Source organism: Sphingomonas plantiphila (assembly GCF_046000505.1).
Lineage (GTDB): Bacteria > Pseudomonadota > Alphaproteobacteria > Sphingomonadales > Sphingomonadaceae > Sphingomonas > Sphingomonas plantiphila.
The window spans coordinates 1,932,950-1,990,620 of sequence record NZ_JBELQC010000001.1; the positions used below are offsets into that span (position 1 = coordinate 1,932,950).

Here is a 57,671-nt window from a genome sequence, read left to right on the forward strand (position 1 = left end):
GAGGAGACCCATTTCGCTTTTTCCTATACACCGATACGCGCAGACGCTTCGCAGGTACTCGGGTTCTTCTGCACATGCCAGGAAATCACCGAGCAGGTCCTGGCCAAGCGTCAGCTTGGCGCGAGCGAAGCGCGAGCACGGGCGGACGCCGAACGTGTCCAGCTCGCATTGGCAGCCGGTGCCATCATCGGAACCTGGGTCTGGGATATTCAAGCTGATCGCTTCACGGTGGACGAAGCGTTTGCTCAGGCCTTCGGGATCGATCCCGCTCTCGGACGCGACGGGCTTAGTCTTGAGCAGGTGGTGGCCACCGTTCATCCCGACGACAAGGATGCGCTGATATCGGCAATCCAGGCTGCCTTGGCTCGGGGTGGGCCCTATGCGCACCAGTACCGTGTTCAGCGACCGGACGGTCACTATTATTGGATTGAAGCCAATGGGCGGGTCGAAATGGACGAAGGTGGTTCGCCCGTTTCATTCCCCGGCGTGCTGCTCGACATTGAGGCGCGTCGGACAACCGAGGTCGCTCTCCGCGAGGCGACGCGACGCCTCGACGCCATCCTGAACAACACGCGGATGGCAGTATTCTTGATGGATGAGCGGCAACATTGCGTTTTCGCCAACGCCGCCGCCGAGGCCCTGACCGGCTATCGTTTCGACGAAATGCGGGATCGCCCGCTGCATGACGTTGTCCACCACAAGAAGCCTGATGGGACACATTATCCGATCGAGGAGTGCCCGATCGACCGTGCCTTCCCGGAGCGTGCCCAGACGTCGGGAGAAGAGCTCTTCGTTGCTCCCGATGGCAGCCTTTACCCGGTTGCCTTCACTGCCAGTCCGCTCCTCGATGACGATGGCCGGCCGGTTGGCACGATCATCGAGGCGCGCAATATCAGCGATGAAAAGGCTGCCGAGGCCGAACGGCTGAGAATGACGGCGAGCCTCGAAAGCCAAAGTGCGACGCTTGAGACATTGAATCGCAGTGGCCAGGCGGTCGCTGCCGAGCTCGATTTGGACCGCATCGTTCAAATGGTGACCGATGCCGGTGTGGAACTGACTGGAGCCGCATTCGGCGCATTCTTCTACAACCTCGTCGATGCCGCCGGAGAGCGCTACATGCTCTACGCTTTGTCGGGTGTTGAGCGTGCCGCCTTCGAGCGTTTCCCGATGCCCCGCGCGACGGCGGTCTTCCATCCCACGTTCCAGGGCGAGGGCGTCGTGCGCGCTGACGACATCCTGCTCGACCCGCGATACGGCAAGTCAGAGCCTCATTTCGGCATGCCAGAAGGACATCTTCCGGTGCGCAGCTATCTCGCGGTGCCGGTGATCTCGCGGAGCGGCGAAGTCTTGGGTGGCCTGTTCTTTGGTCATCCCGAGCCTGGCCAGTTCGACGCGCGCCACGAACGGCTAATGACCGGTATCGCGGCTCAAGCCGCGATCGCCGTCGACAATGCGCGCCTGTACCGGAGCGCCCAGGCGGAGATTGCCGAGCGCCAGCGCGTCGAGGACGAGCTGCGGGAACTCAACGAAACACTCGAACAGCGCGTGAGCAACGAGGTCGCTGAGCGTGCCAAAGCCGAAGAGGCGCTGCGTCAGGCACAGAAAATGGAAGCGGTCGGCCAGTTGACGGGGGGCATTGCCCATGACTTCAATAACCTGCTGACCGTGGTGACGGGCAATATCGACATGGCATTGCGTGCGCTCGAAAGCACCGGCAACGCCGATGCCCGCACACGACGCGCCTTGGGCAACGCGCAAAAAGGCGCGGAGCGCGCGGCCGCGCTGACGCAGCGGCTTCTGGCGTTTTCGCGACGGCAGCCCTTGGCGCCCAAGCCGATCGATGCGGATCGTCTCGTGGCGGGTATGTCGGATTTGGTCCAACGTGCGCTTGGCGAGTTGGTCAAGCTTGAGATCGTAACGAGTCCGGGGTTGTGGCGGATCGAAGCTGATCCCAACCAGTTGGAAAGTGCCATCCTCAACCTGGCGGTAAACGCGCGCGATGCGATGCCGGAGGGAGGAACGCTAACCATCGAAACGGCCAATACGCGGCTTGATGAAGCCTATTCGGCCGAACATGCCGAAGTAGCGCCCGGCCAATATGTGGCCATCACGGTGACCGACACCGGTGCGGGCATGTCCAGGGAAACCCAGGCTCGCGTATTCGAGCCGTTCTTCACCACAAAGGAAGTGGGCAAGGGCACTGGCCTGGGCCTCTCGATGGTCTACGGCTTCGTCAAACAATCAGGTGGCCATGTCAAAATCTATTCGGAAGAAGGGCATGGAACGAGCGTCAAGATCTACCTGCCCCGCCTGATGGCCGAGCGGCAGACGGAAGTGGAATCTGGTCGCTGCGATGTAGAAGTCAGTCACGCGCAGGAGACGATTCTGGTCGTAGAGGATGATGACGATGTCCGCGCCTACACGGTCGAGTGTCTGCGCGAACTCGGTTATCGTGTACTCGAGGCGCATGACGGCCCCTCGGCCTTGCGGTTGCTGGAACGGCAGCACGATCCGGTCCAGCTATTGTTTACAGATGTCGTGATGCCGGGCATGACAGGCCGGGAGCTCGCCGAAAAGGCGAAGGAACTGCAGGGCGATCTCAAGGTACTCTACACCAGCGGTTACACCCGGAACGCCATTGTCCATGGTGGCCGACTCGATGCCGGGGTCGAGATGATCGGCAAGCCTTTCACTTTTGCGACGCTGGCGGAGAAGGTCGCCGACATGCTTGATAGCGGTCGCGCCGGCCGACTGCTCCTCGTCAGCGGCGAGACGACCTTGCGGATGTTTACCGCCGAAGCGCTTGCGGGGATGGGCTATGCAGTGGACGAAGCGGCCAATCGCGCCGAGGCCTTGGCCCGGATCCGGGCATCACGCGGTCGCTACGACGGTGTGCTGCTGGATCTTGGCGACCCGACGGAAGCGTTGGCATTCGAGCTTCGTGCCCTTCATGCCGACTTGCCGATTTTACTCGCGAGCGATGAAGCGGAACAGCTCGCTTCGCGCCTTGTCCAGGATCCGTGTGCGGGGGTGATCGCTAGGCCCTACAGCGCCAGCAAGCTCGCCGCATCCCTCGAGAGGCTCGGACTCAAGTGTCGAAATTCTGGCGACGCTAGCACCTAAAAGCTTCGGGTGGTGCAGGTGTCCGCGCACCAAACTACCAAGGTTACCGCAGTAGCCCTCGCCAATAGGAACTCATGAATGGCGTGTGAGCCAAGCGCCAGCGAGAAGCGGTATGGCGAACCGCCGCGGTCCGGGTTTCAGGGTTATAGCGCCGATCGCTGCGCTGACGCGGTGGGGAAGGGCGCGAGTGCTTAAGCACAAAGTGGGTTCAATGCCGCCGGAAATCCTGCCCTTGAACAGACTCTCTTCGAGAGGGTGCTGTCTGTGCCACGACACAAATACGCACCTCTGTGGTAGGTTGGATGTGCCTGGGGCGAAGCGTCAGGGCGTTTCGCGCGTGGCGCGACCGCGCTCTACGTCGCTGGCGCGTCGCCGAGTCGCTTGTTGCGTCTCGGCCCATTCGGGTGACGATCGCGTGACGCGGGCCGGGTACTGCCCGGAAGTGGAACGCGAGTTTTGATGAGCGTGCGCTGGCGGACTTCGGCGAAGCCGCCAGGGTCCGCAGCGCCTTTTGTTTCCCCCGTGGCACACTCGATCCAGCCGGAGGGCGCGGCGGCGGCTGGCGCACAGCTGCGCGCGCACGCCGCCGCGACGGCCGGCCGGCTTCGAGAGTGCTGCTTTGTGCAGCTCCGGGAGCTGAGCAGCGCTGCGCGCTGAAGTGCTAACGCCACCGCGCCTAGGCGTGGTGGCGTTAGCCTCCGGCGTCGATCTGACGGAGGTGGGCGTCGCTACCCTTTGAACCCGCCGCGGCGTGCTGCAACCCCGGCTGTGCCGGGGTCCTTCTCTTCGTTTCGGCCCTCCGGGTGCGGCCCGCCTCATTCGGCGGGATCGCCGGTCCGCTCCTGCCGCCCACCTCCGCCATTCCGGCGCCGGTTGCGGTGGTTTTGAAGGAGTGAGGAGCAATGAAGACCGGAAACGAGCGTGCGAGCCTTTATGCCGAGGTGACGGCGCGGGTGATTGCCGAGCTGGAGGCAGGGCGGCTGCCATGGGTGCAGCCTTGGGATGCGGCTTCGTGCGGGTGCACCATGCCTGCCAATGCGGTGACCGGGCGGCGCTATTCAGGGATCAACGTGCTGATCCTGTGGGCGGCGGTGATCGAAGGCAGCTATACGTCTCATCGCTGGCTGACCTTCAAGCAGGCACAGGCGGCGGGCGGCAATGTCCGCAAGGGCGAGCGGGGAACTACCGTCTGTTATGCGGATCGCTTCACGCCGAAGGATGAGGCGGAACGCGCGCGCGATGAGGATCGTGAGGCGCGGCAGCTGGCGTTCCTGAAGCGTTTTACGGTGTTCAACGTTGCGCAGTGTGAAGGCTTGCCCGAGCGGTTCACCGAGCTGCGAGAGCTTCCGGCCGAGGTGGATATCCTGCCGGACGTGCAGGCACTGATCGAGGCGAGCGGTGCGGACTTTCGGATTGGCGGGGGCGAGGCCTATTATTCGCCGGGCGGCGATTATGTCGCGGTGCCGCCGCAGGCAGCGTTCGGCGAGCCGATCAACTGGTATCGCACCGTGTTGCACGAGCTTGGCCATTGGACCGGACATCACAGTCGGTTGGACCGTAACCAGCGCGGCGGATTTGGCAGTGCGGATTACGCAAGTGAGGAGCTTGTCGCAGAGATGGCGAGCGCGTTCGCCTGCGCGTCGCTGGCGATTGCGCCGACCGTCCGGCATGCCGATTACATCGGTTCGTGGCTTGCGGTGCTGCGCGACGACGAACGCGCGATTTTCCGCGCGGCGAGCGCCGCCAGCAAGGCGGCGGAGTATCTGCTTGCCTTTGCCCCGTCCGGGGAGGCGCAGTCATGAGCGAGAACCTCCCCGATCCCGAGATCATCGAACGGCTGGAGGCCGGGTTGGAGCGGATGCCGAAACTGCGCCGCGAAATCTTCCTTGCGATCCGGTTGGACGGTCTGTCCTATGCCGAAATCGCGGAGCGAACAGGGCTCAGCGTCGAACATGTCGAGCGGCACTTTGCAGAGAGCATGTCGGCTCTTTGCGATGCGATCGACGGACGTAATTCTGCCCCGCGGTGGAAGCGCATACTGCGTCGGGTCGTGGAGCGGTGGCGGCGATGAACATTGCAGCCTCGCCGGTTTGGTCGGCGAGGCTGTCCCAAGCATCTTCATGACGTTAGGATGCTCCCATGCAGACCAGCCTCGACCATCTTCCATCGACCAAGCAGCGCGAACTGGAGCGCATCGTCCAAATTCTGTTTGCTGAGTTCGAGGATGCGACCGCGCTCGCCACGCAGAAGTGGAAGAAGCAGGGGCGCATTCTCAAGGTGATTCTCTACGGTTCCTATGCCCGTGGCGACTGGGTCGAAGACCCGGTCGGGGGCTATTATTCCGATTACGATGTTCTGGTCGTTGTGAGTGACGACCGGCTCACCGACCCGGTGGAATATTGGGCCAAGGCGGACGACCATTTTGTCCGCGAGGTGACGATCTCCAAGCGGATCAGCGCGCCGGTCGCGTTCATCGTTCACAGCCATGCGGACGTGAACGACCAGCTGATGCGCGGTCGCCCGTTTTTCATCGACGCGATCGAGCAAGGCGTCGTGCTTTACGAGGCAGACGGCCATCCCTTTGCGACGCCCCAACCGCTCACAGAAGAAGCGGCCAGAGCCGAGGCGCAAAAGTACTTCGATGAGTGGTTTCCCGCCGCAACGAAGCGCTTCGAGGGCGCCCGCTTCTACATGGAGAAGGGCTACTTCAAGGACGCTGCATTCGATCTCCACCAGACCGCTGAGCGTCTCTACCACTGCGTGTTGCTGACCCTAACGCTGTACAGCCCGAAGTCGCACAAGCTGAACTTCCTGCGCGCGCAAGCGGAGCCGTTGGTACATGAGCTGATCGCCGTTTGGCCCCGCGACACCAAGTTTGCGCGGCGTTGCTTCGAATTGCTGCAGCACGCGTATGTGAATGCGCGCTACTCGCCGCACTACAAGGTCACGCCGGAAGAGCTGGACTGGCTCGCCGCGCGGATCGAGGTTCTGCAGAATGTAGTGCGCGACGTTTGCGAACGGCGGCTCGCACCGCGCGACTGATCGCGCGGCGCTCGCGCCTCAAGCGTTCAAGGCTCCGCGCGCCGCAGCGCGTCAGCAAGCATTGCGGCGAATGCTTCTTCCGCCTGTGTACGGGCGCTTTGGTCCTTCGCTGTAAGATCGCGGCGAACCCATTCCGGCGCGCGCTTGAGAAAGGCGAGGATCGTGGCTTCGAGGTCTTCGGTCATCGCGGGCCTATGCGCGGGGTTCGCGTTCGGGGGCAAGCGCCTCAAATGCGCGCTTGCCGCGCCGCCACCAGAGCAGGAGCGCTTTGTCCCGATCCTCGCCGCGCAACCTGGCGGCGGCATCAACCAGCAACCCGAAGATCACCGCGCGATCGTCATCGGTCAGTTCGATGAGGCCAGCCTTGGCGACGAGGCCACCCAGTTCGATTAACTGGCGCGTACGCTCACGTCGCTTCACGACCCAATCGCGGGTATCATTGCGCGCGATCCTGGCGTTCAGCCGGTGGCGCGCTACCGTCGTCCGTCCGAGCGCTGCGCGGGTTCGTGTCAGCCCGGCCACCAGCGCGACGCGTCCCTTGAAAGAACGACGCGCCGCGTTTGCGCCAGCTCTCCTTCGCGCTGGGGTCTTTGCTTTCGACACCCGCGACCAGCAGTCCGGCAAGCTGCTCGATCGCCAGCGCGTCGGCACCAGTCGCGACGACCAGCTCGCCAAGCTGGCGCAGTTTGCGCTCTTTGAGCTGTTTCGCCTTGTCGTTGAGCGCCTCCAGCTCGGCATCGAAATCGCGAGGTTTACGCATTGGTCCTTCTCCAATTGCATGGCGGAGGTGCACCAGTTATCGGACCATTCGATCAGGCTCAACGCTCTGAAATCTCATGGGATTCGTCAGTCCCGAGAAAGATGAATTCTTTGGAGGGCGCGCTTATACGTTGTGCCAACGTCGCTTGTTTAGTGTATGTGGATTGCCGTCATGGCGATCTACCATTTCTCGGCCAAAGTGATCTCGCGCGCTGCTGGATCATCGGCGCTGGCGTCGGCGGCGTATCGCTCTGCTTCGCGGCTGCACGACCAGCGGCTCGATCGGCATCACGACTTCTCCAACAAGGCGGGCGTCGTTCACTCTGAGGTGATGCTGCCCGACGGCGCGCCCGAGCATTTGTCGGACCGCGAGAGCCTCTGGAATGCGGTCGAGGCGGTCGAGCTGCGCAAGGACGCGCAGCTGGCGCGCGAGATCGAGTTCGCGATTCCGCGCGAGATGACCAAGGAGCAGGGCATCGAGCTGGCCCGCGACTTCGTCCGCGAAGAGTTCGTCGATCGCGGCATGATCGCTGATCTCAACGTGCATTGGGACATCGGCGCCGATGGTCTGGCGAAGCCCCACGCGCACGTAATGCTGACGATGCGCGAGGTTAGCGAGGACGGGTTCGGGAAGAAGAACCGCGACTGGAACCGCACCGATCTTCTGGAGAAATGGCGCGAACGCTGGAGCGAACACGTCAACCAGCGCCTTGCCGAGCTGGATATCGATGCGCGGATCGATCACCGGTCCTTGGAAGCGCAGGGGATCGATCTGGAGCCGCAGCACAAGATCGGACCGGCAGCGTCGCGCATGGCGGCGCAGGGTCTCGAGTCCGAGCGCGCCGCCGAGCACCTCGAAATTGCTCGCGCCAATGGCGAGAAAATTATTGCCAACCCCGGCATCGCGCTCGACGCGATTACCCACCAGCAGGCGACGTTCACGACACGCGACCTTGCGCGGTTCATCCACCGTAACAGCGACGGCAAGGAGCAGTTCGATCAGGCGATGGGTGCGGTGCGCGCTTCGCCCGAGTTGGTCGTGCTCGGCAAAGATGGACGCGGCGAGGACCGGTTCACATCCCGCGCGATGATCAATGTCGAGCACCGGCTAATGAACCGCGCCGAACGCCTTTCCGATCGCGACAGCCATAGTCTCCCGACGGCGACGCTGAACGACGCCATCATCACCGCCAGGAGTAACGGCCTTGTTCTCGGGGGGGAGCAGAAGGCCGCTTTCGATCACATAACAGCGCCAGGCGATCTGGCCATCGTCACTGGCTACGCCGGCACTGGCAAATCAGCCATGTTGAGTGTCGCGCGCTATGCATGGAGCCGCGCTGGCTACGAGGTGCAGGGGCTAGCCCTGTCGGGCATCGCCGCCGAGAATCTCGAAAGCGGATCGGGCATCGCGTCGCGCACGATTGCATCCATCGAGCATCAATGGGGGCAGGGCAGGGACCTGCTCACGGAAAACCATATCCTGGTGATCGACGAGGCCGGTATGATCGGATCGCGTCAAATGGACCGCGTGATATTGGAAGCAGAGAAGCGCGGTGCCAAGGTCGTGCTGGTGGGAGACCCCGAACAGCTCCAGGCGATCGAGGCAGGGGCAGCGTTCCGGTCGCTTGCTGAACGGCATGGCAGCGTCGAGATCACAGAGGTCCGCCGTCAGCACGAGGGCTGGCAGCGCGATGCGACGCGGCAGCTTGCCACCGGCCGCACGGGCGAGGCAATCCAGGCCTATCAGGAGCATGACGCGGTGCACGCCGCTGCGACGCGGGACGACGCGCGCGGTGCGCTGATCGACCGTTGGGATCGAGACCGGATCGCCAATCCCGACGCTTCGCGCATCATCCTCACCCACACGCGCGACGAGGTGCAGGCGCTTAACACCGCTGCCCGTGATCGACTGCGCATCGCAGGCGCCCTTGGCGAAGATGTGACGATTACCACCGAGCGAGGGGCCCGCGAGTTTGCGGCAGGCGACCGGATCATGTTCCTGCGGAACGAGCGCGACCTTGGCGTGAAGAACGGAACGCTCGGGACTGTGGATACGGCCAGCCCGGTTCGCATGGCTGTGCAGCTCGACGACGGCCGATCGATCGCGTTCGATATCAAGGATTATGCGCAAATCGATCACGGCTACGCTGCCACGATCCACAAGGCGCAAGGGATGACGGTCGATCGCACGCATGTGCTGGCGACGCCCGGCATGGACAGCCATTCGGCCTACGTCGCCCTGTCGCGCCATCGCGACCGTGTCGATCTGCACTATGGGCAGGATGACTTCGCCAATCAGGGCAGGCTTGTCCGCACGCTGTCGCGCGAGCGCGCCAAGGACATGGCGAGCGACTATGCCGGCGAGCCTGAGCGCCGGTTTGCCGAGCGGCGCGGGATATCCTTCCGTCAGCGACTCGCCGAAATGGCGCACAAGATGCCGGAGAAGGTGCGGGGCATGTTCGACGGGCTGCGGCTTCCGGTCCAACGACCTGTCGAACCGGCCAAATCCACTGAAGACGAAGCGCGACAAGCGCGCAGGAACATCGTCCAGCGGCACGCGCGCGCGGTGGTCAGCATCTTCGAGAGCTTCGACAAGGGGGAGGCGACCAGCCCAGAGCAGGCGAATGAACTTCGCGCGGCGCGCAAGGATCTAAATGGGATCACCGAGCACGCGTCGGTCGACCTCGAAAACGCATACAAGAAGGACCGGGGGCTTGCCCGCGAAGCGGCGGGCGGCGACTTCAGGCGAACCAACCAGGCGATGCAGCTTGAAGCTGAGCTTCGCACGAGCCCGGCTCGACGCGCTGACCACTTCGTTGAGCGATGGAATAAGCTGACCGCTCGGGCCCAGCGCGCGTACGTGGTGGGGGATCTCGCGGGCCGTAAGTCCGCGCAGAACGCAATGGCGGGGATGGCCCAAAGCCTTGAGCGCGACCCGCAAATGGAATCCATCCTTGCGAGTCGAAAGGCTCAGTTGGGGATCTCGATTGAGACCGGCCGCCGGCTGGGTGCCGAGCTGGCATTCAACCACGGCATCGATTTCGGGCGAGGCAGGGAGCGCGGCATCGGTCGATAAACGCATTTAGGTCTGCTTTGCGCCCCATAAGCCGTCATTCTCGACCCGATCGCCGCGCCCTGGAAGCAGACCGGCCGCTTTCCCCGACGAGCTGATCCGCGGATGTCCGGATTTGGGTCGTCACCAGCCGGACAGGTTTCAGCTCGAATGTGAGCATAACAGCGTTCCGCTCCTGGCCAATTATGGCCTTGAGAAGAACAGTGGGACATTCACAATATGATCCGGCGATGCAATGCCGACCCGCATGGAACGCCGGAAAAACCGTGGGTACCAAGCGACCGCTGACGCAGAAGCAAATCTGGGCTGTACGCTTCTTTCTGGATCGGGAGGGCCGCCTCCGCGACAGGGCGCTGTTCGACCTAGCCATCGACAGCAAGCTGCGCGGCTGCGACTTGGTGAAGATCAAGATTGGCGACATCGTTTCGGGAGCCGACATCCGGACGAGAGCTATCGTCATCCAGCAGAAAACTGGAAAGCCGGTACAGTTCGAGTTGACTGTCGACGTACGGGCTAGCCTGCTCGCTTGGCTGGAGCGTCGCGGCGGCACAGTCCATGACTATGCCTTTCCAAGCCGCATCGATTCGGCTGGCCACCTTAGCACGCGCCAATATGCCAGACTCGTCGACGAGTGGGTCGATGCCGCCGGGCTCCGGCGTGCCGAGTACGGCACGCATTCGCTTCGTCGCACGAAGGCATCGATGATTTACAAGGCGACAGGCAATCTTCGAGCGATCCAGATCCTGCTGGGGCATACGAAGATCGAGAACACTGTTCGATATCTCGGCGTCGACATCGAAGATGCGCTGATCTTAGCAGAGCGAACCGAGATCTGACGCCCGGGGCGGCCCGCCTCGACAGAGGATAGGCCGCTCCGATGCCGGTCGACTAAGCGCCTCAAGAGCGGACGACTAGCCCTTGGTGGGGGCGCAATTGAGCGGTCATTTAACCAACGACGCCTGGCCACGAGCTGCGTCGCGACCCAACTTCACCTCTTGAACGCGCAGACCTTGCCTTTCTTGCCGACCCAGCATCCGCCCTGGCGACGGAAATCCTCGCCAAGCAGTTCGTGGGCGTGGCCGGCCCGGCTCTTCCCATTCCAGCTGACATTGGCAAAGCCGCCGTCGAGAATCGAGACATAGGCGAAATAGGTCGGGGTCTTGCTGTTGAGGTTGATCTGGAACGATCCATCGTCCTGCAGATCGATGCGGCAAGTCTTCTTGATGTCCAGATACACCTTGCCGCCCACGGTAATCGAGCAATCGCCGCGAACGACCTTGCCTGGTCCGTCCTGCGCTACGCTTGGCAGGACCGGGAGGGAGACAGCGGCGCTGGCTGCGGCGAGCGCGACAAGAGAGAACAGCTTCATCACAAATCTCCTGGTTTGAACTGATTGAGAAGATGAACGGTCAGCCGGGCGCTGTGAGGCGTAGCCACTGCCCAGAGGCTTGCTTGCGGACGATCGTGAATGAACCCGGATCGACATCCCAGATGTCGGTGCCGAGCATGAAGTACCAGGCATGGCCCTGGTGGGTGCGCCAGAACTCGATCGATCCGCCTGCCGGGTTGTAGCCTAGCGGGCCGCACAGTGGCTCAGCGTCTTCGCGCACGACTTCGGCTCGGGTGCGGAGGACGTCGACAATCAGCGCGTCGGTCGGAAGCCCTTCCGCGTGATAGGGTGCTCTAAGAGTGCAGCGGGCCGCCCGCTGCTTGTCGCCGACCCTATCCCGCGCCTCGTGAATCGCACGCGCCCGCCCGCCCGGCATTCCAGCGAAAACGCGCGCGAGCACAAGTGGCTGCCCGTCGGCGTCGCGCGTGGGTCCGCCGTCGGCGCGGCGCGCATATACAAGTTCGGTCGTATTTTTTCCGACACGCAACTCGACGGTCGTTGATTGGCCGCCGCATTGCAGGGTGCGGTAGAGAAGGATGTTGTCGGCAAAGCCGGTCTCGCGGATGGCCCAGCGACAGCCCTCGATCGCGGCGGTGGGCGTCTGCCCCTGATCGAGCATGAGCGCGGCAGCCTCGTTCGGACACAGGCGGGTCACGGAAAGACGCGGTTCGCTGGATCCGCACGCCGCGCGTGCCGGGTTCCCCCTCTTCCTTGCGCCCGCCGGTTCCGCGCCCGTGCAAAGAAGGGCAAGGCTCAGGGTGAGGATTTTAGTCCGCACGCGCATAGAAACCGTCCCTTCGAGGAAATAACTCTGATCGGACCGGGGCGAGACTGGAAGGCACCGACCACGCATGCACATGGCCGGTGCCCCCCCCCACTCCCCCGGGAGGGGGCGGGTGGCGGGTGCTCGGCAGGATCGAGCACCCGCCACCGTGCCGATCAGTTACAGGCCTTCTTGTCCCGATCGAGCTTGTTGGTCGCGGCGATGATCTGGGCCTTGAGCTGCTGCTTCTGAGCCGCCTGGGAATTCGCCGTCAGCGTGTTGTAGAGCTTGTGCATGTCGGAAATCGCGACTTCTTGCGTCTTGAGCGCAGCATTGCACTGGTTGCATTGCGTCTTGGCGGCGTTCAGCTCGTTGGTTTTGGCGATGATCTGGGCCTTGAGCGCCTGCTTCTGGGCCGCCTGCGAATTCGCCGTCAGTGAATTGTACTTGACGTGCATCCCAGAGACCTCCTGGTCGAGCGCCGCGGCCTTGGCGCAGGGACCGGTCTGGGCAAACGCGCTGCTCGACAGGAACAGGGCAGCGGTCGCCGAGGCGGCGAGTGCAACGGTACGGATCATCGGTTTTCTCCCTCTTGTGAAATGAAGTTGGGCACGCGGATACAGGCGCGGGTCGACATGCTGCGGTGAGCGGCGGCAGACCGCGCGGAACGATCAGTCGACTTGCGTCCAGCCCCCGGCGGGGTCCTTCGTCAGCAGTGTGAAGGACGCGGGATCGATCTGAGCGATGTCCTGGCCGAGCTGGAAGAACCAGCTCTTGCCTCCGAACACGCGCCAGTAGCTCGCTTCGTCGCCGTTGAAGCCGAACGGGCCGCACGCGGCGCGTGGTCCGTCCGCCGCCGCGTCGGCAGCGGCAGGGTCAGGAACATCGACGACGATGGAATCTTCCGGCCAGCCATCGATGCCGGCATTGCGCGCGCGGCAGCCTGATTTTTCGGCTGGATCCTCGATCGCCTCCCGCGCGATACGCGTCAGTGCGGCGGTCTTGTCGGCGCCATCGACGCCGCCGACCCGCGCGACCACAGTCCCCTTATACTGATTGTCTGGGTCGCCATAGGCGAGGCTGTCATAGGACAGTTCTGCGAGTGGGGCCCTTTCAGCATAAGCCAGGCGGGTCGCCTTGCTGCCGCATTTGCTGGCGCGATAGAGAAGGACCCGGTCGCCGACGCGGGTTTCCTGCACCGCCCATTCGCAGCCTTCCGGCGCATCCGGCGACGTGCCGCCCGCAGCTGCCAGATAGGCGCTGGCGCGACCGACGCAAATCCCCGTGATCGGCAAGCGTGCGCCATCGTCGGCGCACGGACCATTGCTGACCAGCGTTGGTTCAGTACCGTTACCAGCATCGACGGCGGCGTTTGCCGGTCCGCCCGCGCCGCCTTCGCAAGCCGCCAGCGTCAGGGCGGCAATCCCGGCAATCATGATCGTTTTCTTCACCAGACCACTCCGTCAGAGCTTCGGATGTCTGGATCGTAACGCCGGAGAAATGGATCGGAACTGGTAGCCTTACTAGTGGTCAGATGGGATGCCGCGGAACTTTAAAGATCGCCTTCGTCGATCAGCTGCTCACGAGTCGCGATCGCCGCCGCTTCGGCGCGGTTCGATACCCCGAGCTTCGCCAAGATCGCGCCGACATGATAATTTGCCGTGGATATCGAGACGCCAAGATAGCCTGCGATCTCCGCATTCGTGAATCCTTTTGCCAACAGCGCCAGCGCGCGCCGCTGCTGGCCGGTGATTGCGGGAGAGGGGCTTCCATTCGCTGTCGAAGAGCGCGGCGGTGGCGCAGGTTCGACCGTCTCTCCGGCTGCGACCTTCCGGATCGCGCCGATCAGTTCATCGAAGGTCACCGATTTGGCGAGATGCGCCCGCGCGCCGGTGGCCAGCATGCTGGTGACGGTGTGCGTCTCCGCAAATGTGCTGAGCCCGATCACGCGCACATTCGGACAGGCCCTGCGGATCGCTTCGGCGGCGGCCAGCCCGCCCATCCCGGGCATCCGGATGTCCATCAATACGATGTCGGGGACAAGTTCGGTGCACCGGGCTACCGCTTCCTCCCCGGATTGCGCCTCGCCAACGACCGTGACATCGGGGGCTGCCGACAAAAGCTGCGCAACACCGTGCCGTACAACCATATGATCGTCGGCGATCAAGACACGGATTGGCTTGCTCATCATTGTGACCGGGTCCAGATCATCGTCACGCGGCATCCGTCGCCCGGGCTGCTCTCAATCTCTAGCGTCGCGCCGATCAGCCGGGCACGATCCTCCATGATTGCCAGGCCCAGGCGCTCCCGTCGATCCGCTCCACGCATATCGAATCCCTTCCCCCGATCGCTCACCATCAACATGGCGCGGTCATGCAGAGCGTCAAATATCATCTCGGCTTCGCTTGCGCCGCTATGCTTGACCACATTGTTCAGACACTCCTGTGCCACCCGATAGAAGATGGCATAGACCTCCGGCGGCAACGGGGCATCGTCTGCCAGGTCACTCGTCACCGTGAGACCGTGCAACCGCGAGAATTCGATTGCCAGTTCGCCGAGGCGATGCGTCAGGGGCCATTGGCCCTCAGACCCACCGCGAAGTTCCGTCAGCAGACCCCGCATCTCGATGAGCGCGTGACGATTGAGCTTTGCGATATGCTCGGCCGCCTCGACATCGGCAGCAGCGCCCCCTTTCAGTCGCTCCGGAAGCGCAGCAGCAAACAAGGATGCGGACGCCAGTGTCTGTGCGACTGCGTCGTGAAGGTCGGCGGAGAGCCGCGTCCGCTCTTCCAGCTGGGCATTGCGCGCGGTCATGTGTGCGATCTCTGCGACGCGCTCAGCCACTCGATTCTCCAAGCCCTGCGTCATCGCCTGCTGCGCATGCGCCATCTCGTTGAACGACTCGATCAGATATCCGATCTCGTCGTTGAAGCTGATCTCGACCTGCGTTGTGAGGTCGCCATCTCGAAAACGACGGATGCCGCGCAGCAACCGATTGAGCGGCTGGATCAGGAAGCTTCTGAAGAGGAGCGGCAATCCGACAAGCGCGGCTAAGACGGTCGCGATCGTGAAGCCGACCAGAGGTTTGAACAGCCGGTCGAGATAGATCAGGAAGCTATGATAATAGTCCCGCAGCAGGGGCGAGCCCGCAGCGGGCGCTGGGCCGGGCGTGATGCCGATCAGCCAGGGCGCATGGAGCGGGTCGAACAGCTTGAACGACGGCTTTGGCGGCATTTCGAGATAGTTGATGTCGATGCGACCGTCCGCAAAGATGATCGTCTGCACCCGAAAACAGGGATCGGACTGATCGGCACGGCACCGATCGAGCCTGGTCAGCACGAGCCGCTCGCTGTCTGCGAACGCGGTTATCCGGCTTCCTGAGCGGGGTGTCGACGCGAGCAGAGGATAGATCGCTGGCTGGACGCCGCGACCAAAGGCTGCGTCGGTGGGGGTCGGAACCCGATCAAATCCGATCGTGCCAAGACGATCGACAAAGACGCGATCATAGCGTCGGCCATAGAAGTCCAGTTCGAAGAGCAACTCGATTCTTGCTCCGTTCGGGCCGATCTCCTCGCCGCGAACAGGCTCGGTCAAAAACACTTGGCGTTGAGCGGCATAGTCACCGTTTCCAAGCGGCGCGAAACGCAGCGCCTGCCCCGAAGCGATCAGATCGGGAGGCCGAAACTGGGACTGGTGTGTCGGCCCGATAATCCATGCGACGCCATTAACGCCGGCCAGCAGCACGGCGATCCCGATCGTCGTCAGCTTGAAGAGAAACGAGGAACGTTCCGGCAGATAGCTCAGATAGACGAGCGTTAGCCCAAGAAGCATCGCGAGCGTCGACCAGCACACAAAGACATCGAGCGGTATGCTGCCCAGTCGCCCTTCCGGCGCTAACAGAGCCGCGATGTGAACTAGGGGCAGCAACGCAAGAAGCAGAAATGCCCGGGCGGCCTTTGCCTCCCGGTTGGCGGGCGATCGCCAGATCGCCCTTATCGCCGACGGTTGACGATGGGACGTTCCGGTTTCGCCGTCCGCGCCTTCGTGAGCAACGACGAACTGGCGCCAGAAGGTTATCGCGGATCCGATCAGGGCGATCGCCATCCAGAGTGTGACCCGGTCGGGACGCCACCAGGGGTCGCCGCGCAGAAGCGAAATATCCGCATACACCGCGAACGCGCATTCCACCGCTATCGCCATGGCGAGAATGGCAGCAATCACGATGCTTTCGAGGCGCGCGCGCGGCAACGGGCGTGGAAACCGGTACGCAAACAGGAAGAGTGCCGCGCAAATCACCCCGCCAAATGGACGAGCCCATGGCATCGCGAGGGTGGACCAAGCATCGACCGGCGACCAGGGCATCGCATAGCTCACCCATCCTCCCGCGACGAGCACGCGAAACATTGAGGCCAGAAAGGCGAGCGCGACGGCGCTCATCAGAACCGTCAGGAGTACCGTCGGCGCATATAGCCGACCACGCCGCCAATCCCCGAACACCCGCATCCCGAGATAGGCGAGAATGATCGACGCAAGCAACGCCTCGGTCAGATAGCTGATTGCACCGGGGGTCCAATACCAGGACGAGGTTCCGAGCGCCGAGTTCCACCCGGCGTCAGGGGGCATACCGCCTCCGCGCAAATTGAGAGGTTTGAACCTGCGAAGCCGATCGGCTCCGGTTCTGGCCTAAGCGCTTCATTGCCGCCCACTTCGCATCAATTGCGCGTGAATCAGGCCGGTTTGCAATCGACTGCAGATCGGCACAAAGGCGCCAAACCCGCAAAAACGAGAATCCGCGCTCGATGCCCAGTATTGCACATCCATGCCCCCTGGCGGGGAGGGCTATATCAGTTACGAATTTCTGGAAAGTGTTTCGAGAAAACAGGGGCTGTGAGGACGCAGAACTAAAGATGTCATGGTGAAGCGAAGCAGGCCCTTATCTCGAAGTCCGCTTTGCCCAGAATGCCATTGAAAGCGGCCTGTCTCAAACCGGCCCAACAAATGACTTTGCAATGGGGCCAGCCCCTGCATAGGCCCTCATTTTGCTAATTACCCAGTGGCAATTTTAACTCGATTCCTAGATGCTCGTTGCATCCAGTATCACGCGAACAGTCTCCTCTGGCCGATCCCACATCGGGAAGTGTCCGCTACGCTCGAACCAGTGCAGCGTCGCTCCAGGGAAAGCCTTGATCGCGCGATCCGCCTGCTGCGGTAGACACAGCCGATCCTTTCGTCCCCAGCCGATGACAACAGGCGCAGCCGTTTTCGCAGGACCCTCCTGCATCGCGCCGTTGGCGAGATCCTTCACAAGCGAATTGACGGTGCGCGTGTCAGCCAACGACTTCAATTCGCGCGCGACGAATGCCCCGTCGAGCGCCCACGGCGTTGCAGAGAGCTGGGCCAAAAGCGCGGTCCGGCCTGCGACATTTCCGGTGATGGCAGAAAGCGCCGGTCGCAGTGCGCGAACCAGAGCAACCGATGGCATTAAGGTGGCTTTGAAGAAGGTGCGCTCCCACCCTTGCCAGAAGCCGCCCGGATCCAGTGCGACAACCGCGCCCGCTCGGCCGCGCCGCGCCATCTCGAGCACCAGGCGAGCTCCCAGCGAGCTGCCAACCATATCAATACCTGTGAAATTCTCCGCGCCGAGCCATTCGTCGAGACTGCGCGCAAGTCCGTCAAACGTGCCGCTGTCGGCCTCTTCGGGTGTTTGCCCATGGCCGGGCAGGTCTATGGCAATTACCTCCCTGACTTGAGAAAGCGCAGGCGAGATCGTGTCCCACGAGCCGCAGGTCGCCCCCAGTCCGTGGACAAGGAGGAGGGGTTTTCCGCGCCCCGTGCGCGTGTAGTGTACGGTCATGTAACGGCAACGTCTCGCACCGACTTATGGGCCCGTAGATGTCTATATTGCCGAATCTGAGGCCAAGAGCGGACGGTCCGCTTCCGGCCCAAAAGCCGCTGGACCGCTCCAGCACTACCTGCCAGTCGGCAAAGCGCCCCATTTCGGTCGCTCACATTGAGGTCGCGCGTTGCCAAAAGCTGCCGTTCGTCTATTCAACCCAGACTAGTGCTGGGCCGATGTTAATGCCTGCAGAAGTTTGTGGGCCGAAGATCGGCTACCGCCGAATGACTTGAGCGGAGCAAGACAGGCGATGCCCGTCACGAGATGCTGTGGAGGTAGATTTCCAGCATCGTGTATCCTTTTTCACCCAGCAGATTTCGGTCCGCAGGATTGCGGGGGTCGAGACCGCGGCTGCGCTCCCAGTCGTCGGGCATTCCGTCATGATCGCTGTCAGATGCGGCTTGGCCGCTCCTCAGGACAGGCCATCCTCCGACGTCTGCAGGACTGTCGATGATCCCCACGGGGACGGAGGCATCACGAACCCGATGCTCCGACTTGTAGCTGTGTCCGCCAAAGCTGGCCGTCCCGCTGCGGACCTCGGATAGGATACGCATATCGACAGCGTCGCGACGAGGCTTCGCCGCACCCGCATTGGCAAGGACCAACTCATAGGCCTCTCGCGGCGTCTGCTGGTTGATAGGCATGGCCGGCCAAGGCTCATGGAGCCGAAGCCCCGCGTCAGGGGCAGGACCGCCCTCGGTCTGGACGCCGCCGTTCCAGTTGTCGGCGCTCACCGCCTCATTGCCCTCTACGAGATTGTCGGCGACATACCATTTGCCGTAGTCGGTCGCTCCGTCTCGAGACAGCGGATTGACGATACGGTGGCTGACTGCACCGGGAACCGTCGCCGGGCCAGGCTTCAGATAGTTGCCGACATAATTGATGGTGGAGAAATCGACTGCCCTGTTGCCGCCCGGCTGCCGATTTTCGCCGCCATAGGCGCTTTGATAGCCCCAATTATAGATCACGTTGTTACGGATATCCGTAAATCCGGCGCCTGACACGATCCGCGGGCTCCGGCTGGAATGATGCGCAATCAGATTATGGTGATAAGTACTGTAGTTTGAGCCGAACATCGCACCGTAACCATGGTTGCCCTTTTCATGGTTCGACTTGTACAGGCTCTCGGCGATGATCGACCATTGAACGGTGACATACTCGTTCTGGTACACAGACAGCGTCTCATCGACACTCCAGCTCGCCGAGATATGATCGAGGATGAGGCTCTTGTTGTACCTCGACGTGACTGCGTCATAGCCAGCCCCGGACTCTGCGCCCAGGCGAAAGCGCATGTGCCGGACGATCACTTCGTCGGCGCCGATGATGAGTGGATAGCGCTTGACCGTTATGCCGTCCCCCGGCGCCGTTTGACCTGCCAGGGTGATGTAAGGATGCTTGATTTGCAGCGGACTTTGGAGGTCGATCGTGCCCGACACGCGGAACACGATCGTGCGGGGACCTTTCGCATCCACGGCCGCGCGTAAGCTGCCCGGACCCGAATCGAGCAGGTTCGTGACCTCCAGGACCACGCCGCCGCGGCCGCCCACCGTGCATCTGCCATAGCCTTCCGCCGTCGGGAACGCGGGCACGGCGCAATCTGGCTGTCGATCCGATTGCTGCGCCCATAAAGATATGGGCGACAGGGCCAAAGAGATTGACAGCGCAACGGACACAGCAACGTTCAAGCGCATTGCTTTCACCTTAGCCGACAACATGTTCACAGGAGGTGGGAACCCCATCGACCCGGACGCGTGAACTGCCCAATGCGACGGTCACGGCGCTTCGAGAGCGGCGCCATCCGCCTCGATCACGAGCACCCAATCCTCTCCTCGCCCGCTGGAAGGCGGGACAAACGACTGGATTCCCTGGCTCTGCTCGGTACGGAACAGATAGGTTGCGCCGTAACGCGGGTCGAACCAGCTCTGCTTCTGCATGCCGCCTTTGACCTCACCCAGATCGAGGGTGAAAGGTTCTCCTCGCGGTGAATAGACGATGATCCGCGATCCATCCGTGGCTCGCGCCGCTCGGATCTTCGCTGCGCCGTTCGTCGGGCCGTCAAGGATCAAATCCTGGCGCGGTTCCAGGGATTCAAAGCGATGCGACTCCATGAATCGGCGAAGGATACCCATTTGCCGAGCGCCGGGGTCGTGCAGAGCCTCCTGCCAAGGGCGATTTGCGCCGATCGCCGGCTCGCGACCCGGCGACCACATCTGCCAGATATTGTTATTGCCATAGGCATGCCCTGCTGCTCCGGCGAGCACAGACCACCATGCCGCCTGCCGAGTGTCGTCATCGTCAAAGCGCAGCCGGGGATCATGCCCTTGATTGTAGAAGCCCATGGGAATGCCCTCATATCGCGGCTCGCCGTCGATCACCGGACGGCGCGGAGACAAGGCGCGGTCACGCTCGACATACAGACCGGTATCGAGATCCCGGGCGGCGTGTGAGGATTGGTTCATATAGAAGTCCAGCCATTTGGCGTCGCGCACTTGCGCTGACGACAATCCTGGACCGCGAGGATGGAAGGTGATCAGATGGCGCCCGCCATCACCTTCGCGCAGCCCTTTTGCCAATGCGTCGATCACGGCACGCTCATTCTCGGAACGTACATTGGAGTCCCCACCCAGGATCCAGATAACGCCAGCGTCACGATATCGCTTGCCCAGAAAACGCCCATAGGAGAGAGCCGATTCGGGCGTGAAAATCTGTGCGTTGCCGTCTCGCCAGTAGCGTCCCCAGGATGGCAGGAACCCTATCGTCAGACCCAATCCATTGGCGCGCCTGATCACATAGTCGATATGCGCAAAATAGGCCTCATTCGGCGTGGCAGGGTTGCGGTTCAGTAACGGCAACTCGCCATAGGCGTTCGGTTCATCCAACCCCCGCAGTTCGGCCAGCGCCACCGCCTGAATGACGTTGAACCCCTTCTCCGCCCGGTCCTTGAGGTAAAGGTCTGCTTCCTCTCGGCGCAATCGGTGGAAGAGCGCCCAGGCGGTGTCTGCCATATAAAAGAATGGTTTGCCGTCTTCCGTCCGCAGGTGGCGGGCATCGCGTGAGACTTCAACGCGAGCTTGCGCGTGAGCAGATTGATTCACTTGCATGGAAAGAACCGCCAGAACAGCGGTCCCCGTTATGCTCCAGATGCCAGACGTGGCCATCCTCACCCACCCTTAGTCCGCTTTTGGTAACCGGTGTCATAACGCGTCCGTGGTTTCGCGCAAGGCACAACCTCCAGCAGAGATATTAACTAGCGAAGGGATGCGTCAGGGTCAGTGATCAAGGGAAGTCGAGCGTGCAGCACCTGCGATCAGGGCGTCTGCTTTTGTGGGTTGAAATCATGGAAAGAGCGTGTCTGAAACCGGCCCACAGGCGGTCTCACGACTTTCTATTCTGAGGCCTATTCCCGCGAGAAATCGCAACGAGTTCCGAGGGCATTCCAATGGATGCCACTAGAGCTGCGAAAAAGTGTGGGACAAAAAGTGGGAGCCGTTTTCACCATATCGTCCGAAATGGCGCAATTTCGCCATTTCTCGCTTGACGATGGTGACCCCTACGGAGGCTATGCGAGCTGTATAAGGTGTTGATCTGGATAGGTAATCAGCAGGCACCGTCGCTGGATGCCATCAGAGATACCATCAAATTTTTGAGATGAATTGATCCAGCTTCGGACGCTGCCTGCCGCCAGCGTGCCGACAGTCGCGCCTAGCGATCCGGCACCGAAGCCCCCGCATAAGGATCGTACGGTACCGGTGAAAGCGTCACGATCGGAGCGGGCGGGGCCGGCGCGATCGGCTCTGCGGCGCGGCCGACGCTGGCGTCACCGAGCCGCATCAACCCAGCAGCGATGGTGGGCGCACCAAAGAGGACAAAGCAGCCGAGCACAATCGTAGCTCCCCGGCGCAGATCAATCCGCCCGGTAAGCATTCCTAGTCCGATCCAGGCAATCGCAATCACCGCTATCGTTGTCGCGAGCGTACCGAGAAGCGTTCCCTGTATCCACTCAGCAGCGGCAACCAGTGCGCTGGACGAGGGACCGGAGAGCGGGTCGCCCATCAGCCTTGAGCGCCGAGCATCGAGCGAAGAGCGATCTGTGACACGAACCGGCGCCCGCCCGACCGCGATAGCTGCACATAGACGTCGATCGTCGAGCGCACATAGTGGTGGACGTCGGCCCGGCTGAGCTGGGTACCGGCCTGAAGCACCAGCAGCGCGATTTGCTCAATCGCCCCATGGGGACTGTCGGCATGAACGGTCGTCATGGATCCCGGATGCCCGGTATTAACTGCGCGCAGGAATGCGAGCGCTTCATCGCCGCGTAGCTCGCCAAGAATGATGCGGTCTGGGCGCATGCGAAGCGAGGCAGCGACCAGATCGTTTGCGGTAGCCCGCGCTTCGCCAAGCTCGCTACGTGCGGCCAGTAGTCCGATCGAGTTATGGTGTGTGATCCGAAGCTCCGGCGTATCCTCAATCAGAATCAGCCGTTCGTCCGACGGCACCTCACAAAGCAGTGCGTTGAGGAAAGTAGTCTTGCCCGTCGACGTCCCGCCCGACACGAGGATGTTTTTGCGAGCGCGGACGGCGGTACTCAGTGCGCCGGAGATATCTCTCGCTTCGATCAGCTCTGCGATCCGCTGATCGTCTTCATTCTGCGCGGTCGTGCCTGCCTCCGTCGCGCCGAACGCACCCGCTTGCACATAGTCGTCAAGCGTCAGATCGGGCGACACGTGCTTGCGGATCGCCAGCACCACGCCGTCGCGGGTTGCGGGCGGCGCGACGATCTGGACCCGGGCGCCGTCTGGCAATGTCGCAGAAAGCAATGGATGTTCTCGGCTGATGCCCTGATGCGCCAGCGCCGCGATCTGGCGGGACAGGCGCCCCAGCGTCACCTCGTCGAGCAATGGCGCATCGTGCCGCTCGATCGCGCCGCCGCTGGATTCGGCCCAGATTTCGTGCGGCCGATTCACGTAGATGTCGGTAACACCGGGGCGCGTCAGCACGTCGCCGAATGGCGCGAGATAGCTCAGGAGATAGACTTGGCCTCGCGCCGAAGCCGCCGTCATCGACGGTTCTCCGCGCCGGTAAAGTCAAGATCGCGCGCAACAAACACGCTGATGCTGGTTCCGGGCTTCACGGTCAGTGTCGGGGTGATCTGCTGCGGTTGCACCGCCTGTGCTGTCACATTGGCGCCGGGGAGCGCGATGACGGTCGGAGCGCCAGCCTCTCGCGAAGCGATGTTCACCCCAATATCGAGCGCGGATTGCAGGATTGCGCCACTGAACCGTTCCCAGAAATGCGTGTTCACCTTAGCGCGCACACCCGTCCGACCGAGCGTGTCGGCGACCGGAGACTGGATTGCGATCGTGACGCCGTCAGGGCGAATGAGGCGGGTCCAGGTGATGAGGGCACGCTTCTGGCCAGCGCTGTTTTCCGAACCATATTCGCCGATAAGGCGGCTGCCGCGCGGGATCAGCACCTGCGTGCCATCGAACCCGCGCACGTCGCGCGAAACGATCGCGCGCGCAAATCCGGCTCGGGTCGAATCCAGTGCAGATTCGAGCACCGCAGGGATGAGCGTTCCTTGCAGGATGGTGTTCGCGCGATTGGCGAACGCGCCAGCGCGTGCACGGTTGGTGTTCATCGCGGGTCCGGCTGCCGTACCGCCTTGTCGCGGTGCTGCTGCCGCGTCGGACGTGGCTTGTGCACCTGCCCCCCGTACAGAGCCGCCATTATCGATCACCAAAATGGCCGACGCGTCACGACGCGCTGGCGGGGGCGGAGCGGCCGATTGTGGCGCGGGTTGCGGAACGTAGACGATCTGCGGCTCCGGTGGAGGCCCCGCCCGGCTCGGCGGGGGGCTTGCTGGTGGAGGCGCAGGGACTGGGAGCGCAGGCGCGACGGGAGCTGGGTCCGGCACATAGGCGGGCGGGATGTAGAGCGGCACGGGCGGACTGGCAGCCAGATCGGCGCGCTGTGCCTTGACCGCCGGAGCGTTCATCGCCCTGCGCCGTCCATCGAGGATTACGAACAGGATTGCGCCTGCGGCAACGACTGCGGTCACCAGGATCCAAAGTGGCAGCTGTCGGCTCGCATTGCCGACGCTGGGGCGGATATCCACTTCGCCTTGGGGCGCCGCTGCGGGGGCCGGTTCCATCAGCGCTTCCTTGACGCGCCTACGCGCCTTGCCCGTGCGATGCGATTATCGATCCGGAACACAAGCCACTCGGAGACGCCGTCGATCACGTAAAGCCCGTCGCGCATCATACCGTTGAGCAGCGTCTCGCGTCCCCGATCATCAATGCCATATACGGCAGGCAGCGCCGCGGCCGCGGGCCAGCGGATGTAGGTCTGGATGCCATCGTCACTGAGTTCCGCAGGGCGCAGGCGCCGGTCTCCACTTACGCGGTAGCTGGCCTCGCTTGTTTGTTGCGCGGCCTCTGTCGGGTTCGATATCGCGGTGCTTGGCTCGGGATAGGTGAACCGCACTGTGTACGCCATAAATGACGATGGTCCCGGCAGCGGCTGGAGGTCGAAGAGATAGGTGCGGGCGTCGGTTACCACGGTCATGTTGGTCGCAACGCCGGTCTCGACCGGCTTGATGAACAGGTGGCTGCCGCGCTGGGTCGGCGTGACCAGCCACGCGCCACTATCGCCGACCGCGACGCTCTCGATCCGCTCGTCCGGCGCAAATTCAAGGCTGAGCTGATATCCCGTCGCCACTTCGAGTGTGACGACCTGTTCCGCGCGATATTCGACCGATTGGAGGCGCGGGTCGCCTGCGCCCGGCTGAGGACGCACCTGCGCAGGGCTCGAAGCGGCAAACGCCAGCACAGCGACAAGGACCAGGAATCGTCTCATTGTGCTGGTGTGCTCGCGCCGGAAGGCGCGCTCTGCGCTGGCGCAGGTGGCGACGAGGTGGGTTCTGTCTGCGGTATCGCTTCGGGATCGCGGCGATAGCGCAGCACCTGAAAGCCCAGGGGGTTAAGATACCGGTCCTCTACCCGCATCGGCTCGCCCGAATAGCGATAGCGGACCACCGCGACCCAGGAGCCGATCACGCGCGCCTGTCCGCCCTGGTCGGTGCGGCGGGTTTCGAAGCGGACCATTGCCGCTCCGAGACCCATCGGCGAGACGCTCTTGACGTTGGTCTCGACAACCGTGGAACGCGGATAGCGGTTGAGCGGGCTGTCCGCGAACGAAGCCTGCATACTCGCGACATAGCGGCTGCGCGCGCTATCGGCCGACCAAAGCGCGACCTTGCGATAGTTTGCCTGAAGTGCGTCGATATCGAAGCTCTCACGCGCGATCACATATTGGACAAGGAACGACTGGGTGAGCGCCGCGTCGCCCGAGACTTGCGCTGGCTCAAGCGGCTTGACCGCCTGGACGTAACCGGTCTGCTTGTCGACCAGCAGCGTATAGGGTTCGACCGTCTTAAGCGGGGTCAGCAGCATCAACGCAAAGGCTTCGAGGACCGCGATCGTTGCGGCTGCGCCGGCGACGATCCAGGCGATACGCCGCGAGCGGCGCAGCGAATCGTGCCGGTCCTGCGCCCAGCTCGCCGCTTCGCGATAATAGGCGTCACGCTGCGCGCGCGGTTCTTCCTTCATGTCTGATCTCTGCGGCCGACGCTGGCCGATATGCGATTGCTGGTACGACGGCGCGCGCTTTGACCGAGCGGGGTTGCAGGCGCGGCTTCGATCGACCGGGCGGCTGCCTGGATCGGAACCCGGCTTCCCGAGCCGATGGGCTGGACCGTATCGGCGGTCTCACGTCTTTGATTTGCGACGACCGCGTCCGCGATTGCGGCAGCGCGCGAATGCGCGGCGGCGGGTTGGCTTTCCCGGTCAGCGGTGAGGATGCGTTGCTCAGCGTCGGATCGCGCCCGAGCGCCGCCCGATAGGCCGATCCACTCGCGAACCTCCGGAAACCTGAACCCAGCGGCAAGTCGCGCTACCCCCCACAGCATCGCAGCAAGAATCAGGCAGAACAGCGTTGCGACCACCAGCAGCTCGACCGGCGCGTTGGGAACCGCCAAATTTGCGGCGCGGGCGGTGAGAAGGCTGGATAGCCAAGGCTCAAGCAGTGCCAGCTGCACGCCGAGAACGATGGACACGCCAAGCGCACCCAGCGCTGCGCCAAGCAGCACGCGCAGCCACCCCTCGAACAACCCGCGGGTCGCGTCGAACAGCAGGAATGCGAAGAAGAATGGCGCGAGCGCCAGCAACAGCCCTGCAACCAATCTGACTGCCGCGAAGGCGCCGACAATTCCGATCAAATAGAGAATGCGCGCGCCTCCAAGCGCGAATGCCTCGAACCCGTCAATGGGCGGCGGCATGTGCTGGGCGGCCTCTGCTGCGGTGGCGGGTTGCCCGGCGCGCAAGATCGCCAGCGACACCATAGCTTGATCGACGGCCTCAAGCCGCGAGACCATCCCACCCTGAGCGCCGGGAAGCGCGGCTGCGCCGCCGATCGAGGCACTGAGTTCCGAGGGTCCACGGATCACCGTGTCGTAGACGAGTGTGCGATACGCGGGCCAGCTGGTCGCCAGCACGAGGACGACCCCGATCTTGACGAATGCCAGCACGCCTTCGCGCACGCTCGGCACATGGCCGAGCAGCATGCGATAGCCGAACAGCGCGATAAACAGCGTCAGCATCGCCGTCAGGATGAGCGAGAAGGACGATCCAGGCGCTGCGAGTGCCTGATAGCCACTCGCTCCGATCGTCTGCGCCTCGCAATCGACGAAGCGCAGCACGCCGCTCAAGAATCCTTCGGCGGGGAGGGCGGGACACGCCATCATGCGCGCTCCAGCAATTGCGGCATCCAGTCGGCGGGCGCGTCACCGCTGATGGCGCGGATCTCGTCGAGCAGCCGTACCGTGCGCTCACGGCCCGAAAGGATCGTCAGGATATCGCGCTCGCCCGAGAGGTTGAGTCGCGCGACGACGCTGTGGTTGCCGTGCTTGATCAGGAAGCAATGCGCATTGTCGGGCAGGCTGCGCACCAGATCGAATTCATGCGCGCTAAGGCCAAAGCCGTCCATATAATCGGCGGCGCGCGCCTTCGGATTGGCCATGAAGATTTGGGTCGCGGCCTGTTCGATGATTGCGCTCGCGATCCGGCTTTCGAGCGCATCCTGCGCGCTTTGCGTGGCGAACCCGACGATGCCGTTGCGTTTGCGGATGGTCTTTTCCCAATCCTTGATGCGGCGCACGAACACATCGTCGTCAAGCGCTTTCCAGCCTTCGTCGACAACGATGATCGCGGGGCTGCCGTCGAGCCGCTCTTCCACGCGATGGAACAGGTACATCATCGCGGGCGACCGCAGCGCCGGATCGTCAAGGATCTGGGTCATGTCGAACCCGACGGTGTCGGACGCGAGATCAGTCAGATCCTGCGCATTGTCGAACAGCCAGGCGCGCTCGCCGTCGCCCCACCATGGCCGTAGCCGTGACCACAGATCCTCGCTGTGCGGGCGATGTCCGCCGCGGAACAGCTCGACCAGATGCGCAAGGCGGCGGTGTTCCCGAGGTTGCAGGAAATTCGCGTCGATCGCGTCCTTGATCTGCGCTACCTCTTGCGTGTCGGCACCCCCCGCCAGAAGGGCGATCCAGTCGATCAGGAACTGGCGGTTGGCAGGCGTGTCCACGAGCTGGAGCGGATTGAGACCTGACGACGTGCCAGGGCGAAGCTGATCGTATCGACCGCCCACCGCACGAATGAACAGTTCTGCGCCGCGATCCTTGTCGAAAAAGATGATGCGCGGCGCAAACTTGCGCGCCTGCGCCAGCAGGAAATTGAGCACGACCGTTTTGCCCGACCCGGACGGTCCGATGACGGTAAAGTTGCCGAGATCGCCCTGGTGGAAGTTGAAGAAGTACGGCCCCGCCGCCGTGGTTTCCAACAGGGTGACGGCCTCGCCCCAGTGATTGCCGCTCGCCTGCCCCTGCGGAAAATTGTGGCTGCTCGCGAGGCCTGCAAAGTTCCGCGTCGAGATAAGGCCCCGACGCGCGATATATTTGAAGTTGCCGGGAAACTGCGCCCAGAAGGTAGGCTCTAGCGCGATATCCTCGCGGACCGCGATCGCGCCGAGGTCGGCAAGCGTCGCCTGTGCCTCAGCGACGGCCGCATCCACCTTGGCAGGGGTTTCACCGCGGATCGCGATCGTCATATGGTGCTCGCCGAACCCCGCCCGGCCTGCCGCGACATCGTCCTTGGCATTGGAGAGTTCGGCGCGCAGGCTCAGCGCCTCATCCTCGGCGGAGCGCATGCGCCGCAGTGCCAGGTTCATGCGCGACAGCGCCACCTGACGTTCGACGAACCCAAAGCTTTGCGAGATGGTGAACTCAAACGGCAGGCGGAGCAACTCGTCGAACATGCCGGGCGCAGTCTGCGCCGGATAATCCTTGATCGAGAGCAGGCCCATATAGCTCGCGAGATTCCCCGCAGCTGCGCCAAGCTCGACCGTCTCCTGTCCGAAACTCACGCGCCGCCAGGGCAGATACTGGCCGATATCCTCGTGCGGGAGCAGGACCGGGCGCAGTTCGCCATTGAACAGGCCTGACAGGAATTCGAGCGGCTCCGAGCAGGGGCCTTGCGGCATGTCGTAGACGCTGAGAAGCTTCGGCTCATAGCTGCCCATCGCCGCCATAAGCGCATCGCGCGCGGTGTCGAGTTGGCGCAGCTCGTGGGCGACGGATGCATCGCGATCCACAATCGGTTTGCCGAGCCATGAGCGCACCCGATCAAGCGCGCCGAGCCGTCCCTGCATCGGACGTCGGATCAGGGTCAGGAAGAGGTCGTTGACGTAAAGCTGGCGTGTAGCCAGGCGCGTTCGCCAGGCAGTGTCGAGGCGCTGCGAGAATGCGTCTGGAAACTCCGCCTCCAATCCAGCATCGACGCGGCGACGCACGACATGGTGATAGAGCGCAAAGCGCGAGGAGCCGATCGCCTGCAGCATCGCGTCGCGCAGCCGTTTGCGGTAATTGAGTTCTTCGGTATCGGCCGTCTCGAAATGCAGCCCGCGCAGCTGGATGGTCTGCATAAGCAGTCCGTCGCGCGTCTCGATCGTGTCGTCATTGACATGGCGCGCATAGGGCAGATGATCGCCTGCCGGTTTCTCGCGCGCGATGACTTTGGGATCGCTGGTCAGGGGCGGTAGGAGTTGCATTGCCAGATCGCGTGATTGCGGACACGCGGGCAGCGGCCGAGTTTTGTGAGCCAGAGGTCGAAAAATCGAGGTTCACGCAGGCAGAGCAGGAGCCCCACGAGGTGAATCACGAGCGCGGCGGCCAGAACCCAAGCCGAACGGAAGATCAGGAACAGCTCGGTCGCGATAACGGCATTGGCGACGAAATAGGTGTAGGTGACGCCGGCGAACATCTGCGGGCGCGTCAGCGCAACGAACACCGTATCGCGCTCAAGTCGCTCCACCGTTCAGCCGCCTAGCGCCGCGCTGGATTGGATACCCGCGACGATGCTAGCCGCGCCAAACAGGATGAAACAGCCAAGAATGACGGTCGCCCCATAGCGCCAGTTGATGCGGCCGGTCAGCATCATCAACCCGACGACCGCCACCGCGATTACCGCGACGACCGTCGCAATGGTCCCGAGCAGCGTGCCTTGTAGCCAGTTTACGGCCGATACCAGGGGACCAGATCCAGCGGGGTCGGCGAGCGCGTCCTGAGCTCGCGCCGCAGTTGAAGTCAGAGCGGTACTCAACACAGCCGCTGTCGAAAAAATCCGTCGCATCAGTCCCCCGGTACGCTGCGATTCGCTTATCTATTACCCCTACCGCGGAAATTGCGCGAGGGGCAGGACATGCGAACAGACGCAACAGTGCGATGATAATAGCCAGAATAAAAGTGAATTCTGTGGATTGATAGGCATCCGAAAAGATGCACTATAGCGCGATTCGTTGGGGGGATAATCATGCGACGGCATCTATTGCTGTGCGGGTGTGGCGTTGCTGCGCTCGCGGGTACCTATTCATCTAGCGCCGAGACAGTAACCTACACTTACGATACGCAGGGGCGGGTCAAAACTGTTACTGTGTCGGGCGGACCTCCGGCCGGGGCCAATACCGCGATTTGCTACGACGCTGCGAATAATCGCGAGCGCTATGTGTCAACGGTCGGTGGTGCTGCTACCTGCACGACCAGCGCTTATCCGATACCGACGCCGACCCCCACACCGGCGCCGACACCCGCGCCGACGCCTACACCCACTCCTACGCCGACACCCACTCCTACGCCGACACCGACTCCAACGCCACCACCACCACCACCACCGCCACCGGAGGATCAGTGCTACGTGAGAGGCGAGTGGATCCCGTGTCCGTGAGTGGGAATGGCAGCGCAAATGGATGCGGTCACATGACCGCTACCGAGTGCCCGTCCTGGCTTGCATGGCACAGCGCGGCTCTCGGCCGTGACAATGCCATCACCTGTAGCGTGACCCGCCTCTTCAGCCGCCCTTGAGGCAGCCCTAATTTTCTCTGCATCTTCGTACTCGCCCGACTTTCGGTGCGCATCTCCAATTTCTGCGAGGACCAAGCGATGAAATTGAAAGCCATGTTGCTTGCCAGTGCTGTCACGCTTGCGTGGAGCGGTTCTGCAAATGCGCAAGCCGGGCCATTGGTGCCAGTGCGGCAGACGCTGGACAGCAATGGTGTCGACCTTCTGCGCGGCGAACTGGTCGTCGAACGCACGATCATGACGATCGGCGGGGACCAGGGACTGCAATACCGATTGCGTACCCAAGGGACCGGCACGCGCGCGAACATCGATGCCGCGCTGCACCAGTCGGGCAGCACGGTCATCGCGAGCGTGGACAATGTAACCGACCGGTTCACAGCGTCGGGAACGACATTTACCTCGACCGAGGCGAAAGGCGCAACGCTCACCGTGAGCGGTAGCACCTATACCTACACTTCTCGTGAAGGGACGGTGGTGACCTTTACCAAGCCGCTCGCTGCTGAAGTGAATTACGACCCTTATGCTACCGAGGGGTATGCGACGGCCATCATCCGGCCGTCGGGCGAACGGCTGGACCTGACTTATCAGCGCAGAGTCTTCTGTGTCTCGTTCGAAGGCGATTTCTGTAGCGGAGGTTGGAAGACCGCGCGACGTCTGGCATCGATCACGAACTCGAACGGCTACATGCTCAACGTCAGTTACCAGAGTGACGATCTGGATGACGGCAGCCAGCTCTTCCCTTGGTGGACGCGAGACGATGTCAAAGCGGTCAATCTCGCTGAGGAATACTGCGCAGCCGCCGGAGCGGGCTGTGTAACAACCGGCAATTGGCCATCACTGTCCAATCCTAATAGCAAATACGTTACCACGACGATGGGTCCGAGCGGGATCACAGCGATTACGCTGCCCGGCAACAGCACGCCGGACGTGACCATCGCTTACACGGGCGGCAAGGTCAGCGCGATCACCGACCATGCCGGGACCACCAGCTACAGCTACGCGGACGCTAGTGGCCAGCGTACGGTGACAGTCACCAACGCACTGTCGCAGACGACCACCTATGTGTTCGACATCACCAGCGAGCGGCTGAAGTCAGTCACCAATGGTGTCGGCAAGACGGTGAGCTATCAGCACGACGCCAGCGGGCGCCTCACGCGCGTGACGCAGCCCGAGGGCAACTACACGAAGCTTACCTATGACGGCCGTGGCAACATCACTGAAACGCGAGCGGTCGCCAAGTCCGGCTCGGGGCTGTCCGATATCGTCGAGACCGCAAGCTATCCGGCTAGCTGCTCCAATCCAGTGACGTGCAACCAACCGACATCGACCACCGATGCGCGCGGCAAGACCACCGACTATACCTATAGCACGACGCATGGCGGGGTGCTGACGGTCACGCTTCCCGCGCCGTCGGGGTCAGGCACGCGACCGCAGACGCGCTATAGCTATGCGACGCAGCAGGCGCAGATCAAGAACAGCTCCGGCACGATCGTCGGGTCGGGGCAGAATGTGATGCTGCTGACCGGTGTGTCGCAGTGCGTGACGGGATCAGTCTGTACCGGCACCGATGATGAGCGGAAGCAGACGGTTGTCTATGGCAGCACGGGGGCCGCCAACAATCTGTTGCCGACGAGCGTGACCGTGGCGGCGGGCGATGGAGCCATCAGCTCAACCACGACCGCGAGCTATGACGCGATCGGCAACCTGACCACGGTCGACGGACCGCTGTCGGGAACGGCGGACACGACGACCTATCGCTACGACGCCTATCGCCGCCCGGTCGGCATGATCGCACCCGATCCCGATGGAGCGGGCACGCGAAAGCGCCGTGCGACGAAGCTCACCTACAATGCCAACGGGTTCAACACCGTGACCGAGATGGGGATCGTCAACGGAACGTCGGACACCGATTGGGCGCTGTTCGTGACGACACAAAAGGTGGAGACAAGTTTCGACGGCGACGGGCGGGCGATACGTCGGGTGCTGAGCTCAAACGGTACCACTTATGGCGTCACCGATATGAGCTATGATGCGGCTGGGCGCGCTAACTGCGTCGCTCAGCGCTTGAACCCCTCGACTTGGGGAACTGTGACGAACGCCTGCATCGGGCAGACAACAGGCAGCGATGGCGCGGATCGGATCGCGCAAACGTTGTACGATGCAGCGGGCCGGGTGATCCGCACGATCGGTTCGAAGGGTATCAGTGGTCGGGAAGTGCATGAGACTGCGACCTGGACCGACAATGGCCAGCTGCGCACGCTCATGGACGGCATGGGGAATCCGACCACGTTCGAATATGACGGGTTCGACCGGCTGAAGAAGACGCGCTATCCTTCCCCGGTGGTCGGGTCGCTTGCCAGTTCGACTACTGACTATGAGGCGTATGAGTATGATGCGGGATCCAACGTTACGACGCGGTTCTTGCGCGGATACGACGCAGACAACACCCAGTATATCACCTACACCTATGACGATCTGAACCGCGTCACGGCCAAGAACCTGCCCGGGACCGAGCCAGACGTCAGCTACGCCTACAATTTGCTCGGCCATCTGACCGGGGCTTCGCAGACCGGCAATGCGCTCACGTACACCTTCGATGCGCTCGGTCGCAATGTCGGAGAAACCGGGCCGCAAGGCACGATAAGTTATCTGTATGACGCCGCCGGGCGGCGCACGCGCATGACGTATCCGGGCAGCGGTCTGTACGTTACCTATGACCATGACGTGACGGGCAACGTCACCGCCATCCGGGAGAACGGCGCGGCGTCGGGCGCTGGGGTGCTCGCGACCTATGGCTATGACGATCAGGGTCGCAGAACGAGCCTCACGCGCGGCAACGGGGTGGTGACAAGCTATGGCTACGACGATGTATCGCGGCTGACGTCGCTGGCGCACAATCTGGCGGACATCGTCCAAGATACGACAAGCGCTTTTACCTATAACAGCGCCGGACAGATCAAAACGCGCACAATCAGCAATAATGACTACGCCTGGACGGGCGGCGCGACGGTCGATCGCGGTTACACGCGCAATGGGCTGAACCAGTATACCGCCGCAGGCAGTACCAGCTTCAGCTATGACGGCAAGGGCAACCTCACGGCGTCGGGATCGAACAGTTACACCTATAGCAGCGAGAATCTGCTCAAGACCGGGCCGTCGAGCGTAACGTTGAACTATGATCCGCTGCTACGCCTCTATCAGAGCAGCACGGCGGCGCGGCGCTTCGCATACGACGGCGGCAACATCGTCGCCGAGTACAACACCAGCAACACGCTCCAAGCACGGCACGTGTTTGGCCCCGGTGCTGACGAGGTGCTCGTGTCCTATGACGCCAGCGGCAACCGTAGCTGGCTGATCGCCGACGAGCGCGGGAGCATCGTCGCGAAGACCAACGGCAGCGGCGCGGCCACCGCCATCATGGCTTATGATGAGTACGGTATTCCGGATGGCGATGATGTGGGCCGGTTCCGGTACACTGGGCAGGCATGGTTGCCGGAGCTGGGACTTCAGTACTACAAGGCGCGCATGTACTCGCCCACGCTTGGCCGGTTCATGCAGATCGATCCTATCGGCTACGGGGACGGGATGAATCTGTATGCCTATGTGGGGAACGATCCAGTTAATCTCGTGGACCCGAGTGGAACGTTGTCGTGCGTCGCTCCCTTGGTACCTGCGCCAGACGGTAACGGCGGTACGATGTGCGTAGAAGAGATAGGAATCACGGGCCAACGGGATCCAAACCAGGTATTTTATGATTGGGTGTGGTCACCGCTTGCTGAGCTCTGGGAGCGTGAAGTAGTGGAAGTCGTGATTACCGCAAAAAAGCAGAAAAAGCAGAAAAAAAATTCCGATGAAAATTACAGTGCCTGGGTTAATTATTGCGGTGGAAAGGGAGGGATGAGTGTTCCTAATGATAAAATCAATGAAGCTTGCTTCAGGCATGACGTTTGTTATGGAGGCTCCGGGGTGGCAAGGTCCACTTGCGACTTAGTGTTTGCTGGTGAGATATTTGGGCGGAGAGCTGCCGGGAATTTTTCCACTTGGGGGGCCGCAGAGGCAGCCCTTTGGGCGCTTATTTACGGATCTGCAGTTAGCACTCAAGGGAAAAAGTATTATGTTCCGAAAAGATAAAGCGCTTATATTCGGGGCGGTTTTCTTGCTCGGGCTAACAATGATTGGCGCGGCATGGGCGTACGGCGGTAGCCTTTTGCCCCAGCGTCCGTCTGATGATCTCTCGACCTATGACGCCGCAGGCTTTTATATAGAGCTTGGCATATGGTTCATAACTCTTATTAGCGGAGTTATGCTGCTTGTCACGTTGCGCTTCGGGCGCGAGTAACGGACAAGCTTTATTCTCCTTGAGAGATAATCAGATCTTCGCGTCTGATATTTTCAGATCTTAATGCCCTGCCAGCCGCGTCAATGTGGTGCTTTTCGGTCCAGCGGTCACACTTCACCTACGGTCAGGACCCATTGATATGAGGGTCGCAATCTGATTCAGGCTCCGTGAGGAGACTGGCATGAGCGACCTGTACTGGCTGACGGATGAGCAGATGGAGCGCCTGCGGCCGTACTTTCCCAAGAGCCATGGGAAGCCGCGGGTTGATGATCGCCGCGTGTTGAGCGGCATCGTCTTCGTCAATCGCAATAGGCTGCGCTGGCGCGATGCGCCGAAGGATTATGGTCCACACAAGACGTTGTACAATCGCTGGAAGCGTTGGAGCGAGAGGGGCGTGTTCGTTAGGATTATGGAGGGGCTGGCTGCCGCGGGCGCTGAGTGCAAGACGGTAATGATCGACGCCATTTATCTGAAGGCTCACCGCACGACATCGAGCCTGCGGATAAAAAGGGGAATCTTGGGCGGCTGATCGGTCGCACCAAGGGCGGCATGAACACGAAGCTTCATGCTGTCGCTGATGCAAACGGCCGCCCGCTCAGCTTCTTCATGACCGCTGGCCAGGTCAGCGATTACACCGGTGCCGCAGCCCTTCTGGACGATCTGCCAAAGGCAAAGTGGCTGCTCGGCGATCGTGGCTATGACGCCGACTGGTTCAAAGATGCCCTGCAGGCGAAGGGCATCCAACCCTGCATCCCGGGTCGAAAATCCCGCAATCTACCCGTCAAATACGACAAGCGCCGATATCGACGCCGCTGCCGCATCGAGATCATGTTCGGCCGTCTCAAAGACTGGCGGCGCGTCGCCACCCGCTACGACAGGTGCCCAACAGCCTTCTTCTCTGCCATCGCTCTCGCAGCCACCGTCACCTTCTGGCTATGACCAATGAGTCCTGACCCTACGGCGGCCTGCCCCACGTCCACCCGGCTGGTATCGCGTGCGCGGGGAATGACTGCAAGTGGGGCAGAAGCGGAATGCCGCCTCCGCACCCCGATCTAAACGGCCGTTCCCGACAATTCCCGCTGAAAACCCGCCAGTCGCCTAACGGCCAGACTTGCTCGTTCGACAACGCAATGTGACCGACTGCCGGAAACTCCTTTAGTACCGAAAGCCGTCGTTGGAGGGCAGCGCCCAAATGGCGGCTTCGTCCCACAACTTGTCACGTCGGGAGATCCGTTTTGACGTGGAAGAACATCGGATTCCGCAACCAGGCACTTACCTCTGACTCGCGCCATCCGGCGCAGCGGGTACTGATGGCGATCTGGCGGGGGAAGCTTCCCTGGTGAATCTTGCGGTACATCGTCGAGCGGCTGAGGCCGGTGCGTTCGAGCACGGTCTTCAGGCGGAGGATGCGGTCGGGGGTCTCGGTCATGGCTTGGTCCTGTCTGCGTCGGTTTGGCTCCCCGCGAACAGGATTGGGAATTGAGCCGACAGTGCAAGGGGGTGGGATCCGAGAGTCCTCGCAAAGGGCCCTGTGGCGCCCAAAGACGTGCCCTGGCGTAGTTTGGTTGTCCCAGGGGCGAAGTGTCAGGGCGTCTCACGCGTGGCGTGACCGCGCTCTGCGCCGCTTGGGCGGCACCGATTCGCTCTGCGGCGTCTCGTCCCTCCGGGTCACGATCGCATGACGCAGGCCGGGCGCTGCCCGGCAACGGAACGCGATTTTTGATGAGCGTGCTCTGGCGGACTTCTGCGAAGCCGCCAGGGTCCGCGGTGCCCTTTGCTTTTCGCGTGGTACACTCGATCCGGCCGGAGGGCGCGGCGGCGGCTGGCGCACAGTTGCGCGCGCACGCCGCCACGACGGCCGTCCGGCTTCGAGAGTGCGTGTTTGTGCAGCTCGGTTCGAGCTGAGTAGCGCTGCGCGCTGATTTGCTGCGGTCACCGCGCGGGGCGCGGTGGCGTTCGCCTCCGGCATCGATCTGGCGGAGGTGGGCGTCGCTACCCTTTGAACCCGCCGCGGCGTGCCGCAACCCCGGCTGCGCCGGGGTCTTCCACTTCGTTCCAGCCCAACGAGCCCACCCCATTGCGCAAGCGCAATGGGGACCCCGGGGGGTGCGGCCCGCCTCTATCGGCGGGTTCGCCGGTCCGCTCCTGCCGCCCACCCCCGCCATTCCGGCGCCGGTTGCGGTGGTTTGGAAGGAGTGAGGAGCCATGAAGACCGGAAACGAGCGCGCCAGCCTTTATGCCGAGGTGACGGCGCGGGTGATTGCCGAGCTGGAGGAAGGGCGGCTGCCCTGGGTGCAGCCTTGGGATGTAGCGGCGTGCGGGTGCACCATGCCTGCCAATGCAGCGACCGGGCGGCGCTATTCGGGGATCAATGTGCTGATCCTTTGGGCGGCGGTAGTCGAGGGTGGCTATGCGTCGCAGCGCTGGCTGACTTACCGGCAAGCCCAGGCGGCGGGTGGAAATGTCCGCAAGGGCGAGCGGGGAAGGACCGTCTGTTATGCCGATCGTTTCACCCCGAAGGACGAGGCGGAGCGCGCACGCGATGAGGATCGCGAGGCGCGGCAGCTGGCGTTCCTGAAGCGGTTCACGGTGTTCAATGTCGCGCAGTGCGAGGGTTTGCCCGAGCGGTTGACCGATCTGACCGAAGTTCCGGCCGAGGCGGATATCCTGCCGCAGGTTCGCAGCCTGATCGAAGCCAGCGGTGCGGACTTTCGGGTTGGCGGGGGCGAGGCCTATTATTCGCCGGGCGGTGACTATGTCGCGGTGCCGCCGCAGGCAGCGTTCGGCGAGCCGATCAACTGGTATCGCACCGCGCTGCATGAGCTTGGCCATTGGACCGGCCACAGCAGCCGGTTGAACCGCAACCAGCGCGGCGGGTTCGGCAGTGCCGATTATGCCCGCGAGGAACTGGTCGCCGAGATGGCAAGCGCGTTTGCCTGTGCGTCGCTGGCGATCCGGCCGACCGTTCGGCATGCCGATTATGCGGGGTCGTGGCTCGCCGTGCTACGCGAGGACGAGCGTGCGATCTTCCGCGCGGCGAGTGCGGCCAGCAAGGCAGCGGACTTTCTGCTCGCCTTTGCTCCGTCCGGCGAGGCGCTGTCATGAGCGAGCACCCCACCGATCCTGAAATCATCGAGCGGCTCGAGGCCGGGTTGCTGCGCATGCCCAAACTGCGGCGCGAGATCTTCCTCGCGATCCGGTTGGACGGTCTGTCCTATGCAGAAATCGCCGAGCGCACGGGGCTAAGTGTCGAGCAGGTCGAGCGGCATTTCGCCCAGAGCATGCTGGCACTTCGCGACGCGCTCGACAGAGGTCGACCTATCCCGTGTTGGAAGCGCATCCTGCGACGGATCGCGGAGAGGTGGCAGCGATGAACTTTGCAGCCTCGCCGGGTTGGTCGGCGAGGCTGTCCCAAGCAACTTCATGGCGTTAGGATGCTCGCATGCAGACCAGCCTCGACCATCTTCCATCGGCCAAGCAGCGCGAGCTGGAACGCATCGTGCAGATACTGTTTGCCGAGTTCGAGGACGCGACCGCGCTCGCCACCCAGAAGTGGAAGAAGCAGGGGCGCATCCTCAAGGTGATCCTGTACGGGTCCTATGCGCGCGGCGACTGGGTCGAGGACCCGGTCGGGGGCTATTATTCCGACTATGATATTCTGGTCGTTGTAAGCGACGACCGGCTCACCGACACGCTCGACTATTGGGCCAAAGCCGCCGACCATTTGCTGCGCGAATATTCGATCGCCAAGCGGCTTTCCGCACCGGTCAATTTCATTGTTCACAGCCTCAAGGATGTGAATGAACAGCTCGCGCGCGGCCGCCCGTTTTTCGTCGATATCGTGCGCGATGGCGTCGCGCTGTATCAGCTCGACGGGCATCCGTTTGACTCGCCGAAGCCACTCGATCCGGCTGCCGCACAAACGGAGGCTAAGACACATTTTGATCAGTGGTATCCGAAAACTCAAAGCGGCTTGAAGCTTGCCCGCTTCGCTATCGCCGAAGGTGAGAACAACGACGCGGCATTTCTTTTGCACCAAACCTCGGAGCGGCTTTACCACTGCACTTTGCTCGTGCTGACGCTCTACAGCCCCAAGTCTCACAAACTCAATTTCCTTCGCGAGCAGGCCGAGAATGTCGCGCGCGATCTTATCCCGGTGTGGCCGCGCGATACCAAGTTCGCGCGGCGTTGCTTCGAGCTGCTCCAGCAAGCCTATGTGAACGCGCGCTACTCGCCGCATTACAAGATTACGCCGGAAGAGCTGGACTGGATCGCGGAGCGCGTAGAGCTATTGCAGAAGACCGTTCGCGACGTTTGCGAGCTGCGGCTCGCACCGCGCGACTGATCGCGCGGCGCTCGCGTCTCAATAGTTTAAGATGCAGCGCGTCGGAGGGCGTCTGCGAGCATCGCAGCGAACGCTTCTTCAGCCTGGGTGCGGGCGCTCTGATCTTTCGCTGTCAGGTCGCGGCGGACCCATTCCGGCGCGCGCTTGAGAAAGGCGAGAATCATCACTTCGAGGTCTTCGGTCATCGCCGGGCTATGCGGGTTCGCGGTCGGGAGCAAGCGCCTGGAAGGCGCGCGTGCCCCGCCGCCACCAAAGCAGGAGAGCTTTGTCCCGGCCCTCGCTGCGTAAGCTGGCTGCCGCATCGACCAGTATGCCGAAGATCACCGCGCGATCATCGTCGGTGAGGTCGATGAGTCCTGCCTTGGCGACGAGACCGCCAAGCTCGATGAGCTGGCGCGTTCGTTCGCGGCGCTTCACGACCCAATCCCGCTTGTCCTCACGCGCGATTCTGGCGCTGTGTCGATTGCGCATTGCCGTCACTCGCCGAAGCGCCGCGCGCGTCGCGGCCAGCGCGTCCGCGAGCCTTACGTGAGCCTTGAAAGAAGGTCGCGCCGCGCTTGCGCCAGCCCTCCTTTGTCGCCGCATCATTGGCCTCGACCGCGGCGAGCAGAACGCCTGCTAGCTGCTCGACCGGCAAGCTGTCCGCGCCGGTCGCGACGACAAGCTCGCCGAGCTGGCGCAACCGGCGCTCCTTGAGCAGCCTTGCCTTCTCATCGAGCGCCCTCAGTTCCGAATCATAGTCGCGGGGTTGTCGCATGACACCTTCCTCAATTGTCATCGTGGAAAGTGTCAGTTAGGTACTGCGTCGATCAGCGCAAACGTCGTGAAATATCTTGGGACAACTATTTCCCGAGAAAGATGAATTCTTTGGAGGGCGCGCTTATACGTCGTGCCGACGTCGCTTCTGAAGTGTAAGTGGATTGCCGTCATGGCGATCTACCATTTCTCGGCCAAAGTCATCTCGCGCGCTGCTGGATCATCGGCGCTGGCGTCCGCCGCCTATCGCTCGGCTTCACGGCTGCACGATGAGCGACTCGACCGGCATCACGACTTCTCCAACAAGGCAGGCGTTGTCCATTCCGAGGTGATGCTGCCGGACGGTGCGCCCGAGCATCTCGCGGACCGCGAGCAGCTCTGGAACGCGGTCGAGGCCGCCGAGCTGCGCAAGGACGCCCAGCTGGCGCGCGAGATCGAGTTCGCGATTCCGCGCGAGATGACCAAGGAACAGGGCATCGAGCTGGCCCGCGACTTCGTGCGCGACGAGTTTGTCGAGCGCGGGATGGTCGCGGATCTCAACGTGCATTGGGATATCGGAGCGGACGGTCTGGCAAAGCCGCATGCGCATGTGATGCTCACGATGCGGGAGGTTGACGAGGAGGGGTTCGGCAAAAAGAACCGCGACTGGAACCGCACCGATCTGCTGGAAAAATGGCGCGAGCGCTGGAGCGAGCACGTCAACGAGCGGCTTGCCCAACTGGATGTCGATGCGCGGATCGATCACCGGTCTTTGGAAGCGCAGGGCATCGACCTTGAGCCGCAGCACAAGATCGGACCGGCAGCGTCGCGTATGGCGGCGCAGGGCCTGGAGTCCGAGCGCGCCGCCGAGCACCTCGAAATCGCCCGCGCCAATGGCGACAAGATTATTGCCAATCCGGAGATCGCGCTCGATGCGATCACCCACCAGCAGGCCACATTCACGACGCGCGACCTTGCGCGGTTCATCCACCGTCACAGCGACGGCAAGCAGCAGTTCGACCAGGCGATGGGCGCGATCCGTGCCTCGCCCGATCTTGTCGCGCTGGGCAAGGACGGGCGTGGCGAGGACCGGTTCACATCGCGCGCGATGATCGAAGTCGAGCAACGCCTAATGAGCCGCGCTGAACGCCTTGCCAATCGCGAAAGCCATAGTCTCCCGACGACGACGCTGAACGAAGCCATCATCGCCGCCAAGAGTAACGGCCTTGGTCTCGGGGGGGAGCAGAAGGCCGCTCTCGACCACGTAACAACACCACACGATCTGGCCATAGTCACCGGCTACGCCGGCACCGGCAAATCAGCCATGTTGAGTGTCGCGCGCGACGCGTGGAGCGGCGCTGGCTACGAGGTGCAGGGACTCGCCCTATCCGGCATCGCCGCCGAGAATCTCGAAAGCGGTTCGGGGATCGCATCGCGCACGATCGCTTCGATCGAGCACCAATGGGAGCAGGGCAGGGACCTGCTCACGAACAACCATATTCTGGTAGTCGACGAGGCCGGGATGATCGGCTCGCGTCAGATGAACCGCGTGATATCGGAAGCCGAGAAGCGCGGCGCGAAGGTCGTATTGGTAGGAGACCCCGAGCAGCTTCAGGCGATCGAGGCGGGAGCCGCGTTTCGCTCGATTGCCGAGCGGCATGGCAGCGTCGAGATCACTGAGGTTCGTCGCCAGCGCGAGGACTGGCAGCGCGATGCGACCCGGCACCTTGCCACCGGTTGCACTGGCGAAGCGATCCGCGCCTACGACGAGCATAACGCCGTGCACGCCGCCCCGACGCGAGACGAGGCGCGCGACGCGCTGATCGATCGTTGGGATCGAGACCGGGCGGCCAATCCAGACGCTTCGCGCATTATCCTCACCCACACGCGCGATGAGGTTCAGGCACTCAACACCGCTGCCCGCGATCGACTGCGCATCGCGGGCGCGCTTGGCGACGACGTCATGCTCGCGACCGCGCGCGGGCCGCGCGCGTTTGCGCGGGGCGACCGGATCATGTTCCTGAGGAACGAGCGCGACCTTGGCGTGAAGAACGGAACGCTCGGCACGGTAGAAAGCACGAGCCAAGTGCGCATGGCGGTGCAGCTCGACGATGGCCGCTCGATCGCGTTCGACATCAAGGACTATGCGAACATCGATCACGGCTATGCCGCCACAATCCACAAGGCGCAGGGCATGACGGTCGATCGCACCCATGTGCTCGCGACACCGGGTATGGACAGCCACTCGGCGTATGTTGCGCTATCTCGTCATTGCGACCATGTCGATCTACACTATGGGCAAGACGACTTCGCGGATCAGGGCAGGCTTGTTCGCACGCTGTCGCGCGAGCGCGCCAAGGATATGGCGAGCGACTATGCCCGCGAGCCGGAGAGCCAGTTTGCTGAACGGCGTGGAATCACGTTCCGCGATCGCGTCGCCGAACTGGCGCGCAGGGTGCCGGAAAAGGTGCGCGGCATGTTCGAGGGACTGCGGCTACCTGTCCAACGGCCTGTTGAGCCTGCAAAGACGACTGAAGACGAAGCGCGACAAGCGCGCAGGAAGATCGTCCAGCGTCACGCCCGCGCGGTGGTCAGCATTTTCGAGAGCTTCGACAAGGGTGACGCCACCACCCCCGGGCAGGTGCAGGAAATTCGGGAGGCGCGGAAGGATTTAAATGGGATCACCGAGCAAGCGTCGGTCGACCTCGAAAACGCCTACAAGAAGGACCGGGGGCTTGCCCGCGAAGTGGCGGGCGGCGACTTCAGGCGAACCAACCAGGCGATGCAGCTTGAAGCTGAGCTTCGCACGAGTCCGGCCCGACGCGCTGACCAGTTCGTCGAGCGATGGAAGACGCTCACCGCCCAGGCCCAGCGCGCATACGTGGCGGGTGATCTCGCGGGACGGAAGTCCGCGCAGAACGCGATGGCGGGGATGGCGCGAAGCCTTGAGCGCGACCCGCAGATGGAGTCGATCCTATCCGTTCGGAAGGCCCAGCTTGGTATCACGGTTGAGACCGGGCGGAGGCTGGGTGCAGAGCTGGCATTCAACCACGGCATCGACTTTGGGCGGGGCCGGGATCGCGGTATCGGTCGATGAAGGCAATCAGGTCAGCTTTGCGCCCTAATGCCGGCCATCCAACGTTAAAAGACTAGTGCCCGATAGCGGACATCGGATTGAGGGCTCGATCTGGCCGCAATCTTTGGCCAGCGTTACTGTCGAATCGCACGCCGCACCCTTCTGTAGTCACCCTGCCGTCGCAATCGTCTGGATGCCCTATGCCGATCAATCGCAATTCCAAGTTGGTATCGAACGAACAATTGCAGGAGTTTTTCGACCTGTTCGAAAGCATGACGAAAGTCGTTGAAGGCGGGATCAGCTTTCCGTCCATTCGAGCATTCGCCAACTTCGAGGAAATGCTTCCCGACGCCTTCACTGTCAAACCGCCTCTAAAACGGCCAGCTGTCATTCGGATCTTTCGCAACGCGCTTTACGATTGCCGCCGCAAAGGCCCTCTAACAGCTGACGCCCTCATCGCGCGGGCCGAAGAGATTCATCGGCTAAACCGTGCTGTTCAGCCGAAGGAATTCACCCTGTGGACGAAAATCAGGATCTACGGGATAGACCGGACCCAAGCCTTGAACTTCAAGTGGGGCGACGTTTCGATCCGCCTTTGCGGGCAATTGCCGAGATGGCTTCGGCTAGACCCATTCCACAACTCCGACATCGGAGATGTCGCCCCCGATGCTCCGGCTCGGTCCGCTTACGTCATTTTGAGCTGCCGCGAACGCAAAGAAGATGATGCGGTCGATCGGATGCTGGACGCACTCAACTTGCTCATGGCCTTGATGAACATCTACCAAACTCGAGGCAGTTGGACAATCATGTCGGGCAGCAACTGGAGGGCGGGTCAGCTGCGAATGGGTCCTTTTCAATTCGTGTATCAAGATCGCAAATTCCTCGGCGAAAACCGCATTTGGTATGATCCGAACTACGACGAGGCGGCGTGGAACGCGCCGCACCCTGGTCTGGAAAAATACCTTGAGGTCGTGCCGTTTACGAGAAAAGCCCTGTCCGCGCTTTCCCAGCATCCGCTTAAGCACGTCCTCGTACCTGCCCTGCAAATTTCGCAGGATGCCTTCGAGGCGCAAGAAGGGAACCACCGGCTTCTTCGATTCTGGACGGCGCTAGAGAAAATCTATGTGGAGGATTGGAACAAAGATCGGTCTAATCAAAAGGTCATAGATCGAGCCACGTTTTCCGACACTGATCATCACCTAACGCGGTGGCAACTCGGCCATATCTCCCGACTTCGTAACGAGCATGTCCACGCTCGCGGGCACGGAGATGCCTTCATGGAGCAAAGTCAGGTCCTACGCGAGATATTCACTCGCCACATCCTGCACTGGATCTTCCATGGCCGCGCATTCGATAGTCATGAAGCGCTTCTGGCGTATGTTGACCTCCCCAGAACGGACGAGGCCCTACTCCGAAAGCGAAAATTGGTGGACCGGAGACTCGCCTTGAACAAAAATAAGCAACGCGAGCGCTTTTGAGGAACCGGAGGACGACAGCAATGGCGCGGGTCGACTTCACGGTCAAAAACGCCCGAGCTTTGCGTCCGGAGGGGCAACGAACTTTGCCATTGGGCATCGCGGTGCAACGCAAGCGGGACGTGCAAAGCCTTTGGCAACAGGTCTAGCTGGCCGAACCCGGATAGATGACATCTATGCAGATACGCCACGCTGCCAGGGCTGTGCTGGTTGCGGGCTGGAAACTTAACCTTTGAGAGAAGCGAAAGCCGACTGAAACACCGCGTTGCAAGCAATTCTCGCGTAACCAACCGGCACTCCAGATCGCATCACCGCGACGTAATTTGCTTGCATGCCATGTGTCGCGTGGCGGCACTTCGCTAACTATGTTGGTGATGAACTGGCCGGAGAGCAAACTATGAATTTGGTGGCGGTGGAGATTGCGCGGTTCCTGGCGAGTGCTGAGCCGGGAGTGCTTTGCATCCGCGGGCGATGGGGCGTCGGCAAAACCTTTGCGTGGAAGCGCCACCTCGCCGATGCGATCACGGCTGGCCAACTAGCTATGCCCGGTTACTCCTACGTGTCGCTGTTCGGCTTAAACTCGCTAGACGACTTGCGGTTTGCGGTGTTCGAGAACACCGTTGACCATGAGCATGCCATCGCCGGTGCCGACGCGGATACGTTTCAGACTTTGCTGACAAGAGGCATAGCCACGGGTCGCAAGGCCCGGCCAATACTCGAAATTGTGCTTCCTTTCTTTAAAGGTCAGGGTGTGGCGGGCGCCATCTACCGTTCGGCCTTCCTGCTTGTCCGCAACCAGCTCGTCTGCCTTGACGACTTGGAACGAGCGGGTCCCGGGCTGGCCATCCGCGACGTATTGGGGCTGTCATCCTTCCTGAAGGAGGAACGGGGCTGCAAGGTCGTACTGCTGCTGAACGATGAGCGTCTTGGGGGTGAGGCCGCCGAGTTCGCGGACCAGATCGAAAAGGTCGCCGACTTGACGCTGCTTTTCGCGCCTACTGCTGCGGAGGCCGCCGCAATTGCTCTGCGCGAAGATGACGAGCTATCCAGGCTATTGCGTGTGCGCAGCGTGTCGCTAGGCATCACGAACATTCGGGTCATTGTGAAGACTGCCAGGCTGGCGCGCCGTCTGGCCGAACTGCTCGATGGCCGCGATGTCAGCGTAGTCGATCAGGCCGTGACGACGCTGGTGCTGGCGAGCTGGTCGGTGCAGCAGCCGTCCGCCGCCCCGCCGCTTTCTTTCGTGCGTGAATACAACAGTGTCGCCTACCTCATGCGCTTGCAGGACAGGCAGCCCGACGCGGATGAGCAGCGCTGGCAAGAGGCAATCGGAGACTACCCGTTCGCGCATGCCGACGATCTCGACCGTGTCGTGATTGAGGGAGCGGCGGCAGGCTACTTCCACGAGGAGCTGCTCGCTGCGGCGGCCGCGGAGGCCCAAGAGCGCCACCGCCATAACCAGCGCGGCGGCGAGTTCTCCCGCGTGTGGCAGGACATGTATCACGGCTCGCTTGTCACGGGAGATGACGATTTCCTTGACGCCTTGCGCGACGCGGGTACGGCGGAGGCGCAGTGGATCTCGCCGCTCAACATTAACAGCGCCATCCGACTACTGCGGGAGAACAACCGCGGCAGCGAGGCGGACACATTGGTCCGGCACTACGTCGCCGCACATGACCGAGAGCGGCCCGAGTTCTTCGACATCGGCAGCCACCACTTCACCCGCGACGACCAGCTGGACGACGGCCTGCGCGATGCGTTCGCCGAGCGCGCGGCGCGGCACCTTGACGCACGCGAGCCGATGGACGTCCTGCGGGCGCTCGGCACGCGTCGCGGCTGGGATCGTGCCGACATTCTGGTGATGGCGCGCTGCTCGGAAGACGATTTCGAGCGGATGTTCGAGTCGCTGACGGGTGAGGTGATGAAGCCGGCGATCCAGACGCTTTTGCAAATGGGCCGCTCAGGCGAACAGGTGTCGGCTGGCATAACCGAGGCGGCCACGGCCGCGCTCCGGCGTATCGCCGCGAAATCGCCGCTCCGAGCGCGTCGGATTGCGGCGCTTGGTATCAGTCTGAAGGATCCGGCAGCGTCGGACGGATAACATCTGTTTCGGTCGACCCGGCTCGAGAGGCCGCCCGCCGACGCCCGCCGTCGCTCTCTCGTGCTGTAATTAGGTGAGCGGCTTGTTTGCGGCTGCACGCCGTATGCGACCAAGCTGGCAAGATGCGGAGGGTGTGCCGGCGCTGGTAGCCCCGGCGATGTCTTTCATCCTGTCGGACCGGTACGCGAAGCGAACCCGAAATCTGTGCAGCAGAAGCTTGACCAATGGTTCGTTCTATGTTTGTTCTTACGCAGTGCCCGCCATTGAATTTCCGGACGACATCGATGAGGAACTGCGATGCAAGTGGTCCCACCTAGCATGCTTGACACCCAATCCTTTTCTTGGGAGCCGGAGGTAGGGCGATTGGGGGCTGGCGCTTTTCTTGATGCAGCAGATGGTCAATCCTTTAGACACAGGCTTCATTGTCTTCTTTCAACCTGGTCAAGGGTGCTCCGCCGGATGACCAGCATCACCTTTGAGACACTCATAGACGAATCACTGTCGAAGATCACGAATGTCGCCCAGCTAAAGGTGATGTTAAACAAGCGCGTCCTCAGCATGGTAAACGACTTCGAGGACGGGAATTGGCTCGGCAGCCGTTTCCAGAGTTATCTATGGGATAACATTGCTCAGACCGCGCTCTCCGAGCGGGAACGACTTGCCTTGGCGGATCAGAGCCACTCGGCACTCGTGGCCGCCGCTCGAAATCTTAGGCTTACCGACAAGGACGAAGTTGGTCAGGGGAGCGAGATAGCGGAGGTCTTCCTCTACGGAATTATGAAGAATCATTTCGGGGCGCTGCCGGTCGTACCCAAGATATTTTACAAGCAGAACGTTCAAGACAATGCGAAAGGCGCCGACAGCGTCCACATCGTTATCAGCGAGGATGGAGAGGACTTCACTCTGTGGTTCGGCGAAGCGAAATTCTATAATTCAATCGTCGACGCGCGTTTGGATGCGGTCGTTAACTCAGTCTACGCGAGCCTCGACACGGGCAAGCTTAAGAAAGAGAACACCATTATCACAAACGTCTCCGATATCGACAAATTGATTCTTTCCGAGCCCTTGAGAGCGAAGATTAAGGCGGCGCTCAGCAGCCAGGTGTCGATCGATCATCTGAAGCCGAAGATTCACGTTCCGATCCTCATTCTCCATCAGTGCGCCGAAACAGCTAAATGCGTCCAGCTCTCGGACGAGTATCGGAACGCGATCTCTGCCCATCATAGGGAGCGAGCCGAAGCCTATTTTTCAAGGCAGATAGCCGGGTCATCCAAGGTCCACCGGTATAGCGACATCCAATTCCATCTGATCCTCTTCCCAGTTCCGGACAAGAAGGCGATCGTCGAGACCTTCCTCGGGGCGGTCTCCTACTTCAAGGGAGCGGCGTGATGGAGGTCTTCGCCGCATGTTCCGAAGTGAACGACCTCATCGAAGGCGGCAACGATCTGGCTGCGCGAAACATGCTGATACGGCTTCTAGGCGATCTCGACCGTAGCAGTACCCCATACCCTCAGGTTCTGAACCAGCTGATCCGGACGGCGGGCCTGTTCCCGTATCTGCAGCTTGAGACTGCGTCATGGGATCAAAAGTTTGTCCATGAGGCGTTCGCCGTCGACGTCGGCAATCGGACCGCCACATTGCACCGCGAGCAGTCCACGGTCCTCTCGAAGCTTCTCGATGGCAGGAGCATCGCCGTAAGTGCCCCGACGAGCTTTGGAAAGAGCTTCATCATCGACGCGTTCATCGCGGCGAAGCGACCGGACACCGTCGTGATCATTGTACCCACAATCGCGTTGATGGACGAGACCCGACGTCGCCTGTACAAGAAATTTTCGCGTCATTACGGCATCATCACCGCGCCTGACACCCCGCTCGAAGCGCGGAACATCCTGATTTTTCCGCAAGAGCGCGCCTTCGGCTACATCCAGAAGCTCAAGAAGATAGATCTCTTGGTCATCGACGAGTTCTACAAGGCGAGCATCGTTCACGATAAGGAGCGGGCGCCGTCACTCATTAAGGCGATCGTCCAGCTTTCTCGCCGAGCAGAGCAGCGCTACTACCTAGCGCCGAACATTAAGAAGCTGCAGGACAACGTTTTTACGCGGGATATGGAGTTCCTAGAGCTACTGGATTTCAACACCGTCTTTCTCGAAAAGCACGAGATCTACAAGGAGATTGGCGGGGATGCGCAGAGGAAGTCCGAGGCCCTGCTGTCGATCATATCGCCGCGGAAAGAGAAGTCGCTCATCTACGCCGGGACATACACAGAGATAAGAAAGGTCGCTGAGCTCGTCGTTGCCCGCCTGGACAAGATCGATCGACCTCACACCAGCCATTTCGCTCGGTGGCTCCGAGAAAACTATCAGCAAGACTGGGTGTTGGCTGACCTCGTAGAGCGAGGTGTCGGCGTGCACAACGGCCGAATGCACAGGTGCCTCAGCCAGCTTCAGGTTCTGCTGTTCGAGCATGAGAAAGGGTTCGACAGCATAATCTCGACATCTTCGATCATCGAGGGCGTGAACACATCCGCCCAAAACGTCGTGATCTGGAAAAGCAAGCTTGGGCAGACCAACCTGAAAGATTTCACATACAAGAACATCATCGGTCGAGGCGGCCGCATGTTCAAGCACTTCGTGGGCCACATCTACCTTTTGGATTCGCCACCAAAGGAGGAGGATACGCAGCTCCAGATCGATTTTCCGGAATCGCTTTTAGGAAGCCTTGACGAGACCCAAGACCGTGAAAGCCTCACCGAACGCCAGATCGAAAGGATTATTGAGTACAAGCGTCAGCTCTCCGACATCGTCGGTGCTGACAATTTGGCGCGGATCAAGAGGGACAACCTGCTGCAAGACAGCGATGCAGATTTCCTGCTCAAGACGGCCAGTGACATGAAGGACCACCCCGAGGACTGGAACGGTTTCGGCTATTTGAATTCGAACAATCCCCCCGACTGGGAGCGAATGCTTTACAAGGTGATCGCCCTCAAGCCCTCGGGATGGGACGCTCCTCATGGCCGCGTTGTCGCTGTGGTCAAGGCCCTCGCGGCTAATTGGACGACCGACATGCCGACGATGCTCGGGCAGTTGTCCGGCGTAGGAATCGATATCGAAGCTTTTTTTCAGCTCGAGAGGACAGTCACGTTCAAGCTCTCCGCCCTTCTGAGCGACATCAATGAGCTCCATAAGATGATTGTGAACCCGGCCGTGGACATCGGCGGCTTCCTAGGAAAGGTGAGCCATGCGTTTCTGCCTCCGGCTGTGCACAATCTTGAGGAGTACGGCCTTCCTCGGATGATCTCGCGCAAGCTCCACAAGGCCCGCTACATCGATTTCTCGCAGCCCGATCTCGATCTCAGGAGCGCGCTGGATCTCTTCCGCAGCAAGGGTCTTGACGCCGCACTCGAAGTCCAAGGCCTGACGGCGTTCGACCGATACATCCTCAAGTTCTTCTTTAACGGCATAACGCCGGACGACACGTCTTCGACGACGGCGTAGTTCTGCCGCGACTTGGACCTCGTCCCTCAGCCCGTCTCATAGCGGACGGCAGGTTAGATTGACCGCTACCCGAAAGCGGGCTGACCTACCCACCTATCAATGCCTCTGCCGGGACATGAACGAACGACGGGTTACCCGAACCGAGCGACGATCGTCGAATGACCGGAATGGGGCGGCGCATAGCCGTCAGGCCGGCGAGTTGATGGCGGACGACCGGCTGCTCCCGCTAGACAAGCATCGCTGCGCTAAGAGGGTTTCGCCCGCGCAAATTTGCCCGCGAGCACAGTCGCACCATCGCGGAGGAAATCGAGGTGGTCGGACCAGTGCTGCATCATGCGCACGCGCTCGTCCCAATACTCACCGCGTGTATAGGCTCGACGGACGGCATTGTTGTCGCAGTGGGCGAGCTGTCGCTCGATCGCGTCAGCGTGCCACAGGCCCATTTCATTGAGCAGGGTTGCAGCCATCGCCCGGAAACCGTGTCCAGTCATCTGGTCTTGAGCATAACCCATTCGGCGTAGGGCGGCGTTGATCGTGTTTTCCGACATCGGTCGATCAGCCGATGTCCGTGAGGGGAACAGGAAGCCGCTATTGTCCGCGTCATGCTTGATCGAGCGAAGAATCGCGAGCGACTGGCGGGAGAGGGGGACGCTGTGAGCGCGCCGCATCTTTGTCTTGTGCGCCGGGATGGTCCAGACGGCCTTGTCGAGGTCGATATCAGCCCATTCGGCGAAGCGTAGCTCGCCGGGGCGCACGAACACATGCGGCAATAGCCGCAAAGCCGCGTGGACGTTCGCACTGTCCTTGAACGCTTCGATCGAACGCAGCAGCGCTCCGGCCTCTCGGGGTGTCGTGATAGCGGCGCGATGAACATGCTTCGGGACGATCAGCGCGCCGCGCAGGTCGCTTGCGACATCGCGGTCGGCTCGCGCCGTCGCGATGGCGTATCTGAACACCTGCGAGCAGGTGCTGCGCAGCCGCTTGGCGGTCTCGTAGCGGCCTTTGCCCTCCATCTTTCGAAGCATCAGCAAAAGCTCCTGCGCGGAGATCGAGGCGATGGGGCGCTTGCCGATCGCTGCGTTGATAAACCCCAGCAGCCAGCGCAGCTTCTTCATCGTGACCGGTGAACGTCCTTCCTTTTCGACCTTGGAGAGCCACTCATCGGCCACAGCCTGAAAGCTGTTCGAAGCCGCCACAGCCGCTGCGATGCGATCGAGCTTGATCCGCTCGGCTGGATCATCGCCGCGCGCCAGAACCTTCCGTGCCGCGTCACGTTCGGCGCGCGCCTCGGCGAGCCCGGTCTCGGGCCATACGCCAAAAGCGAGAGTCTTTTGCTTACCGAGATGACGGTAGTTCATCCGCCAGTAGCGGCCGCCCGCAGGCGTCACCAGCAGGTAGAGCCCGTCGCTGTCACTGAGCTTGTACGCCTTGTCGCGACTCTTGGCCGCTTTGATCGCCACAACCGACAACGCCATGATGGTATCTCCATCGAAGCGATCGGCGTCGTGCCATCAGATATACCATCAGATTGTTGGTATGGAGTGGCTTTTCACCGATCCGACTGGGATGATTGTACCACAAAAAACCGTAGAAAACAGCCGTTTACGGCACGTTTTGGGATGCCTTGGGAAGGCAGCCTGGTGACCCCTACGGGAATCGAACCCGTGTTTCAGCCGTGAAAGGGCCGCGTCCTAACCGCTAGACGAAGGGGCCGTGAAGGCGAGGGCGCCGGTTAGGCAAAGCCGGGCTGCGGGTCAAGGCCCTTTGTCGTGCAAGCTGCCGGGTTTTGAGCAGGCCGTTGCGCGCGCGCGATGCGGCGGTCGCGGTCGCGGCCGGTCGAAGACGCCTCAGTCGCCGAACACCACCGTCTTGGACCCATTGGCGAGCACACGATGCTCGACATGCCAGGCGACCGCGCGGCCGAGCACATGGCTTTCGATGTCGCGGCCCTTGCGCACCAGGCTCTCGGCCGTGTCGGCATGGGTGACCGGCTCGGTCGCCTGATGGATGATCGGGCCTTCGTCCAGGTCGGCGGTGACGTAATGCGCGGTGGCGCCGATCATCTTCACCCCGCGCTTGTGCGCCTGATGATAGGGCCGCGCGCCCTTAAAGCTTGGCAGGAAGCTGTGGTGGATGTTGATGCACCGCCCGGCCAGGAACCCGGCCAGATCGTCCGACAGGATCTGCATGTAGCGCGCCAGCACCACCAGCTCCGCGCCGCTGTCCTCGACCAGCGCCTTGATCTGCGCTTCCTGCGCGGGCTTGGTGTCCGGGGTGATCGGGAGATGATGAAACGGAATATCGTCGGGGATCGCCACGCGCAGCGCGTCGCGCGGATGATTGCTCGCGATGCCGACGATCTCCATCGGCAACTCCCCGATCCGCTGCTGATAGAGAAGATAGCCCAGACAATGGTCGAACTTCGAGACGAGGATCAGCACCCGCATCCGCCGGTCGGCAGGGACCAGCCGCCAGTCCATGTCGAACTGCGCTGCGGTCGCCGCCATTTCGGCGCGGATCGAATCGCCACCCGCCGCCGTCGCGAATACGATGCGCAGGAAGAACAGCCCCGTCTCGGGATCCTCGAACTGGCGCGAGCTGCGGATATTGCCGCCATGGCGAAACAGGATGCCGGTCACCGCATGGACGATGCCGGGCCGGTCGGGACAACTGAGCGTCAGGATATGCGATTGGGTCATCGGGCCTCGTGGCAACAGGCGGGACAGGGTTCGCGCACCTGATAGAAAGGCGGGGACGCCCCCGCAACGAAAACCCCCTCGGCCGCCTCCGCCCAAGCGGTCCGACGCTCAGCCTTCCGCCATGTCCGCGACAAACTCTCCGGCAACACCCGCCCGCGCCGCGACCAGAAACTCGACATTCCCCTCCGGCCCGGTGATCGGGCTCGTCGTCACCCCTGCGACGCTCCAGCCCGCGCCCTCCAGCCACGCCACCACCTCGGCGCACACCCGTTCATGCACGGCGGGGTCGCGCACCACGCCGCCCTTGCCGACTTCGCCGCGCCCCGCCTCGAACTGCGGCTTGATCAGCGCCACCACCCACGCCCCTTCACGGACAAAGGCAAAAGGCCGCTCCAGCACCTTTGACAGGCCGATGAAGCTCGCGTCGCACACCACGATATCCACCGGCTCGGGGATGTGCGCCGGGGTCAGCACGCGCGCGCTGGTCTGCTCGTGCACCACGACGCGGTCGTCCTGGCGCAGCTTCCACGCGAGCTGGTTGGTGCCGCTGTCCACCGCATAGACGCGCGTCGTGCCGTGGGTCAGCAACACATCGGTGAAGCCGCCGGTCGACGATCCCACGTCGATCGCCACCATGCCCGCCGGATCGATCCCGAAATGGTCGAGCGCATGCGCCAGCTTCACCCCGCCGCGCGACACCCAGGGATGGTCGCGTCCCTTGACCGTCAGCGGCGCGTCGGGCGCGATCGGCTGGCCGGGCTTGTCGACGCGCTTATCGCCGCTGAACACCAGTCCGGCGAGGATCAGCGCCTGCGCGCGCGTCCGGCTCTCCGCCAGTCCGCGTTCGACGAGCAATTGATCGGGTCGCGACTTTGCCATGGGCGACGCTCTACCGTGAACGTCAGTGCCGCGAAAGCGGGGACCCAGCTTCCGACCCGCCCGCGCGCCAGCCAGCACGATCCAGCAAAAAGCATCGCTTTCCTACAGCGAACCATATAGGTTATATCGAGTCGGTCAGGAGGAGTGGCCAATGACTATCGACCAATTGATCGACGAGGTGATCGCGCGGGAGGGTGGCTATAGCGACCATCCCGCCGATCGCGGCGGCCCGACGCGCTGGGGCGTCACCGAGCCCGTCGCGCGCGCGCATGGCTATTCGGGCGATATGCGCGTGTTTCCGCGCCACGAAGCTGCGGCGATCTATCGTCGCCTCTACTGGCTGCGTCCGCGCTTCGATCAGATCGCGAAGCGCGCACCCGCGCTCGCCGCAGAGCTGTTCGACACCGGCGTCAACATGGGGCCGGGGGTCGCAGCGCGCTTCCTCCAGCGCGCGCTCAACGGCCTCAACCGCAACGGCAGGGATTATCCCGACATGGCCGTCGACGGCGCGGTCGGACCTGTCACGCTCGCCGCGCTCGCCGCCTTTCTCGACACGCGCGGCCCGGCCGGGGAGCGCGTGCTGCTCAAGGCGGTCGAGGCGCTTCAGGGCGAGCGCTATCTCTCGCTCGCCGAATCCCGCCCCGCCAACGAGGCGTTCCTCTATGGCTGGCTCGCGAACCGGATCGGTTCATAGGGCGCATCCTTCAGTCAATTTTGCAAGCGATTCAGGAGAACCCCATGAGCATCCTCGAAGGACTGATCGGCCCGATCGCGGGCCTGATCGACAAGATCATTCCCGATCCCAAGGCGCGCGACGCCGCCAAGCTCGAACTGATCAAGCTCGAAGGGACGCAGGAGCTGGAGCGCGTGCGCACCCAGCTCTCGGCGATCGTCGCGGAGGCGCAGTCGTCCGACCCGTGGACCAGCCGCGCGCGCCCCAGCTTCCTTTATGTCATGTATGCGCTGCTGCTCTGGGCGATCCCGATGGGGCTGATCGGCGCGGTCGCGCCCGACATGGCGCAGGGCATCGCCAATGGCATGAACGCCTATCTCGCCGGGCTGCCCGAGCCGCTCTACGCGCTCTTCGGCACCGGCTATCTCGGCTACACCGCCGCGCGCCAATGGGGAAAGATCAAGGGCGTCGAAAAATGATCGGGCAAAGCTGACAGGATGACGCGCGTTGCGCGAAACTTCGTCACTTTCCGCCGGCGTGCGGCGTCGTTCGGGCAGGGGCCTTGGCAAGTCCACGGCCCCTTCCCCATATGCCGGGGCATGAGCGATTCAATCAAGTGGCACGGCACGACGATCCTTTCCGTGCGCCGCAACGGTCGGGTGGTCATCGCCGGCGACGGCCAGGTGACCCAGGGCCATACCGTGATGAAGCCCAATGCGCGCAAGGTGCGCCCGCTGGGTGATGGCAGCGTCATCGCCGGCTTTGCCGGCGCGACCGCCGACGCCTTCACCCTGTTCGAACGGCTCGAGGCGAAGCTGGAACGGCACCAGAGACAACTGATGCGCGCCGCGGTCGAGCTGGCCAAGGACTGGCGCACCGACAAATATCTCCGCAATCTCGAAGCGATGCTGATCGTCGCGGACAAGGACATTACCCTCATCATTACCGGCAATGGCGATGTGCTGGAGCCCGAGGCGGGGATCGCCGCGATCGGATCGGGCGGCAACTACGCGCTCGCCGCGGCGCGTGCGCTGGTCGACTACGAGGCCGATGCCGAAGTCCTGTGCCGCAAGGCGATGGGCATCGCCGCAGAGGTCTGCGTCTACACCAACGACCGGCTTACGGTGGAAACGCTCGACGCCGTCTGACCGGCCCGCACCGGGGAGTGCGGTTCGACTTTTCGTCCGGGTTGCGCCACTGTTGCGGCAGTGGCGGATCTGAGAGGGGCGATGTGAGGGGTTTGACGACATGGATCGCGGCGCTGGTGGCGCTGCTGTTTGCGGGGAGTTCGATCCGGGCACAGGTCGATCCGCCGTCGCAGCTTCCGGCACCGGCGAAATTCTACGTCTCGATGGACAAGGATTTCACCAAATGCGCCAAGATCGCGATCGGCGACGCGTCGCCGGTCCCGTTCCGGACCAGGGTCTATTATGTCGCCGATCTCTGGCCGGGGACCGCGGTGGTCCGGCTGACCGGCTGCAACAACCGCAGCGGCCGCATGACTTACCTGTTCAACGTCGAGAGCGGGGAGAATTTCGCCTATCTCGGCACCGAAATGGGCGGCGGGTTTCAATGGTCGTCCTCGCATCCCGTCCAGGGCAATGCGAATCAGGGAAACACCGCCCAGGCGATCGCTTTCCTCACCAAGCGCCGTCGCGGCGGCGAATGGTCGCTGTCGCAGACCTCGGCGCCGATCCAGCTGGCCGGCGGCACCTATACCGGCCCGCTGCCGTACGAGGTCAAACTCGCCTACAGCCTGGATAGCGATATCGAACGGGGTCCGCCGCGCGCCGTGGTCGGCCAGATCGCCTTTCCCGGCGACGTCCGGTTTCTGGGACAGGTCAAAGGCGATACGCTGGTCAGCGGCCGGGCGAGCTACCCCGACGGCTCGACCTATATCGGCGAGTTCGGGCGCATGAAGAACGGGCAGCAGGGCCGCATCGGCTTCGGCCGGCTGGTCCAGCCCGACGGCAGCGTCTTCATGGGTCAGTTCGACGGCAATCAGGCGACCGGTATCGGCGTGTGCGGCGGGGGTGGCGCTGCGCCCGCGATCTGCTCCCGCGAAAAAGGCAAGGGCGCCGAGACGCCGAGCATCGCCAGTTCGGCGGCCAAGGCCGTCGCCGCGCGCGAGGCGGAGCAGAAGGAGGCCCTGGCCGAGAGACAGCGCATTGTGGCGACCGCCGCGGACCGCAAGGCCACCACGCTTGCCGGCGCAAAGAAGAGCGCCGCATCGAGCCTTAAACGCGAGGACCGCGAGATGGAGCGCGAGTGCAGCTGCGTGCTCAAGGCCTGTCTTGCCGTGATCGACACCAAATCGGGCAAGAGCGAAAAGGAACAGCTCCTAAGCATGGAGCGGGCGCGATTGCGGCAGCTGCCGCGCTGCAAGGCCTGGCAGGGGACCGCCACCGCGCCCTTCCTGGAACGGGTCGCCGCGCGTGAACGGGAAGTCCAGGCCGAAATCGATGCGCTTGCCGCCGAACGGGTACGCCGTGAGCAGCAGGACCGCGCCGCGCTCGCCGCGCTCGCTGCACGCCAGAAGGCCGAACGCGACCGGCTGACCCGCGAAGCGGCAGCCGCGGAGGCACAGGCACGTCAGGCCAAGCTCGACCGGATCGCCAAGATCTGCCGACCGGTGCGCTCGTGCGGCTGCGGCGCGCTGTTGGGCGAAAAGCCCAAGCCGGGCGATACGGCATCCTGCCAATGAGGTACCTGACCGGGATTCGAGAGAGAGTCTCCGCGCCGATGCCGATCGAGCTCGACGTGACGCCCTCCGCCCCGCCATTCGCGGCGGACCGGCTGTCGCGGCGGGGGATGCTCGGCGTCACCGCGGGCGGATTGCTGGCCTCGGGCTGCGCCACCACCTCCACCCGCACGACCGCGGCGCGCAGTGCGTGCCTGCCGCCCGTGCATGCCTCCGCAGACCGCGTAATCCGCACCGTCGCGGGGTTGCGCCCGTTCCGCCCGGCGGGCTTTCGCGTCGAGCGTGAGGCATTGGGCGAGACCGCGCTGGTTCATAACTACGGCCATGGCGGCGCCGGGATCACGCTCAGCTGGGGCACGTCGCGCCTCGCAACCGCGCTAGGGCTGCCGGGCCATCGCGGGCCGGTCGCGGTGCTCGGCGCGGGGGTGGTGGCGCTCACCACCGCCCGGCTGGTGCAGGAGGCGGGGTATCCCGTCACCCTCTATGCCGAACAACTCCCACCGCATACCACGTCCAACATCGCCGGGGGGCAGATCCACGCCTATGGGCATTTCGATTCAGACGCGGTGACCTCGGAATGGCGCGCCCAGCTCGACGCCGCCTATGACTACAGCGTCCGCCGTTTCCAGA

At 62.5% G+C, this 57,671-nt stretch carries 49 protein-coding genes and 1 tRNA gene (2 of these 50 running past the window's edge); 21 read left to right on the forward strand and 29 right to left on the reverse strand.

What is annotated here, in order from left to right; all coding sequences use genetic code 11:
• The 4 genes from ABS767_RS09170 to ABS767_RS09185 all read left to right on the forward strand — a co-directional run.
• A protein-coding gene (locus ABS767_RS09170; protein ID WP_408078046.1) for a PAS domain S-box protein crosses the window boundary here: on the forward strand, nucleotides 1–3,123 show its 3' portion. It extends 216 nt beyond the left edge of the window; the window shows 3,123 of its 3,339 coding nt (coding positions 217–3,339); the start codon falls outside the window, past its left edge; it ends in the stop codon at nucleotides 3,121–3,123.
• A 902-nt stretch (nucleotides 3,124–4,025) separates the two neighbouring features.
• Complete coding sequence (locus ABS767_RS09175) at nucleotides 4,026–4,925, forward strand: ArdC family protein (RefSeq protein ID WP_408078047.1); 900 nt, start codon at nucleotides 4,026–4,028, stop codon at nucleotides 4,923–4,925.
• Nucleotides 4,811–5,194, forward strand: coding sequence for a sigma factor-like helix-turn-helix DNA-binding protein (locus tag ABS767_RS09180; protein ID WP_408078048.1), 384 nt, complete (start codon nucleotides 4,811–4,813; stop codon nucleotides 5,192–5,194). The genes ABS767_RS09175 and ABS767_RS09180 overlap by 115 nt, the downstream gene beginning before the upstream one ends.
• A 68-nt stretch (nucleotides 5,195–5,262) precedes the next feature.
• The gene (locus ABS767_RS09185) at nucleotides 5,263–6,165 is read left to right on the forward strand and encodes a HEPN domain-containing protein (RefSeq protein ID WP_408078049.1); all 903 of its coding nucleotides are present in this window, start codon (nucleotides 5,263–5,265) and stop codon (nucleotides 6,163–6,165) included.
• A gap of 26 nt (nucleotides 6,166–6,191) precedes the next feature.
• Here ABS767_RS09185 and ABS767_RS09190 read toward each other — a convergent pair whose 3' ends face one another.
• The 3 genes from ABS767_RS09190 to ABS767_RS09200 are packed head-to-tail and all read right to left on the reverse strand — an operon-like array spanning nucleotide 6,192 to nucleotide 6,925.
• The gene (locus tag ABS767_RS09190; protein ID WP_408078050.1) at nucleotides 6,192–6,350 is read right to left on the reverse strand and encodes a DUF6771 family protein; all 159 of its coding nucleotides are present in this window, start codon (nucleotides 6,348–6,350) and stop codon (nucleotides 6,192–6,194) included.
• 7 nt (nucleotides 6,351–6,357) lie between these two features.
• Complete coding sequence (locus ABS767_RS09195) at nucleotides 6,358–6,585, reverse strand: conjugal transfer protein TraD (protein WP_408078051.1); 228 nt, start codon at nucleotides 6,583–6,585, stop codon at nucleotides 6,358–6,360.
• 16 nt (nucleotides 6,586–6,601) lie between these two features.
• Nucleotides 6,602–6,925, reverse strand: coding sequence for a conjugal transfer protein TraD (locus tag ABS767_RS09200; RefSeq protein ID WP_408078052.1), 324 nt, complete (start codon nucleotides 6,923–6,925; stop codon nucleotides 6,602–6,604).
• 171 nt (nucleotides 6,926–7,096) lie between these two features.
• Between ABS767_RS09200 and traA (ABS767_RS09205) the strand changes: the two genes are divergently transcribed.
• Entirely contained in the window at nucleotides 7,097–10,000 is a 2,904-nt protein-coding gene (traA, locus tag ABS767_RS09205; RefSeq protein WP_408078053.1) for a Ti-type conjugative transfer relaxase TraA, read from the forward strand.
• A 182-nt stretch (nucleotides 10,001–10,182) separates the two neighbouring features.
• Nucleotides 10,183–10,833, forward strand: coding sequence for a tyrosine-type recombinase/integrase (locus tag ABS767_RS09210; protein WP_408078054.1), 651 nt, complete (start codon nucleotides 10,183–10,185; stop codon nucleotides 10,831–10,833).
• Between the two features lie 152 nt (nucleotides 10,834–10,985).
• On the opposite strand, the gene ABS767_RS09215 is transcribed toward ABS767_RS09210, so the two are convergent.
• The 18 genes from ABS767_RS09215 to ABS767_RS09300 form a co-directional block, all read right to left on the reverse strand.
• The gene (locus tag ABS767_RS09215; protein WP_408078055.1) at nucleotides 10,986–11,366 is read right to left on the reverse strand and encodes a hypothetical protein; all 381 of its coding nucleotides are present in this window, start codon (nucleotides 11,364–11,366) and stop codon (nucleotides 10,986–10,988) included.
• A 40-nt stretch (nucleotides 11,367–11,406) separates the two neighbouring features.
• The gene (locus tag ABS767_RS09220; protein ID WP_408078056.1) at nucleotides 11,407–12,042 is read right to left on the reverse strand and encodes a hypothetical protein; all 636 of its coding nucleotides are present in this window, start codon (nucleotides 12,040–12,042) and stop codon (nucleotides 11,407–11,409) included.
• Between the two features lie 284 nt (nucleotides 12,043–12,326).
• Nucleotides 12,327–12,728 carry a hypothetical protein gene (locus tag ABS767_RS09225; protein WP_408078057.1) on the reverse strand — a complete coding sequence of 134 codons (402 nt, stop codon included), beginning with the start codon at nucleotides 12,726–12,728 and terminating at the stop codon, nucleotides 12,327–12,329.
• 93 nt (nucleotides 12,729–12,821) lie between these two features.
• A complete protein-coding gene (locus ABS767_RS09230; protein ID WP_408078058.1) occupies nucleotides 12,822–13,601 on the reverse strand; it encodes a hypothetical protein in 780 nt (259 codons plus the stop codon).
• A 101-nt stretch (nucleotides 13,602–13,702) separates the two neighbouring features.
• Nucleotides 13,703–14,338, reverse strand: a complete 636-nt coding sequence (locus ABS767_RS09235; RefSeq protein ID WP_408078059.1) for a response regulator — start codon at nucleotides 14,336–14,338, stop codon at nucleotides 13,703–13,705.
• Entirely contained in the window at nucleotides 14,338–16,773 is a 2,436-nt protein-coding gene (locus tag ABS767_RS09240; protein ID WP_408078060.1) for a sensor histidine kinase, read from the reverse strand. Before ABS767_RS09240 ends, ABS767_RS09235 begins: the two co-directional genes overlap by 1 nt.
• A gap of 451 nt (nucleotides 16,774–17,224) precedes the next feature.
• Complete coding sequence (locus tag ABS767_RS09245; RefSeq protein WP_408078061.1) at nucleotides 17,225–18,004, reverse strand: alpha/beta fold hydrolase; 780 nt, start codon at nucleotides 18,002–18,004, stop codon at nucleotides 17,225–17,227.
• Between the two features lie 299 nt (nucleotides 18,005–18,303).
• The gene (locus ABS767_RS09250) at nucleotides 18,304–19,737 is read right to left on the reverse strand and encodes a pectate lyase family protein (protein WP_408078062.1); all 1,434 of its coding nucleotides are present in this window, start codon (nucleotides 19,735–19,737) and stop codon (nucleotides 18,304–18,306) included.
• An 81-nt stretch (nucleotides 19,738–19,818) separates the two neighbouring features.
• Nucleotides 19,819–21,204 (reverse strand): glycoside hydrolase family 140 protein, encoded by a 1,386-nt coding sequence (locus ABS767_RS09255; RefSeq protein WP_408078063.1) that lies wholly within the window; start codon nucleotides 21,202–21,204, stop codon nucleotides 19,819–19,821.
• A 544-nt stretch (nucleotides 21,205–21,748) separates the two neighbouring features.
• A complete protein-coding gene (locus tag ABS767_RS09260) occupies nucleotides 21,749–22,099 on the reverse strand; it encodes a TrbC/VirB2 family protein (protein WP_408078064.1) in 351 nt (116 codons plus the stop codon).
• Nucleotides 22,099–23,106 (reverse strand): P-type DNA transfer ATPase VirB11, encoded by a 1,008-nt coding sequence (gene virB11, locus ABS767_RS09265; RefSeq protein ID WP_408078065.1) that lies wholly within the window; start codon nucleotides 23,104–23,106, stop codon nucleotides 22,099–22,101. The genes ABS767_RS09260 and virB11 overlap by 1 nt, the downstream gene beginning before the upstream one ends.
• Nucleotides 23,103–24,197 (reverse strand): TrbI/VirB10 family protein, encoded by a 1,095-nt coding sequence (locus ABS767_RS09270; RefSeq protein ID WP_408078066.1) that lies wholly within the window; start codon nucleotides 24,195–24,197, stop codon nucleotides 23,103–23,105. The genes virB11 and ABS767_RS09270 overlap by 4 nt, the downstream gene beginning before the upstream one ends.
• Complete coding sequence (locus ABS767_RS09275; RefSeq protein WP_408078067.1) at nucleotides 24,197–24,901, reverse strand: TrbG/VirB9 family P-type conjugative transfer protein; 705 nt, start codon at nucleotides 24,899–24,901, stop codon at nucleotides 24,197–24,199. The genes ABS767_RS09270 and ABS767_RS09275 overlap by 1 nt, the downstream gene beginning before the upstream one ends.
• The gene (locus ABS767_RS09280; RefSeq protein ID WP_408078068.1) at nucleotides 24,898–25,653 is read right to left on the reverse strand and encodes a virB8 family protein; all 756 of its coding nucleotides are present in this window, start codon (nucleotides 25,651–25,653) and stop codon (nucleotides 24,898–24,900) included. The genes ABS767_RS09275 and ABS767_RS09280 overlap by 4 nt, the downstream gene beginning before the upstream one ends.
• Nucleotides 25,650–26,843, reverse strand: a complete 1,194-nt coding sequence (locus ABS767_RS09285) for a type IV secretion system protein (RefSeq protein WP_408078069.1) — start codon at nucleotides 26,841–26,843, stop codon at nucleotides 25,650–25,652. Before ABS767_RS09285 ends, ABS767_RS09280 begins: the two co-directional genes overlap by 4 nt.
• Nucleotides 26,843–29,215 (reverse strand): VirB4 family type IV secretion/conjugal transfer ATPase, encoded by a 2,373-nt coding sequence (locus tag ABS767_RS09290; RefSeq protein WP_408078070.1) that lies wholly within the window; start codon nucleotides 29,213–29,215, stop codon nucleotides 26,843–26,845. Before ABS767_RS09290 ends, ABS767_RS09285 begins: the two co-directional genes overlap by 1 nt.
• Nucleotides 29,194–29,478: a type IV secretion system protein VirB3 gene (locus ABS767_RS09295; protein ID WP_408078071.1), complete on the reverse strand. Its 285-nt coding sequence runs from the start codon at nucleotides 29,476–29,478 to the stop codon at nucleotides 29,194–29,196. Before ABS767_RS09295 ends, ABS767_RS09290 begins: the two co-directional genes overlap by 22 nt.
• A gap of 3 nt (nucleotides 29,479–29,481) precedes the next feature.
• A complete protein-coding gene (locus ABS767_RS09300) occupies nucleotides 29,482–29,796 on the reverse strand; it encodes a TrbC/VirB2 family protein (protein ID WP_408078072.1) in 315 nt (104 codons plus the stop codon).
• Between the two features lie 806 nt (nucleotides 29,797–30,602).
• Between ABS767_RS09300 and ABS767_RS09305 the strand changes: the two genes are divergently transcribed.
• Both ABS767_RS09305 and ABS767_RS09310 read left to right on the forward strand, forming a co-directional pair.
• Complete coding sequence (locus tag ABS767_RS09305; RefSeq protein ID WP_408078073.1) at nucleotides 30,603–34,652, forward strand: RHS repeat-associated core domain-containing protein; 4,050 nt, start codon at nucleotides 30,603–30,605, stop codon at nucleotides 34,650–34,652.
• Between the two features lie 389 nt (nucleotides 34,653–35,041).
• Nucleotides 35,042–35,799, forward strand: a protein-coding gene (locus tag ABS767_RS09310) for an IS5 family transposase (RefSeq protein ID WP_408078074.1) whose coding sequence is annotated in 2 segments (ribosomal slippage) — nucleotides 35,042–35,363 and nucleotides 35,363–35,799 — 759 coding nt in all. Because the reading frame shifts where the segments join, the coding sequence is not laid out codon by codon here.
• A gap of 277 nt (nucleotides 35,800–36,076) precedes the next feature.
• Here ABS767_RS09310 and ABS767_RS09315 read toward each other — a convergent pair.
• The gene (locus tag ABS767_RS09315; protein WP_408078075.1) at nucleotides 36,077–36,289 is read right to left on the reverse strand and encodes a helix-turn-helix transcriptional regulator; all 213 of its coding nucleotides are present in this window, start codon (nucleotides 36,287–36,289) and stop codon (nucleotides 36,077–36,079) included.
• Nucleotides 36,290–37,065: 776 nt separating this feature from the next.
• Between ABS767_RS09315 and ABS767_RS09320 the strand changes: the two genes are divergently transcribed.
• The 3 genes from ABS767_RS09320 (at nucleotide 37,066) to ABS767_RS09330 (ending at nucleotide 39,205) form a co-directional block, all read left to right on the forward strand.
• The gene (locus ABS767_RS09320; RefSeq protein ID WP_408078076.1) at nucleotides 37,066–37,965 is read left to right on the forward strand and encodes an ArdC family protein; all 900 of its coding nucleotides are present in this window, start codon (nucleotides 37,066–37,068) and stop codon (nucleotides 37,963–37,965) included.
• Entirely contained in the window at nucleotides 37,962–38,234 is a 273-nt protein-coding gene (locus ABS767_RS09325) for a sigma factor-like helix-turn-helix DNA-binding protein (RefSeq protein WP_408078077.1), read from the forward strand. Before ABS767_RS09320 ends, ABS767_RS09325 begins: the two co-directional genes overlap by 4 nt.
• Nucleotides 38,235–38,302: 68 nt before the next feature.
• The gene (locus tag ABS767_RS09330; protein ID WP_408078078.1) at nucleotides 38,303–39,205 is read left to right on the forward strand and encodes a HEPN domain-containing protein; all 903 of its coding nucleotides are present in this window, start codon (nucleotides 38,303–38,305) and stop codon (nucleotides 39,203–39,205) included.
• 26 nt (nucleotides 39,206–39,231) lie between these two features.
• On the opposite strand, the gene ABS767_RS09335 is transcribed toward ABS767_RS09330, so the two are convergent.
• From ABS767_RS09335 to ABS767_RS09345, 3 genes are read right to left on the reverse strand one after another with little or no spacing between them, the layout of a single operon-like run.
• Complete coding sequence (locus ABS767_RS09335) at nucleotides 39,232–39,390, reverse strand: DUF6771 family protein (protein ID WP_408078079.1); 159 nt, start codon at nucleotides 39,388–39,390, stop codon at nucleotides 39,232–39,234.
• A 7-nt stretch (nucleotides 39,391–39,397) separates the two neighbouring features.
• Nucleotides 39,398–39,622, reverse strand: a complete 225-nt coding sequence (locus tag ABS767_RS09340; protein ID WP_408078080.1) for a conjugal transfer protein TraD — start codon at nucleotides 39,620–39,622, stop codon at nucleotides 39,398–39,400.
• Between the two features lie 19 nt (nucleotides 39,623–39,641).
• Nucleotides 39,642–39,962, reverse strand: coding sequence for a conjugal transfer protein TraD (locus ABS767_RS09345; RefSeq protein ID WP_408078081.1), 321 nt, complete (start codon nucleotides 39,960–39,962; stop codon nucleotides 39,642–39,644).
• A gap of 171 nt (nucleotides 39,963–40,133) precedes the next feature.
• Between ABS767_RS09345 and traA (ABS767_RS09350) the strand changes: the two genes are divergently transcribed.
• From traA (ABS767_RS09350) to ABS767_RS09370, 5 genes are all read left to right on the forward strand, one after another.
• The gene (traA, locus tag ABS767_RS09350) at nucleotides 40,134–43,037 is read left to right on the forward strand and encodes a Ti-type conjugative transfer relaxase TraA (protein ID WP_408078082.1); all 2,904 of its coding nucleotides are present in this window, start codon (nucleotides 40,134–40,136) and stop codon (nucleotides 43,035–43,037) included.
• Between the two features lie 179 nt (nucleotides 43,038–43,216).
• A complete protein-coding gene (locus ABS767_RS09355; RefSeq protein ID WP_408078083.1) occupies nucleotides 43,217–44,494 on the forward strand; it encodes a hypothetical protein in 1,278 nt (425 codons plus the stop codon).
• Nucleotides 44,495–44,888: 394 nt separating this feature from the next.
• Entirely contained in the window at nucleotides 44,889–46,592 is a 1,704-nt protein-coding gene (locus ABS767_RS09360) for a hypothetical protein (protein WP_408078084.1), read from the forward strand.
• 459 nt (nucleotides 46,593–47,051) lie between these two features.
• Complete coding sequence (locus ABS767_RS09365; RefSeq protein WP_408078085.1) at nucleotides 47,052–47,981, forward strand: HamA C-terminal domain-containing protein; 930 nt, start codon at nucleotides 47,052–47,054, stop codon at nucleotides 47,979–47,981.
• Nucleotides 47,981–50,089 (forward strand): DEAD/DEAH box helicase, encoded by a 2,109-nt coding sequence (locus ABS767_RS09370; RefSeq protein WP_408078086.1) that lies wholly within the window; start codon nucleotides 47,981–47,983, stop codon nucleotides 50,087–50,089. Before ABS767_RS09365 ends, ABS767_RS09370 begins: the two co-directional genes overlap by 1 nt.
• A gap of 245 nt (nucleotides 50,090–50,334) precedes the next feature.
• On the opposite strand, the gene ABS767_RS09375 is transcribed toward ABS767_RS09370, so the two are convergent.
• From ABS767_RS09375 to ABS767_RS09390, 4 genes are all read right to left on the reverse strand, one after another.
• Nucleotides 50,335–51,564, reverse strand: coding sequence for a tyrosine-type recombinase/integrase (locus tag ABS767_RS09375; RefSeq protein ID WP_408078087.1), 1,230 nt, complete (start codon nucleotides 51,562–51,564; stop codon nucleotides 50,335–50,337).
• 163 nt (nucleotides 51,565–51,727) lie between these two features.
• Nucleotides 51,728–51,802, reverse strand: a tRNA-Glu gene (locus ABS767_RS09380).
• 134 nt (nucleotides 51,803–51,936) lie between these two features.
• Nucleotides 51,937–52,788: a formyltetrahydrofolate deformylase gene (purU, locus tag ABS767_RS09385; protein ID WP_408078088.1), complete on the reverse strand. Its 852-nt coding sequence runs from the start codon at nucleotides 52,786–52,788 to the stop codon at nucleotides 51,937–51,939.
• A gap of 108 nt (nucleotides 52,789–52,896) precedes the next feature.
• Nucleotides 52,897–53,667 carry a TlyA family RNA methyltransferase gene (locus ABS767_RS09390; protein WP_408078089.1) on the reverse strand — a complete coding sequence of 257 codons (771 nt, stop codon included), beginning with the start codon at nucleotides 53,665–53,667 and terminating at the stop codon, nucleotides 52,897–52,899.
• Between the two features lie 151 nt (nucleotides 53,668–53,818).
• On the opposite strand from ABS767_RS09390, the gene ABS767_RS09395 reads away from it, so the two are divergent.
• The 5 genes from ABS767_RS09395 to ABS767_RS09415 form a co-directional block, all read left to right on the forward strand.
• The gene (locus tag ABS767_RS09395) at nucleotides 53,819–54,361 is read left to right on the forward strand and encodes a glycoside hydrolase family 108 protein (protein ID WP_408078090.1); all 543 of its coding nucleotides are present in this window, start codon (nucleotides 53,819–53,821) and stop codon (nucleotides 54,359–54,361) included.
• A gap of 44 nt (nucleotides 54,362–54,405) precedes the next feature.
• On the forward strand, nucleotides 54,406–54,819 hold the full coding sequence (locus ABS767_RS09400; protein ID WP_408078091.1) for a holin family protein: 414 nt from the start codon (nucleotides 54,406–54,408) through the stop codon (nucleotides 54,817–54,819).
• 120 nt (nucleotides 54,820–54,939) lie between these two features.
• Nucleotides 54,940–55,488, forward strand: coding sequence for an ATP-dependent protease subunit HslV (gene hslV, locus ABS767_RS09405; RefSeq protein ID WP_408078092.1), 549 nt, complete (start codon nucleotides 54,940–54,942; stop codon nucleotides 55,486–55,488).
• A gap of 92 nt (nucleotides 55,489–55,580) precedes the next feature.
• Nucleotides 55,581–57,044, forward strand: coding sequence for an MORN repeat-containing protein (locus tag ABS767_RS09410; protein WP_408078093.1), 1,464 nt, complete (start codon nucleotides 55,581–55,583; stop codon nucleotides 57,042–57,044).
• Between the two features lie 38 nt (nucleotides 57,045–57,082).
• Nucleotides 57,083–57,671 carry the 5' portion of an FAD-dependent oxidoreductase gene (locus ABS767_RS09415; protein WP_408078094.1) on the forward strand. Its footprint extends 539 nt past the window's final position, so only the first 589 of its 1,128 coding nucleotides appear in the window; its start codon is at nucleotides 57,083–57,085; the stop codon falls past the right edge of the window.

Coding starts and splice junctions, on each gene's coding strand:
- ABS767_RS09285 (WP_408078069.1), bottom strand. CDS start 26,843: ATGGCGTGTCCCGCCCTCCCCGCCGAAGGATTCTTGAGCGGCGTGCTG.
- ABS767_RS09390 (WP_408078089.1), bottom strand. CDS start 53,667: ATGGCAAAGTCGCGACCCGATCAATTGCTCGTCGAACGCGGACTGGCG.
- ABS767_RS09325 (WP_408078077.1), top strand. CDS start 37,962: ATGAGCGAGCACCCCACCGATCCTGAAATCATCGAGCGGCTCGAGGCC.
- traA (WP_408078053.1), top strand. CDS start 7,097: ATGGCGATCTACCATTTCTCGGCCAAAGTGATCTCGCGCGCTGCTGGA.
- ABS767_RS09245 (WP_408078061.1), bottom strand. CDS start 18,004: ATGACCGTACACTACACGCGCACGGGGCGCGGAAAACCCCTCCTCCTT.
- ABS767_RS09355 (WP_408078083.1), top strand. CDS start 43,217: ATGCCGATCAATCGCAATTCCAAGTTGGTATCGAACGAACAATTGCAG.
- ABS767_RS09345 (WP_408078081.1), bottom strand. CDS start 39,962: ATGCGACAACCCCGCGACTATGATTCGGAACTGAGGGCGCTCGATGAG.
- ABS767_RS09200 (WP_408078052.1), bottom strand. CDS start 6,925: ATGCGTAAACCTCGCGATTTCGATGCCGAGCTGGAGGCGCTCAACGAC.
- ABS767_RS09260 (WP_408078064.1), bottom strand. CDS start 22,099: ATGGGCGACCCGCTCTCCGGTCCCTCGTCCAGCGCACTGGTTGCCGCT.
- ABS767_RS09255 (WP_408078063.1), bottom strand. CDS start 21,204: ATGGCCACGTCTGGCATCTGGAGCATAACGGGGACCGCTGTTCTGGCG.
- ABS767_RS09305 (WP_408078073.1), top strand. CDS start 30,603: ATGAAATTGAAAGCCATGTTGCTTGCCAGTGCTGTCACGCTTGCGTGG.
- ABS767_RS09330 (WP_408078078.1), top strand. CDS start 38,303: ATGCAGACCAGCCTCGACCATCTTCCATCGGCCAAGCAGCGCGAGCTG.
- ABS767_RS09225 (WP_408078057.1), bottom strand. CDS start 12,728: ATGATCCGTACCGTTGCACTCGCCGCCTCGGCGACCGCTGCCCTGTTC.
- purU (WP_408078088.1), bottom strand. CDS start 52,788: ATGACCCAATCGCATATCCTGACGCTCAGTTGTCCCGACCGGCCCGGC.
- ABS767_RS09175 (WP_408078047.1), top strand. CDS start 4,026: ATGAAGACCGGAAACGAGCGTGCGAGCCTTTATGCCGAGGTGACGGCG.
- ABS767_RS09315 (WP_408078075.1), bottom strand. CDS start 36,289: ATGACCGAGACCCCCGACCGCATCCTCCGCCTGAAGACCGTGCTCGAA.
- virB11 (WP_408078065.1), bottom strand. CDS start 23,106: ATGACGGCGGCTTCGGCGCGAGGCCAAGTCTATCTCCTGAGCTATCTC.
- ABS767_RS09280 (WP_408078068.1), bottom strand. CDS start 25,653: ATGAAGGAAGAACCGCGCGCGCAGCGTGACGCCTATTATCGCGAAGCG.
- hslV (WP_408078092.1), top strand. CDS start 54,940: ATGAGCGATTCAATCAAGTGGCACGGCACGACGATCCTTTCCGTGCGC.
- ABS767_RS09270 (WP_408078066.1), bottom strand. CDS start 24,197: ATGGAACCGGCCCCCGCAGCGGCGCCCCAAGGCGAAGTGGATATCCGC.
- ABS767_RS09240 (WP_408078060.1), bottom strand. CDS start 16,773: ATGCCCCCTGACGCCGGGTGGAACTCGGCGCTCGGAACCTCGTCCTGG.
- ABS767_RS09360 (WP_408078084.1), top strand. CDS start 44,889: ATGAATTTGGTGGCGGTGGAGATTGCGCGGTTCCTGGCGAGTGCTGAG.
- traA (WP_408078082.1), top strand. CDS start 40,134: ATGGCGATCTACCATTTCTCGGCCAAAGTCATCTCGCGCGCTGCTGGA.
- ABS767_RS09235 (WP_408078059.1), bottom strand. CDS start 14,338: ATGAGCAAGCCAATCCGTGTCTTGATCGCCGACGATCATATGGTTGTA.
- ABS767_RS09400 (WP_408078091.1), top strand. CDS start 54,406: ATGAGCATCCTCGAAGGACTGATCGGCCCGATCGCGGGCCTGATCGAC.
- ABS767_RS09370 (WP_408078086.1), top strand. CDS start 47,981: ATGGAGGTCTTCGCCGCATGTTCCGAAGTGAACGACCTCATCGAAGGC.
- ABS767_RS09335 (WP_408078079.1), bottom strand. CDS start 39,390: ATGACCGAAGACCTCGAAGTGATGATTCTCGCCTTTCTCAAGCGCGCG.
- ABS767_RS09275 (WP_408078067.1), bottom strand. CDS start 24,901: ATGAGACGATTCCTGGTCCTTGTCGCTGTGCTGGCGTTTGCCGCTTCG.
- ABS767_RS09190 (WP_408078050.1), bottom strand. CDS start 6,350: ATGACCGAAGACCTCGAAGCCACGATCCTCGCCTTTCTCAAGCGCGCG.
- ABS767_RS09215 (WP_408078055.1), bottom strand. CDS start 11,366: ATGAAGCTGTTCTCTCTTGTCGCGCTCGCCGCAGCCAGCGCCGCTGTC.
- ABS767_RS09320 (WP_408078076.1), top strand. CDS start 37,066: ATGAAGACCGGAAACGAGCGCGCCAGCCTTTATGCCGAGGTGACGGCG.
- ABS767_RS09375 (WP_408078087.1), bottom strand. CDS start 51,564: ATGGCGTTGTCGGTTGTGGCGATCAAAGCGGCCAAGAGTCGCGACAAG.
- ABS767_RS09395 (WP_408078090.1), top strand. CDS start 53,819: ATGACTATCGACCAATTGATCGACGAGGTGATCGCGCGGGAGGGTGGC.
- ABS767_RS09290 (WP_408078070.1), bottom strand. CDS start 29,215: ATGCAACTCCTACCGCCCCTGACCAGCGATCCCAAAGTCATCGCGCGC.
- ABS767_RS09365 (WP_408078085.1), top strand. CDS start 47,052: ATGACCAGCATCACCTTTGAGACACTCATAGACGAATCACTGTCGAAG.
- ABS767_RS09300 (WP_408078072.1), bottom strand. CDS start 29,796: ATGCGACGGATTTTTTCGACAGCGGCTGTGTTGAGTACCGCTCTGACT.
- ABS767_RS09250 (WP_408078062.1), bottom strand. CDS start 19,737: ATGCGCTTGAACGTTGCTGTGTCCGTTGCGCTGTCAATCTCTTTGGCC.
- ABS767_RS09210 (WP_408078054.1), top strand. CDS start 10,183: ATGGCCTTGAGAAGAACAGTGGGACATTCACAATATGATCCGGCGATG.
- ABS767_RS09185 (WP_408078049.1), top strand. CDS start 5,263: ATGCAGACCAGCCTCGACCATCTTCCATCGACCAAGCAGCGCGAACTG.